Raw genomic sequence first — 57,671 nt, 5'->3', positions numbered from 1 at the left:
GAAGCGATCGACCAGCTCCATGCAGAGCGTCGCTACCGCGTCTTCGCCGACCTCGAGCGCATCGTCGGAAAATTTCCCCGTGCCATCTGGCGTTCCAACGGCCGCGCCGAGGAAATCACCGTCTGGTGCTCCAACGACTATCTCGGCATGGGCCAGCATCCCGACGTCATCGCCGCATTCCAGGCCGCAGCCGGCAAGATGGGATCGGGCGCCGGCGGCACCCGCAACATTTCCGGCACCAGCAACCCGCTGGTCGAGCTCGAGCTGGAACTGGCCGACCTGCACGACAAGGAAGCCGCCCTCGTCTTCACCTCCGGCTTCGTCTCCAACGAGGCGTCGATCTCGACCATTGCGCGGCTTTTGCCCAACTGCCTGATTATCTCGGACGAGCTGAACCACGCTTCGATGATCGAAGGCGTGCGGCGCTCGGGCGCCGAGAAGAAGATCTTCCGCCACAACGACGTCGCTCATCTCGAAAGCCTGCTGCAGGCGGCCGGTCGCGAGCGCGCCAAGCTGATCGTCTTCGAAAGCGTCTATTCGATGGATGGCGACATCGCGCCGATCCGGCAGATCGTCGAATTGGCCGAGCGCTACAACGCCATGACCTATATCGACGAGGTTCACGCCGTCGGCATGTACGGACCGCGCGGCGGCGGCATCACCGAGCGCGAGGGCCTGGCCGACCGCATCGACATCATCGAGGGCACGCTGGCCAAGGCGTTCGGTACGCTCGGCGGTTACATCACCGGCACCAGTGCGGTGATCGACGCGGTGCGCTCCTATGCGCCGGGCTTCATCTTCACCACGGCGCTGCCGCCGGCCGTTGCCGCTGCAGCCACCACCTCCATCCGCCACCTGAAGCGTTCGCAGGTCGAGCGCGACGCGCAACTGCGCCAGGCGACGCTGACAAAGCAGGTTCTTGCTGCCGCCGGCCTGCCGGTGCTGGAGTCGCCGACGCATATCGTGCCGCTGCTGGTCGGCGATCCCGAGCTCTGCAAGATGGCCAGCGACCGCCTGCTCGGCGTGCACGGCATCTACATCCAGCCGATCAACTACCCGACCGTGCCACGCGGCACCGAGCGGCTGCGCATCACGCCGACGCCGTTCCACACCGATGCACTGATCGCGTCGCTGCAGGATGCGCTGGTCGAGACCTGGGACGCGCTCGGCATCCCCTATGGTTCGGCAGGCCGTCCCTCGGTCGCCAAAAGCGACCRCATCATTCCGCTGCTGGTGCCCAAATCTGGCGGCTGAAAGCCGCGGCCTGTTCAAACAGTCTTCATCCACTTTGCCAACCGGTGCGCGGCTTCCTCGAGCTGGTCGAGGCGGCGGTGGAAGCATAGCCTGAGGAAGGCCTCGCCGCCCGGGCCGAACGCGGTGCCGGGCGCCAGGCCGACATTGGCATTGTCAACGATGTCGAAGGCGGCAGTTCGGGAATCGGTGATGCCGTCGACCGTGAAGAACAGATAGAACGCGCCTTGCGGCACAGTGAACCGCGCCTTGCCGGTGGCGCCGAGAATGTCGCAGACCAGGTCACGCGCTGCCCTTGCCCGCTCAACCTGTTCGACGATGAAGGCGTCGCCCCCGTCCAGCGCCGCAACGGCACCGCGCTGCATGAACTGGGCAACGCCCGAGGTCGAATACTGGATGAGGTTCTCGAATACCTGCTGCAGAGCGGGATGGGTCTTGATCCAACCGACACGCCAGCCGGTCATCGCCCAGTTCTTGGAGAAGCTGTTGACGAACAGGATGCGGTCTTCCGCCGTTGCAATGTCGAGGAAGGACGGCGCACGGCCATGACCGTAGTGGAAATGCGAATAGATCTCGTCGGCAATGAGCCATAGGCCCTTTTCGCGGGCGAGATCGAGGATCGCCTGCAGCGTCTGGTGATCGGCGGTCCAGCCGGTCGGGTTGGACGGCGTGTTGACGAACAGCGCCTTGGTCCTCGGCGTGATCGCCGCCGCTATTTTGTCGACGTCGCAGGACCAGCCATTGCCGGACTGGTCGAGCGTGACCGCAACCGGCACGGCGCCCGCTACACCAGCGGCGGCGGCGAAATTCGGCCAGGCCGGCGACAGATAGACGACCTCGTCGCCATGGCCGGCGACCGCGTCGAGCGCCAGCTGGATGGCGTGCATGCCGGATGCGGTCACGATGAACTCTTCCTCGGCAAAGCTCTTGCCGAAATGCCTGACATAGTAGCGGGCGAGCGCCTGCCTGAGTTCCGGAATGCCCTTCTGCCAGGTGTAGAAGGTCTCGCCGGCGGACAGTCCGCGGGCAGCGGCGTCGCTGATGAAGGCAGGCGTCGGCAGGTCGCCCTCGCCAGCCCAGAGCGGGATCAGTCCCTCGCGCAGGCGGCCGTGGTTGACGACGGCGACAATGCCGCTTTCGGGCGCGGCCCGAGCCTCGGCGCGCAAGCTATCGATCAGGGTCATGGAAAGGTCCGTTTTGGTGTCGGGCGAGTGCTAGCGCGTTTTATCAGATGCGAAAACAGAAAACCCCGGCCGCGAACGACCGGGGTTTTGGTCCAGAAATCTGCCTTGGGCTATTTCCTGGCGAGGAGATCGCGAATTTCGGTGAGCAGTGCGATGTCGGCGGGCGGCGGAGCTGCCGGGGCAGCAGGCTTTTCGCGCTCCAGCCTCCTGCGCAGATTGTTCACGGCCTTGACCATCAGGAAGATGATGAAAGCGAGGATGATGAAGTTCAGCGCCACGGTGACGAAGCTGCCATAGGCAAAGACCGCGCCTTGCTTCTTGGCCTCGGCTAGCGAGGTCGCGTTGACGGCTGAGGAGAGCCCAAAGAAATAGTTGTTGAAGTCCAGCCCGCCGAGAATTGCTCCGATGATCGGCATGATGATGTCGTTGACAAGAGAATCGACGATCTTGCCAAAGGCCGCGCCGATGATGACGCCGACGGCCAAGTCCATCACATTGCCCTTGGAAATGAATTCCTGGAATTCTTTCAGCATTTGACCCTCCTGTCATGACGGGCCGCGCAGCCGTCCTAACCGCACCTTTCGGCACCGACCCGCCGGCACCATAACAAAAACCTGCGGTTGAAACAGACGCAAAAGGCGGAGAGATCAGCGGTTTTCACGGTCGCCGTCGCCAAACACCGCAGCCAGCATGCGCCGAAAGCCGTGATGGACTTGATCCCCAAGCTGTGATTGCGTCCAGGGCTTGGCCGGATGGAAAACCGGCAAGGGAGGATTTCCGGGGCGTGCAAGGCTGGTTCATCGTCATCATTGCGGTCGCCTATGTGACGCTGCTGTTCGTCATCGCCAGCCTGGGCGACCGGCGTTCGACGACAACGGGGCCTGGCCGCGCCCGCCCGTTCATCTATGCGCTCAGCCTCGCCATCTACTGCACCTCGTGGACCTTCTTCGGTTCGGTCGGTCTTTCCTCCGAGCGTGGCCTCGAATTCCTCGGCATCTATATCGGTCCGGTGCTGGTGTTCGTGTTCGGTTTTCCGCTGCTGCAGCGCATCGTCAAGCTGGCCAAGACCGAGAAGATCACCTCGATCGCCGACTTCCTCGGCGCGCGCTATGGCAAGAGCTTCACCGTCTCGGCGATCGCCACGCTGATTGCGACTATCGGCGCGGTGCCCTATATCGCGCTGCAGCTGAAGGCGATCTCCGGCTCGGTCAGCCTGATGGTCGAGCACTATACCGGCTCGCCACCCTCCTTCGATCCGTTCGTCAGCGACATCTCGCTGGTCGTCGCCATGCTTTTGGCGCTGTTTGCGGTGCTGTTCGGCACCCGCCACGCCGACGCCACCGAGCACCAGGACGGGCTGGTGCTGGCGGTGGCGGTCGAAACGGTGGTCAAGCTCGCCGCCTTCCTGGCGATCGGCCTGATGGTCACCTTCCTGGTCTATGGCGGGCCGGGCGACATGTTCGACAAACTCGCCCAGAACCCGCAAGTGCAGCAAGCGATGGACTACTCGACCTCGCTCGCCACCTGGCTGGTGCTGACCGGCCTCAGCGGCTTTGCCATCATCATGCTGCCGCGCCAGTTCTACGTCACCATCGTCGAGAACCGCGGCGAGGCCGAATTGCGCACCGCGACATGGGTGTTTCCGCTCTATTTGGTGGCGATCAACCTGTTCGTGCTGCCGATCGCGCTCGCCGGCCTGTCACTGGTCGGCACCAGGACCAGCAGCGACCTCTACGTGCTGTCGCTGCCCTTGTTCAGCGGCCACGACGTGCTGGCCATGGCGGCCTTCATCGGTGGCCTGTCGGCGGCAACCGCCATGGTGATCGTCGAAAGCGTTGCGCTGTCGATCATGATCTCCAACGACCTCGTCATCCCGCTGTTCGTGCGCCGGCTGCTCAAGACCACGACCTCCGAAAGCGAGGACTGGTCGACGCTGATCCTCAATGTGCGGCGCGGGGCGATCTTCATTCTGCTGTTCATTGCCTTCCTCTACTACCGCCAGAGCACCAACAGCGCGCGACTGTCCTCCATCGGCCTGATGTCCTTCGCGGCAATCGCGCAGTTCGCGCCGGCATTGATCGGCGGGCTGATCTGGCGCGGCGCCAATGGCAGGGGTGCTGCACTTGGCATGGTCGCCGGCATCGCCGTCTGGGGCTACACGCTGCTTTTGCCTTCGCTCGTCGCACCCGATGCCGACATCATGCAGGGGCTCTTCGGCTTCGAGGCGCTGCGGCCGCAGGCGCTGTTCGGCACCGTCGCCGAACCGCTGAATCATGGCGTGTTGTGGAGCCTGTCGATCAACACCGTGTTCTTCGTGTTCGGCTCGTTGTCACGTGCTTCTGTGCCGCTGGAACGCATCCAGGCGTCGATCTTCGTGCCGCGCGAGTCTGGCCCGATGCCAAGCCTGCGCCGCTTCCGCACCGCCATCACCGTCAACGACCTCAAGGACACGATCTCACGCTATCTCGGCGTCGAACGCACCGAACGCTCGTTTCAGTCGTTCGAAAAGAGCAGCAGCACGTCGCTGTATGGCAACGAGCAGGCCAGCATGGACGTCATCCGCTTCTCCGAACAGCTGCTGGCCAGTGCCGTCGGCTCGTCTTCGGCGCGGCTGATCCTGTCCTTGCTGTTTCGGCGCAACGACCGCGAATCCAAGGATGCCTTCCGCCTGCTCGACGACGCCACCGAGGCGCTGCAGCACAATCGCGACCTGCTGCAGATCGCGCTCGACCAGATGGAGCAGGGCATCACCGTCTTCGACCGGGATTTCCGCCTGATCTGCTGGAACCGCCAGTACCGGGCGCTGTTCGACCTGCCCGACGAGATGGGCCAGGTCGGCGTCTCGCTCGACCGCATCCTGCACCACCTTGCCGAGCGCGGCGACATTCCAGCCGAGCAGCGGGTGGCGATGCTCAACCGCCTGACCAGTTTCGTCAGCCCGTGGCAGATGGAATTGAAGACCAGCGGCCGTATCCTGGAGTTGCGCTCCAACCCGATGCCCGACGGCGGCATGGTTGCCACCTATGCCGACATTTCCGGGCGCGTCGAACAGGATCTGGCGCTCAAACGCGCCAATGAATCGCTGGAGCAGCGCGTCAAGACCCGCACCATCGAGCTGACTAGGGTCAACGAGGAGCTGACCCGCGTCAATGAGGAACTGGCGCAGGCGCAAATGCTGGCCGAGGAGGCCAATCTCGGCAAGACGCGCTTTCTTGCCGCCGCCGGCCACGACATCCTGCAGCCGTTGAACGCCGCCCGGCTCTATTGCTCGTCGCTGATCGAAAAGGCCGGCAAGGGGGCGGCGGGCAAGGCGGCGGTCAATATCGAATCCTCGCTGGAATCGGTCGAGACCATTCTGGGCGCGGTGCTCGACATTTCCCGCCTCGACGCCGGCGCGATGAAACCTGACGACAGCGCCTTCCGCCTGGACGGACTGCTCAGCCAGATCGGCAACGACTTCCAGCCGCTTGCCGCCGAAAAGAAGCTCGAACTGACCATCATGCCGTCGTCGCTGAGTGTGATGACCGACCGCAATCTCTTGCGCCGCCTGATCCAGAACCTGGTCTCCAACGCCATTAAATACACCCGCCACGGCCGCATCCTGGTCGGCGTGCGGCGGCGCGGCGAGCTCGCCGAAATCCAGGTGATCGACACCGGCATCGGCATTGCCGGCGACAAGCTGAACACGGTGTTTCACGAATTCACCCGCCTCGACGAGGGCGCCCGCGAGGCCGAAGGCCTCGGCCTCGGCCTCTCCATCGTCGACCGCATCGCCCGGGTGCTGCGGCTTGAAATCCGCATCTTTTCGAACCTCGGAAAAGGCACGCGGTTTTCCGTCCTGCTGCCCGTGGTGGCGGTGCAGGCGCCGCAACGCGAGGCCGAAACCAGGGCGCCTTCCCGCGCCACCGCTTCGCTTGCCGGCCTGCAGGTGCTCTGCATCGACAATGACGCCCGCATTCTCGACGGCATGCGGCTTCTGCTCGAAGGCTGGGGCTGCAGCGTCGACACGGTTTCCGGATCGAAGGATTTCGAAGCAGCGGACATCCGCCGTCCGGACATCGTGCTGGCCGACTATCATCTGGACGGCGAGACCGGGCTCAGCGTGATCAGGAAACTGCGCACGGTCTATGGCGAGGGCATGCCAGCGGTGTTGGTCACCGCCGACCGCTCAAACGAAGTGCGCACCGCCGCCGAAAGGCTCGACGTGCCGGTGATCAACAAGCCGCTGAAACCGGCCGTGCTGCGCTCGATGATGGCCAGAGTCAGGCCGCTGGCGTCGGCGGCGGAGTAGATTGACCGCAGAAGCCGCTGTCAGCTGGTCGCTTGCAGCGGGTCGCTGCCGATCTTCGACAAAAGAATCACCGCCTGGGTGCGGCTGTCGACGCCCAGCTTCTGCAGGATCGCCGAGACATGCGCCTTGATCGTCGCCTCGGAGACGCTGAGTTCATAGGCGATCTGCTTGTTGAGCAGGCCTTCCGCCAGCATGCCGAGCACCCGCGTCTGCTGCGGCGTCAGCGCCTGCAGCCGCTTGATCAGGTCGGAAATCTCGGGGTCGCGCTCGACACCGAGATCGATGCCGATGGGGGCGGCGATATCGCCGGCGAGCACCGACTGTACGGCACCGCGGATTTCCTCCATGCTGGCCGATTTGGAGATGAAGCCGGAAGCGCCGAGATCGAGCGCACGCCGGATCGTCACCGGGTCGTCATGCGCGGAAATCACCACCAGCGGCACTGCCGGATGGACGCCGCGCAGCGAGATCAGCCCGGAAAGGCCGCTGGCACCGGGCATCGACAAATCGAGCAGCACCAGATCGACATCCTCGTTGGCCACGACCAGCGCCTTGGCGCTCTCGAAATCGCCAGCCTCATGAATGGCGGCAACGTTGCCGATGCCGGCAAGCGCCTCTCTCAAGGCGCCGCGAAAAAGCGGATGGTCGTCGGCGATGACGAAAGTGTAGCCCGACGGCAAATATCCCTCCCCGAATCCCATTGATGGTTTTCTGCTTTTGCGGGATCAGTCGAACGATTATGCGGTGTTACCAGCTGTTTTCAAGCGGCAAAGCCCGTGCACGGATTCTTCCCGAACAAATTGCCATTCGGCGATCTTGTCTGGCGGCGCTCAGGTCTTTTGCGGACTGAGCTGGGCGCCGTCGCCATTGTCCTTCTCCATATCCTTGACGATGCCCATGAAGCCGCGCAGGAAGCGCTCCATATAGCTCATCGTCTTGTCGAAATCCTCTTCGCTGGGCAGTTTCGATTCGAGGCGGGCCGACAGCGAATTTTCGAGTTTGGTGACACGCTCGTCCATCGCCTTCATCGAGGTCTGCAGACGGTCGACCTCATCCTGGAAGGCGGCGCGTTCGTCGGCCGCCATCTTGCAGACAAGCTGGCCGGTGCGTTCCTCGCAAATCGACATGGCCCCGGTCTGCGTGTCCATGCGGACATAGCCGTTGGCCGACTTTTCCAGCCGGTAACGATCGGTTTCCTCGGAAAAGGCTGATGCCGCAACCAGCGAGACCAGTGCTGCGGGGATCAAGACGTGCTGCAGACGCATGTTGTCCTCCATGGGCAAGTGAACGCAACATAGCGCATGTTTGCGCCGGAAATGGGGAAGAGTTCAGGAGTGCCCTTCCCCGCCTGATTGGTTCGGACTATAGCGCAACCATGTCTCAGTTTATCTACAAGATAGCCCCTGAAGCGCTGTGGCGCGAGGCCGAAACAATCGGCCGCTTCACCGGTGCGCCGATCGATGTCGCCGACGGCTTCATCCATTTGTCCACGGCCGGGCAGGTCAAGGAGACGGCGGCAAAGCACTTTGCCGGCCAGACCGGGCTGCTGCTGGTCGCCATCGACGAGACCAGCCTCGGCGATGCGTTGAGATACGAAGTCTCGCGCGGTGGCGCGCTGTTCCCGCATCTCTATGCTCCGCTCGACCTCAAGGCCGTGCTGTGGGTTCGACCCCTGCCGCTTGGCGCCGACGGCGCCCACCAGTTCCCGGCACTGGAGGCCGAATGAGCGTGCTTGACCGGCTCGGCCAGAAACTGCTTTTCAATTTTGACCCGGAAACCGCGCATGGCCTGTCGATCGCGGCGCTGCGGTGCGGACTGCCGGTGGCCGGACGCCCCGTGCGCGACGCCAGGCTGAAGACCACCGTCTGCGGTCTCGATTTTCCGAACCCGCTTGGCATGGCGGCCGGCTACGACAAGAATGCCGAGGTGCCGGATGCGCTGCTTGGCCTCGGCTTCGGCTTCGCCGAGGTCGGCACGATCACGCCGCTGCCGCAGGCGGGCAACCCGAAGCCGCGCATTTTCCGGCTGACCCAGGACGACGCGGTGATCAACCGGCTGGGCTTCAACAATGAGGGCCACGAAGCAGCGGAAAAACGCCTTGCCGCCCGCCAGGGCCGAAGCGGCATCGTTGGCGTCAACATCGGCGCCAACAAGGACAGCGCCGACCGCGTCAGTGACTATGAGCGCGGTGTCGCCCGGTTTGCCAGATATGCCAGCTATCTCACCGTCAACATTTCCTCGCCCAACACGCCGGGCCTGCGCACCATGCAGGCACGCGAGCAGCTCGGCGACCTTCTGTCCCGGGTCATCGCCGCGCGTGCGGCAGCATCAGTCAAGCCGCCGATCTTCCTGAAGATCGCACCTGATTTGGTCGAGGCCGAACTGGAGGACATCGCTGCCGAGGTCACCGAGAAACAGATAGACGGCGTCATCGTCTCCAACACCACCATTGCGCGACTTGGCCTGCGCAGCGGCGCTGTATCAGGCGAAACTGGCGGGCTCTCAGGAAAGCCGCTGTTCGAGCGCTCGACCATCGTGCTGGCCAGGATGCGCAAACTGCTTGGTCCGGACCGCGCCATCATCGGCGTCGGCGGCGTCGATTCCGCCGAGACGGCGCTGGAAAAGATCCGCGCCGGCGCCGACCTTGTGCAGCTCTACACCGGCATGATCTATGCCGGGCCGGCGCTGCCGGGCCGGATTCTCGAAGGCATGGTCCGCTTCGCCGACAAGGAACGGCTTTCGTCGATCAGCGCGTTACGCGATATCAGGCTCGGGCACTGGGCGACCAAGTCGCTTTAGAACGCCGTGCGCACCCTGAGCCGCAGAATCGCCAGCAGGCTGAAACCGCGCACCAGCAGGAAGACGTGCAGCGACGCCCACAGGCCGTCATTGCCGAAGGCGGGCGCCAGCGTCAGCAATGCGGCGCTGAAGGCGAGGAAAGACAACAGCATCATATTGCGCATGTCGCTTGACCAGGTGGCGCCGATGAAGACGCCGTCCATCTGGAACGCCAGCACGCCGCTGAGCGCGGTGAACGCCGCCCAGGGCAGATAGATGTCGGCAATGGCGCGAACGTCTTGCGAGGTCGTGATCACGGCGACCAGATCGGTGCCGCCTAGCAAAAGCACGAGCGTCGCGGCACCGGCCAGCCCAAAGCCCCAGAACAGGGTCAGCCGCACCGCTTGCCGGAAGGGCGCGGCCGCGCGCGCGCCAACGGCACGTCCCGTGAGCTGTTCGGCAGCGGTGGCGAAACCATCGAGGAAATAGCCGGCAACGAGGAAGAAGTTCATCAGCACGGCGTTGGCGGCCAGCGTCACCGTACCGAACTGCGCGCCCTGGCGGGTGAACAGCGCGAAAGCGGCGAGCAGCGAAAACGAGCGGATCATGATGTCGCGGTTGAGCGACAGCATGTGCAGGAATGCCGGCATGTCGAGGACGCGATGGCGTGGCAGCCGGGGCGCTTTCCAGAACCGCCTGCCGACGATCGCCAGCCCAAGCAGCATGGCCAGGAACTCGCCGGTGACGGTCGCCCAGGCGACGCCGGCAACGCCCCAGCCGAGTTTCAGCCCAAGCAGGAAGCAGAGCGCGATGTTGATGCCGTTGAGCACCAGCTGCAGCATCAGCCCAAGCCCGCCCTCGCCGCGCCCCAGGACATAGCCAAGGATGGCGTAGTTGATCAGCGAGAAGGGTGCGGCGAGCAGCCTGATCCTGATATAGACGGCCATCGCCTCGCTGACGCGCGCTTCGGCGCCCATGAATTTTTGGCCGGCGATGGCGAACAGGGGCGCAAGGGCTGCCAGCACGACACCGGCGACAACCGCGATCAGCACGGCACGCCAGAACACCGCCTGTTCCTCCAGCTCGTCGCCGCGCCCGAAAGCCTGGGCGACGAGGCCGGTGGTGCCGGAGCGCAGGAAGTTGAAGGTGGTGAAGACAACATCGAAAACAAGCGAGCCGGCCGCCAGCCCGCCGAGCAGCGCCGCGTCGCCGAACTGGCCGACCACTGCCGTGTCGACGAGGCCAAGCAGCGGCGTCGTCAGATAGGCCAGCGTCATCGGCACCGCGATGGCCAGCACCGAGCGATTGGTGACGACAAAATATCTGGCGTCGGCTGGGGATGCACCCTTGTCCAAGGATTTGTTGCCTTGTTGATTGCGGCTTGATCGAGCCGCCGATGTGCCCCAGTTTCTTTCCGCTGCGCAACCATCCATTCCCTGATGGTCAACCGAAACCCGCCTCTGGCGCACCGGCCGTAACCCGATCCATGCCTCTGCAGATCGTCCATCACCCCGACTATGACGCCGGCTTCGCCGTCAATCATCGCTTTCCGATGAGCAAATATCCGCTGCTGATGCAAGCCTTGGCTGCGCGCGGACTGGCCGGGGCCGACGCGCTCAACATGCCCGAACCGGCGCCGCCCTCATGGCTGAAGCTTGCCCATGCCGCCGACTATGTCGACCAGGTGATCTCCTGCGCGGTGCCCGAAAAGATCGAGCGCGAGATCGGCTTTCCCATCGGCTCGCGTGTTTCGTTGCGCGCGCAACTCGCCACCGGCGGTACGGTGCTGGCGGCGCGGCTGGCGTTGCTCAATGGCATTGCCTGCAACAGCGCCGGCGGCAGCCATCATGCGCGGCGCGCGCAAGGCGCCGGCTTCTGCACCTTCAACGACGTCGCCGTGGCGGCGCTGGTGTTACTTGGCGAGGGTGCCGTCCAAAACGTCCTGATCGTCGATCTCGACGTGCATCAGGGCGACGGGACGGCTGATATTCTGAGGGATGAGCCGCGCGCCTTCGCCTTTTCCATGCATGGCGACCGCAATTACCCGGTGCGCAAGATCGCTTCCGACCTCGACGTCGCGCTACCCGACGGTACCGGCGATGCGGCCTATCTCGAGCGGCTGAGCGGCATCCTGCCGGACCTCGGCGCCAAGGCGCGCTGGGACCTGGTTTTCTACAATGCCGGGGTCGACGTCCATGCCGAGGACCGGCTTGGCCGGCTGTCGCTGTCCGATGACGGTCTGCGGGCTCGCGACGAGATGGTGATCCACCACTTTCGCGGGCTCGGCATTCCGGTCTGCGGCGTCATCGGCGGCGGCTATTCGACGGACGTGGCGGCCCTTGCGGCGCGCCACGCCATCCTGTTCGAGGTGGCTTCGGGCTACGCGCGATAGCTCATTTGCGGTAGCTGGCAATCCTCAACAGGATGAAGGCCGGCACAACGATCGCCGCCCCCAGCAGAATATAGCCGAGGAAACGGTCGATGGCATGAAAGCCGAGGTTCCAGAGATCGATGAAGAATTTCCGAATGCCGTAGAACACATCCATCGGCGACCAGCCGAAGGCGTTCATGACCAGGCCGACGAGGAACGACACCACCAGCAGCTTCAGGATCACCCTGAGCGGCGAGTCGCCGAGAAAGCGCGTCAATGCGGACAAGGCCAGTCTCCAGATTGGGTGCCCGGATTCGGGCACCGATCCAGAAATACTGACTTAGCTGGCTCGCAGCAAGTCGGGCGCCCGAGCAGCGGTGCAACAGACACCCGATGGACATCAGGGAAAGGGTCGTGAAGCTAGCCGCTACGGTTCGATCTGCGCCAACGCAACCTAGCTCGCTCCGCCGATGGGCGCGATGAAGTTGGACTTATAGGTGTCCATCGTCGCTCCGTTGCGATCTTCGTCGAACAGCGTTCCGGTGCCGAAGCTGGCGCGCAAGCCGATCAGGTACTTGTTGGTGGTGAGGGCTTCGGATTGGATCGGAGTCCGATCATATTGATAGCGGCCGAACAGCGACCATGGCGTGCCCTCGAAACGGTACATGGCCTGGGCCGCAACGCTGACCGTGTCGAAATTCGCAAATCCTGCGTCGAACCTGTTGAAGGCGATTTCGCCGTCGAGCCGCAGGTTCGGCTGCACGAAATAGCGTGCAACAGCTCGCGCTCCCCACTCGGTCGGATGGTCGAAATCCAGATCGAACTTGCCATAGTAGGCCTGGCCATAGAGAGTCAGATTGCCGAAATAGACCTGCGCCTCCGGCCCGACCGTATAGTCGCTGACATCATCCGAGAAGTTGTTGCCGTAGCGCTTGTAGGTCGCGAACAAACCAGCCGCGAAACGTTGCGGATCACGGTGGTAGGCATGGACGGCCCCGCCGAGCGCGTCGAAGAAGTCGCCATCCTCCCAGATGCGATCATAAGTGCCATCGATCTGGACATTCCAGCTGTCGGCGAAGGGAATATTCACGCGCCCGGCGCCACCGCCGGCCCGGAGACTGTCGTCGTCTCCGAAAAATGAAAGCTGCAGGCCGCCGAGATACAGTTCCCCATATCCGGAGATGTGCGGCACGACCGCCTCGGTGGCGATCGGCAGTATCGCATCAGCAGCGAAAGCGGCAGAGGTCACGACCAGCGAAGCAGCAAGAATGGATGGACGAAGCATGAAATCCCCTTGGTGACGGCATCTACTTCGACGCCTTTGTTTGAACCCGACGTTTTCCCGTCGTTGACGACTTCCGGCGCGCCTTGCCGGCCGCGCGTCCCAGTCTCCGCCCCCTGGCCAAAAGGCCGCGGCGGCGGATTTCAGGTCGCGCGTGCCGGTGCCCCAACGGGAACGATCGAAGCGCATCTCAGTTCGCTGTAGAGGCGTCACATATGCAGCGCATCCCCCGCACGGGGGATGATGCTCGACGATCGCACTCCGGCATGACGGGGCAATCAGCATATTTTGCGATTGATGGCCCGGCGCCCGCGTGCGGATCGAGCTGCCGGTTCAGCGCTTGAGTGAGAGGTGATTTTTGCGTGCAAGCCAGCAATCAAAGATAGTCCGGGACAGCCCAAAACACCCGGCTCCAGCGAGGCTTTCCTGTGATAGAGCTGCCGGAACTGCATAAGCCCAGTCTCAATTATCCGGAGAGGAACGGTACATGCTTCAGCGACGTGGCGGAAAATTTTCCAAGGCAGTTTTCAGTCTGGCCTGGGCGCTGCATCTTGCTGCAATTCCTGTCTCCTATTCGACCAGCGCCTATGCACTCAAGGGCGATGTCAAATTGCCCGAACCCTATATTTCCAGGGCGATCGAAGCGGTTCTGCTGCCGATCAACGACACCGTGCGCAAAGAGTTCAAACTCGAGCCACACGCCAACGGTGTTCTCGTCCTGTCGGTCAAGCCTGGCGGCACCGGCGAAAAGCAGGGCATCGAGCCGGGCGACGTGATCACCAAGGTCCACGGCCACAAGATCCACAAGCCGATCGACGTCGATACGGTGGTCTACTACTGGGCAAAAGCAGGCAAATCCGACTTCCGCTTCGATTCCTATCGTGACGGCAAGGCCTACAACTCCACCGGCACCATCACGCTCAGCACCTACGAAACCGTCATCGATGTCGTCACCGTTGCGACATGGACAAGCTGGTCGGTGGCCACCGCCTTCAGCTATTCCGAGTTCTACGGCGAATACAGCCAGGAAATGACGGCAAGCTACGAATCATCCGAGACGACCATCGAGGAAACCGCATCTTCCGAAGAATTCACCGCCGAGGCCAAGAGCGAGGCAACCGATGAGAGTTCGGACGCCAACGCGGACGCGACGACCGACGGCGCGAGCGACTCGGCGACGGAGCCGAGTGACCAGCCGGACGCCGCGGGAGCCGATGACAATGACGCTCCCGCCGCGGAAGACCCGTCCGATGCTGGTGATGACGGCGCCGACGACAATTCCGGTGGCGACGATTCGGACAGTGGTGACGACGGCGGCAGCGATGATGGCGGCAGCGACGACGGCGGCGACAGTGGCGGCGACGACAACTAAGCCGCCAGTCTGTTGAGAACCGTATCGGCGGACAATCTGGCCCGCGGTGCTGGCCGCTTTGCGATTGCCCGAAGCCCAGCCATCATGGTAACGAGGGCCGACGCGGGTATGATGTAATGGTAGCTTGTCAGCTTCCCAAGCTGAACGCGAGGGTTCGATTCCCTCTACCCGCTCCAAAATCAAATGACTTAGATGGAGTTTTCCGGCGACCGCCCTGCCGCAGGTCGCACATTGGTCGGCGACCCGATCCAGCGCGAACAGCGCATCGCGACCCTGGTTATGCCTGCGCCCCGGCGCATACGGGAAGGTGCATCGCCACCTCGTCGGCTCCCATTCGCATTATGCTGTGCGACAGGCCGCCGTGCTCCTCGATCCACTGCCGCACCCAATCGGGGTATTGCGAGAGCAGGTAGTTGGCGGCGACCGCGCTCTTCCGAGCGCCGACGCCGTACGGCAGATGGAAGCCGAAGGACGCGCGCGAGGTAATGCAAAGCTGCTCGGCAGGCAGGGACAGATAGAGCGTGCAGGCGCTGTCGCACGCCCCGTCAAATTGCACCGACTCGTCGGCGGCGCGCAGTTTGGCGACGTGCAAAGCGAAGGTCACGATCTGGCCACCGGGATTGCCGCGCACCGTCTCCGCGTTGGCGGGCAGCATCGTCAGGACGGCGAAGAACCCAATCGCCATGGCCATCGTCCATCCAACCCATGCAGGCGGCAGATTGGCGGGCATTGCTGTTAACCTCGCGCTCGTCACATGACATCCACGCTAACATCGAGATGGTTAACAACAGGCTGCCTTTGAATTGTAGCCAGCGCCAATATATGTCGAGCGCGGTCTTTGCAACCGACGCAATCGCGGCATTTGAGCGCGTGGAAAAATCATTTTCGTAGGCAATGACCCGATGAGGAATTGATGAAGCTCTCATCGAGAGGTCCCCATCGGCTCGAGAGGTACCCATCGGCTGAATTGCTCGTAGAATCGCAATGTCGTACTTGCCATCTGGCGACGCTGACGTCAGGGACAGCAACGAACGGTTCAGCCTGCATGTCTAATATCTGGAGCACCGGCCACCTTGTGATGGCCGGTGCTCCAATTGTGCTCTCAGAGCCAGACGCTCAACCAGACGCGCCTGCGCCAGCAGCGGACGTGACGCCGGCCGTGGCGCCAATAGCGGCGGCAGACCCTTCTCCAGCCGTGCCTCCGATGATGGTGGTGGTGATGCCGGCGATGGGAGACCAGATCCACTTCGGCCTGATCATCTCCCTCGAAAAGCGCTGGATCCGGTTTGTCGAGTTCATCGAGAATTCCGTTGCCGTCCGGAATACCGGCAACCGCCTTGCCGGGCCTGGCTACGGCAGCAAGCGTGATCATCCCCGCAACGCCAAGCATTCCGGTGAGAAACAAGCGACGTTCCATAGAAACCTCCCTGGTTTTTGACCACCGGCAATCTCGCTCCCCGGCTCAAACAGGCTCCAGCGGGAATGCCGGTTGGATTGAACGCGCGATTTCGATTCTCGTTCCAATCACCCCACTTCCCGCAGAATGAAGTCGTGCAGCATCTTGGCCGCCGGCGACAGCACGCGGTTCTTCACCGTGATCAGGCTGTAGGGCCTGACCTCGATGTCGAACTCGGTCTGGACGACATCGATGGCGCCGGCCAGCCCATCCGGGCTCTGGATGAATTTCGCCACCTGGATCGAGACCGGCGCGATGGCGTCGGACTGGGCGACCATGACCAAAGTGAGCAGCAGCGAGCTGGTGTTGAGGATGCGGTCCGGCAGCGCGATGTTGCGGTTCAAGAAATTGCTTTCCATCGCCTGGCGCAGCGGCGAGCCGCCCGACTGAAACACCCAGTCATAGGCGGCGGTGTCCTCCAGCCGCACCGCCTTGCCCTTGCTCAGCGGGTGGCCGCGGCGCACGATCAGGCAGGCTTTTTCGACGCCGATGACGCGCGACTCGAACAGCCGCGGATTGAGATCGTCGGGAATGCGGGCGATGATGAAATCATGGCGCGTGGAGATCAGTTCGCGCGCCAGCACATTGGAGGTCTCGACCTGCATGGTGATCTCGATGCGCGGATAGATGCGGCGGATTTCGCGGATCGCCGGCACCGCCAGCTCGATCGCCGGCGCGGTCACGGCGCCCAAGAACACCGCGCCGCCCTTGCCCGCCTTGAGCTCGGAGATCTCGCGGTCGGCCTCGCGCATCTCGAGCAGGATTGACCGGGCGCGTCTGGCCAGCGCCTTGCCGTAAGGGGTCAGCGTGATGCCGCGGGGCAGCCTCTCGCACAGCTTGACGTCGAGCACGGCTTCCATCTCGGCGATCATGCGTGACGCCGCCGGCTGCGAGATGTTCATCACCTGGGCCGCCGCGCTCACGCGGCCGTGGTCGTCGAGCGCCACGATCATGCGCATGTGGCGCAGGCTGAGGCCGCTGCGCAAAAGGGTTTCGCTGCTGCCCGGAATCTCGTCATAACCATTTGAGATTCCAACGGAATTTCGCAACGCCGCCATAACTTTTTCCCTGCTCTCCACTCGCGGCCAGCCGGCAGTCCGGCCATGCCTTCACCTGCGTCTAATATATATCAGTTTGGATATAGCAACCATCAAAGATCGCATTTGACAGTTATGGCAAAGGGACACACCCTGAGCGCGTCTTGAGACTTGACGGTCGTTGACGAGCAAAATCGTATCGATTGAAATCAGCGTCTCGAGACTATTGGGAGGAATACCAGAGATCGATATGCCGGCGGTGGCGCGTTTGCGCTTCCGCTCGACTGCGCGGCCCGCGAAGCCCCGGGGTGCCGCGTCCATCAACCAGGGAGAGTTAAGTGAAAATCATCAAGACACTGGCCGCCGTCGCGGCCCTTGGCATTGCTGCCATGACCTACTCGGCGCACGCAGCCGACAAGGGTCTTATCGGCGTGCTAATGCCGACCAAGACCTCGCAGCGCTGGATCAACGACGGCGACGCCGTCAAGTCTCAGCTCGAGGCTCTCGGCTACACCGTCGACCTGCAGTACGCGCAGGACGACATCCCCAACCAGCTCAGCCAGCTGGAAAACGAAATCACCAAGGGTCCGAAGGCGCTGATCATCGCCTCGATCGACGGCACCACCCTGTCGGATGCGCTGCAGAAGGCCGCTGACGCCGGTGTCGTCGTCGTCGCCTATGACCGCCTGATCAAGAAGACCGCCAATGTCGACTACTACACCACCTTCGACAATTTCGGCGTCGGCGTCATCCAGGCCAACTCGCTGGTCAAGGGCCTCAAGGAGCGTTTCCCGAACACCAAGCCGTGGAACGTCGAACTGTTCGGCGGCTCGCCGGACGACAACAACGCCTTCTTCTTCTACAATGGCGCGATCTCCGTCCTGCAGCCGCTGATCGATGACGGCTCGATCAAGATCAAGTCCGGCCAGACCGGCATGGATAAGGTCGGCACGCTGCGTTGGCTCGCCGCCACCGCCCAGGCGCGCATGGACAACCTCCTGTCGGCCAACTATTCGGACGGCAGCCGCGTCGATGGCGTTCTGTCGCCCTATGACGGCCTCTCGCGCGGCATCACTGCCTCGCTGCGCGCTGTCGGCTATGGCACGGACGCCCAGCCCTGGCCGATCGTGACCGGCCAGGACGCCGAGACCGCCTCGGTCAAGCTGATCATCTCGGGCGAGCAGTACTCGACCGTGTTCAAGGACACCCGCGAACTGGCCAAGGCCACTGTCGAACTCGTCGACAAGGTGCTCTCGGGCGGCAAGCCGGACGGTCTCGATGAAAAGACCTACAACAACGACGTCAAGGTCGTTCCTTCGATCCTTTTGACGCCGCATGATGTCGACAAGTCGAACTACCAGGCGCTGGTTGTCGACTCCGGCTACATCAAGGCCGAAGACCTGAAGTAATTTCGGTTACAAAGCTTGGGGTCCCGCGTACAGCGGGGCCCCTTTTTGCTAGCGCGGCGAATCCAAAATTCGCATACTAGCCCGCCGGCATTGGTCCGGACCTGGGAGGAGCGGTATTCCTGATGGCCTCGACGATTTTGGAGATGCGCGACATCACCAAGACGTTCCCCGGCGTGAAGGCGCTGTCGAACGTCAACCTCAGCGTCGAGGAGGGCGAGATCCATGCCGTGGTCGGCGAGAACGGCGCCGGCAAATCGACGCTGATGAAGGTGCTGTCGGGCGTCTATGCCTCTGGCACCTATGACGGCGCGATCGTCTATCGCGGCGAGGAATGCCATTTCAAAGGCATTCACGATAGCGAACACAAGGGTATCGTCATCATCCACCAGGAACTTGCGCTGGTGCCGATGCTGTCGATCGCCGAAAACATTTTCCTTGGCAACGAACACGCCAAATTCGGCGTCATCGACTGGAATGCCAACGAGACGCGCACCAGCGCCTTGCTGAAGAAGGTGGGCCTCAAGGAGGACCCCAAGACGCTGATCACCAATATCGGCGTCGGCAAGCAGCAGCTTGTCGAGATCGCCAAGGCGCTCAGCAAGGAAGTCAAGCTGCTGATCCTCGACGAGCCGACGGCGAGCCTGTCCGAAAAAGACAGCCAGGCGCTGCTCGATCTGCTACTCGAGTTCAAGCGGCAAGGCATGACCTCGATCCTGATCTCGCACAAGCTCAACGAAGTGAACCGGGTCGCCGACAAGGTCACGGTCATCCGCGACGGGCGGACCATCGAGACGCTTGCCAAGAAAGACATCTCCGAAGACCGCATCATCACCTCGATGGTCGGGCGCTCGCTCGATGACCGTTATCCGCCGCGCGAGCCGAAGATCGCCGAGGTCGTGCTGCAGGTGAAGAACTGGTCGGTCTATCATCCGATCCACGCCGAGCGGCAGGTGATCAAGGGCATCGATCTCAACGTCCGTAAGGGCGAGGTGGTGGGCATCGCCGGGCTGATGGGCGCCGGACGTACAGAATTCGCGATGAGCCTGTTCGGCCGCTCCTATGGCCGCCGCATCACCGGCGAGGTGCTCCTCAACGGCAAGCCGATCGATGTCTCCTCGGTCAGCAAGGCGGTGGCCCATGGCATTGCCTACGTTACCGAGGACCGCAAGACCTACGGTCTCAACCTGATCGACCACATCAAGCACAACATCACGCTGGCCAACCTTGGCGGCGTGTCGCGTCACGCGGTGATCGACGATTTGCGCGAACTCGCCGTCGCCAACGACTACAAGGCCAAGACCAACATCCGCTCGTCCAGCGTCTATCAAATGACCGGCAATCTGTCGGGCGGCAATCAACAGAAGGTGGTGCTGTCGAAGTGGCTGTTCGCCAATCCGGAAGTGCTGATCCTCGACGAGCCGACGCGCGGCATCGACGTCGGCGCCAAGTACGAAATCTACACCATCATCGCCCGCCTCGCCTCCGAGGGTAAGGCGATCATCGTCATCTCGTCGGAGATGCCTGAGCTGCTCGGCATCACGGACCGCATCTACGTCATGAATGAAGGGCGCATGGTTGGAGAAATGGCGGCAAGCGACGCCAGCCAGGAAAAGATCATGCGCGCCATCGTTCGGGGAGAAGGAAAGCCATCATGACCACAGAAAGCGCTCCCGCGCCGAAAAGCGGCGTCGCCGAAGATGTACAACCGGGGCCGCGCGTTGCCGTCTCGGCGCTGATCACCAATCTGCGCGACTACGGCCTGATCCTGGCGCTGATCGCCATCATGGTGTTCTTCCAGTTCACCACCTCCGGCACACTCTTCAAACCGGTGAACCTGAGCAATCTGGTGCAGCAGAACTCGTTCATCATCGTGATGGCGCTGGGCATGCTCTTGGTCATCGTCTCCGGCCATATCGACCTCAGCGTCGGCTCCGTTGCCGGTTTCATCGGTGCGCTGGCGGCGATGATGATGGTGATCTGGCCGCTCGGACCCTTCAGCAACCCGCTGGTGGTGTCGATCATCTGCCTCATCATCGGCGGCGGCATCGGCGCGGCCCAAGGCTATTGGATTGCCTATCACCGAATACCGAGTTTCATCGTCACGCTGGCGGGAATGCTGATCTTTCGCGGCATCTGCCAGGCGCTGCTGGGTGGCGGGTCTTCGGTGGGGCCGCTTCCAGACGGCTTCAAGGCGCTCAGCTCCGGCTTCATTCCGGATGTGATCGGCCCCTTGACGCTGATCCCGCCGACGGTGAACGCCGCCGGCAAGACCATTCTGGGCAGCGGCATGACCTTGCACATGACAACGATCCTGATCGGCATCGTCGCCGTGCTCGCCTATGCCTATTTCGGGCTCAAGGCACGGCGCACTCGCGAAGCGCATGGCTATGAAGCCGAACCTTTCACGCTGTTCGTCATCAAGACCCTCGTGACCAGCGCGCTGGCGCTGTTCCTGGTCTACCAGTTCGCCAGCTACAGGGGTCTGCCGATCGTACTCATGGTGATGGGCGCGCTGATTGCGCTGTTCGTCTTCGTCACCAAACGCATGACGATCGGCCGCCGCATCTACGCCATGGGCGGCAATGCCAAAGCGGCGCAACTGTCGGGCATCAAGACCGAGCGGCTGACACTGATGGTGTTCGTCAATATGGGCGTGCTGTCGGCGCTTGGCGGTCTGATCATTGCAGCGCGGCTCGGACAGGCCGTGCCGGCGGCGGGCCTCGGCAGCGAGCTCGACGTCATCGCCGCGGTGTTCATCGGCGGCGCCTCGGCGATGGGCGGCGTCGGCCAGGTGATCGGCGCGGTGGTCGGCGGCTTCATCATGGGCGTGATGAACAACGGCATGTCGATCATGGGCGTCAATGTCGACTGGCAGCAGGTGGTCAAAGGCCTGGTGTTGCTCGGCGCCGTGGTCTTCGACGTCTACAACAAGAACAAGGGTTGAGGCGAGGGAACCAGGAAGGCATACGGGTCACATCGCGGCTGCCGGCAACCCGCCGGCGCATAGAAGTTCCCCCAGGGGACCAGGCCCGCGAAGCGCTATCCCGACGAAGAATTTCACCCGTGGCGCGGAATGGTACCGAGCCGCGACGGTCAGGGTTTGCCACGCCGGCAGCCGGGCCTAGTCACCAGAGAGAGGGTATATCATGCTGATCTCCCAGATCCTCGACGACGCCGAGACGATCCGCGTCGTCGCCCGCAACGGCGGCAAGACCCGGATCATCAATGGCGCCCGCAGCGTCTATTCGCTGGCGATGGAGGCCGCGCGCACCGGCACCGGACTGGTTGCGCTCATCGAGCGCAAGGGCTTCGGCGAGACCGTCGATCTCGACGCCGCCTACAAGAAGGGGCGGCTGCTGTCGCCGATCAACCATCCAGACCCCGCGCATCTGCACCTCACCGGCACCGGGCTGACGCATCTGGGCTCTGCGGCAACGCGCGATTCCATGCACAAGAAGCTCAGCACCGACGGCGAGGAGCAGCTCACCGATTCGATGAAGATGTTCCGCATGGGGCTGGAAGGCGGCAAGCCGGCGAAAGGCCAGACCGGCGTGCAGCCGGAATGGTTCTACAAGGGCAACGGCACCATGGCGGTGGCGCCGGGTGCGCCACTCATGTCGCCGGCTTTCGCGCAGGACGCCGGCGAGGAGCCGGAAGTCGCCGGCATCTATGTCATTGGCGATGACGGCGCGCCGTTCCGCGTCGGCTTCACGCTGTCGAACGAGTTTTCCGACCACGTCACCGAGCGCGTCAACTATCTGTTCCTGGCGCATTCGAAGCTGCGCAACGCCTCATTCGGACCGGAGATCCTGATCGGCGACCTGCCGTCCGACATCCGAGGCGCCTCGCGCATCGTTCGCGACGGCAAGGTGCTTTGGGAAAAGCCGTTCCTGTCGGGCGAGGCGAACATGTCGCACACCATCGCCAATCTCGAACATCACCATTTCAAATATTCGGCCTTCCGCCAGCCGGGCGACGTGCATGTGCACATGTTCGGCACGGCGACGCTTTCGTTTGCCGACGGTATCAGGACCGAGGCCGGCGACACGTTCGAAATCGAAGCCAAGGATTTCGGCCTGCCGCTGCGCAACCCGCTCGAAATCGAGCAGCCGGTGAAGGTGGCGGTGAAGGCGTTGTGACAGCGTAATCTCCCCCCTCGTGGGGGAGATGGCCGGCAGGCCAGAGGGGGGCGCTGTCCCTCCAACGTCTCAATCGAATAACTTCGCCTTCAACTGTTCTCGGCTGGCCAAATGGTGCAAGGTCGGCGATCCTTCGCGCCCCCCTCTGCCCTGCCGGGCATCTCCCCCACGAGGGGGGAGATTGGCAGCTGCAACCTCAATAAATATCGAAGTCGAAATACTTTGCCTGGATCTTCTTGTAGGTGCCGTCGGCGACGATGGCGTCGATGGCGGCGTTGAGCTTGTCGCGAAGCTCTGTGTCTTCCAGGCGAACCGCGATGCCGGCCTGCGTCTCGGTGCCCTTGATGTCGCCGATCATCTTGCAGCAGCCGTTGCTCGCCTTCTTCATCCAGTCGACCAGCACGAACTTGTCCGAGATGACGGCATCGAGGCGGCCGTTGGTCAGATCGGTGATCGCTTCTTCCTGGGTCGGATAGAGCTTGGCCTCGGCGCCGGCCTTGCCATAGACGTCCTGGGCATAATCGGCCTGGGTGGTCGACGCTTGGGCGCCCACCGTCTTGCCGGCAAGTGCCGCCGCTTCAGTCGAGGTGAGCTCGCTGTCCTTCAGGGCCACCATGGCAAGCGGCGTGGTGTAATATTTGTTGGTGAAGGCGACCTGTTTCTTGCGTTCCTCGGTGATGCTCATCGAGGCGATGATGGCGTCGAACTTCTTGGCCTGGAGGGCAGGAATGATGCCGTCCCAGTCCTGCGTGACGATCTCGCACTCGACCTTCATCTGCGCGCAAAGCGCATCGGCGATGTCGATGTCGAAGCCGACGACCTTGCCGTCCGGCGTGATGGTGTTGAACGGCGGATAGGCACCCTCGGTGCCGATCTTCAGTTTCTCCGCGGCCTGTGCCGAAAAGGAGCCGGCAGCAATGACCAACATGGCGGCGCTTGCCGCCGATAGGATCCATCTCGAAATCCGCATTCTTGTTCCCCTTGCAGTTAAGTCATCATGACGGTCGGCACAGCCAAGCATGGCGCTCCGGGTCAGGCAAGGTCTCACGGTGACAAGGAAGATCAGCGCGCGGCGCGGAAATGCTTGGACAGCTTCAGGCCTTGCGCCTGGTAGTTGGAGCCGAGATCGGTGCCGTAGAGCGCCTGCGGCCGCTTCAGCATGTGCTCGTAGACCAGCCGCCCGACGATCTGGCCATGGTCGAGGATAAACGGCACTTCGTGGCTGCGCACTTCGAGCACCGCCCGGCTGCCGGTGCCGCCTGATGCCGAATGGCCAAAACCCGGATCGAAGAAGCCGGCATAGTGAACGCGGAATTCGCCGACCAGCGGATCGAAGGGCGTCATCTCGGCGGCGTAGAGCGGCGGCACATGCACCGCCTCGCGCGACACCAGTATGTAAAACTCGTCGGGATCGAGCACCAGTTCGCCAGCGCCGCGCTTATAGAGCGGCTCCCAGAAGTCGACGACATCCTGGGCGGCACGCTTGTCGACATCGACAAGGCCTGTGTGATGCTTGCCGCGATAGCCGACCAGCCCATCCTTGTCGCCGTCGAGATCGATCGACAGCGCGATGCCGCCGCCGGAAATGTTGGGCGGCTCGGTGGCCACCAGCATCTCGGCGCGGTGGAGTTCGCTCAGTTCTGCCTCCGACAAGAGCGCATTGCCGGTGCGGAAGCGGATCTGCGACAGCCGCGAGCCGGTGCGCACGACGATCGGGAAGGTGCGCGGGCTGACCTCCAGGTAGAGCGGACCGTCATAGCCGGCGGCGATCTTGTCGAACTCGTGGCCGCGATCGGTCATCACCCGGGTGAAGATGTCGAGCCGTCCGGTCGAACTCTTCGGGTTGGCCGATGCGGAAATGTCGGCAGGCAGCGCCAGGCCTTCGAGCAGCGGCACGATGTAGACGCAGCCGGTTTCAAGCACCGCGCCTTCGGCGAGATCGATTTCGTGCAGTTTCAGCCGATCGAGCTTTTCGGCGACCTTGTGGCCCGGCCCGGGCAAAAAGGAAGCGCGCACCCGCCACGCTTTGGCGCCGAGCCTGAGATCGAGGCTGGCCGGCTGGATCTGGTCGGCATCGAGCGCACGCGGCGACTTCAGCGCGCCCGACTGGAACAACGCGGAAATATCCTGATCGGGAAGAATGCCGGTCTGCCGCAAAGCTGGCTCCGCTTGAAGGCCGCGACTCTTTTTTTGTCGCAGGTTCTTGCCGCAAAACCGTGTAACACTTTTGCGGAACCTGCTTGGTACAAACCTCTTAATCAAGCCGGGAATTGACGCAAGCGCGGTGCAGGTCTAAAGGGTCGTTATCCCGTGGTGATTTGGCCGGTCGGCTTGCAGCCACGTTAAACAAGTCGCTAAAGGACCGTCGGGCCGCAAGGCCGTATGGACCGGTTGCGACTTTCGCGGCCGGTTTTTTTGTGTCTGGAACAAAAGCGATGAGCACCAAGAAGCGTAACTGGAAGCCTCAGACAGCACTCGTGCATGCAGGGACCTTGCGTTCCCAATTCGGCGAAACGTCGGAGGCGATGTACCTCACCCAGGGCTATGTCTATGAGACGGCGCAGGCAGCCGAAGCGCGCTTCAAGGGCGAAGAGCCGGGTTTCATCTATTCGCGCTACGCCAATCCGACCGTCGACATGTTCGAAAAGCGCATGTGCGCGCTTGAAGGCGCGGAAGACGCGCGCGCCACCGCGTCCGGCATGGCGGCGGTGACCGCAGCCCTTCTGTGCAGCGCCAAGGCCGGCGACCACATCGTGGCGGCGCGCGCGCTGTTCGGTTCCTGCCGCTGGGTGATCGAGACGCTGGCGCCGAAATACGGCATCGAGGCAACGCTGGTCGACGGCACCGACATCGCCAATTGGGAAAAGGCGGTGAGGCCGAACACACAACTGTTCTTCCTGGAAAGCCCGACCAACCCGACACTGGAAGTGATCGACATCGCCGCAGTTGCTGCGCTCGCCAATTCGATCGGCGCGCGGCTGATCGTCGACAACGTCTTTGCCACCCCCTTGCAGCAGAAGCCTTTGCAGCTCGGCGCCCACATCGTCGTCTATTCGGCGACCAAGCATATTGACGGCCAGGGACGCTGTCTCGGCGGCGTCATCCTGTCGGACAAGAAGTGGATCGACGAGAACCTGCACGACTATTTCCGCCACACCGGCCCCAGCCTGTCGCCGTTCAACGCCTGGACGCTGCTGAAGGGCCTGGAGACGCTGCCACTGCGCGTGCGCCAGCAGACCGAAAGCGCCGGCAAGATCGCCGATTTCCTGGCCGGGCGGCCGGAAATCGCCCGCGTCATCTATCCGGGCCGCGCCGACCACCCGCAGGCGGCGGTCGTCAAGAAGCAGATGTCGGGTGGCTCGACGCTGATCTGCCTCGACGTCAAGGGCGGCAAGCAGGCGGCCTTCGCCTTGCAGAACGCGCTCGACATCGTGCTGATCTCCAACAATCTCGGCGATGCCAAGAGCCTGATCACCCATCCGGCGACGACGACTCACAAGAATCTGAGCGACGAGGCGCGCGCCGAACTCGGCATCGGGCCGGGAACGCTGAGGCTCTCCGTCGGCCTCGAGGATGCGGACGATCTGCTCGCAGATATCGAGCAGGCGCTGAAGTCGGCAAAATAGGCTTCGCCCGATACGACAAGGCGCGGGCGCTCAGGCGCCCGACGGCGTCTCTTCCAGTTCGGCTGCCTTGGTGCCGATGGTCATCGCGTTGCCGCGCCAGTCGACGGCGCCGCCGAGCCAGCCGCGCACCCAGAGGGCGGGCAGCATCACGTCGCGCGCCATCAGCGCCGGGATCATGCGCGGCGACAGGTACCAGCCCTTGCCCCAGGCCAGGGCGCATTCCGGCAGGTAGGCGAGTGCGAGCACGGCGAGCGCGGTTGCCGGCAGGCTGAAGCCGGCGCCCGCCGCCGCCAACAGCGCCAGCACCAGTGGCACCGCCACGCCAGTGAATATCTCGGGCGCGAAGAACAGCGGGAAGGTGACGCGGCGCAAGCGCGCCCAACGCGCCTGGCGCGACCAGATTTCGTCGAAACTACGTTGGCCAAGCGGCTGCTCGAAGGGCGAGGCGACAAGATTGACGCGCAGCCCGAGCCCATTGACCAGCTTGGTCGCGGCGGCGTCCTCGGCGATCTCGGCGGCCAGTGCGCGGATGCCGCCATTGGCATCGAGCATCGGCTTGTTCCACAGCATGCTCTTGCCCTGGGCAAAGCCGAGGCCAAGCGCGTCGCCGGTATATTGCCAGCGCGCCTGCAGCGTGTTGAGGAACGCGCATTCGACCTCCGCCCAGAACCCGGCCGGCCGCGAGCCGATCGGCGTCGAGCAGACGAGGCCGGTGTCGTCGCGCCATGCCGCCAGCAGATGCTGGACATAGTCCATGGGCATCAGCACGTTGGAATCTGCAAGGATGACCCATTGGTGGCGGGCCGCTTCCCAACCCTTGACGCAATTGTTGAGCTTCGGATTGCCGCTGATGCGGTCATCGCCAAACAGCAGCCGGGCCGGTATCTCGGGAACCCGGGCAATCGTCCTGTTTATCATCTTGACCACCGGATCGTCGGCGTGGGCGACGCAGAAGAGCAGCTCATAGCGCGGCCAGTCGAGCGAGAAGGCGCGTGCCAGGGTCTCCTCGGTAAATGGCTCGACGCCACGCGCCGGGACCACGATCGACACCCCCGGCGCCTTGCCGGCGGGCGGCGCGATGGAGCGCCGCCGTCTCAGCATGAATGAAGCGAGCAGGATGCCGGCGAGATTTGAAAGAAGCAGGGCTATCGAAAGCAGGGCTGCGGCTATGACTGTCAGTTCCATCGAGATCTGGTCACTCCGGGAAAAGCCGGCCGCAAATAGCCATTTTTGAACGGTTCGACAGAGCGCTTGAGTCGCCCGGCACAGTCCGGACACACCATCATTGTCATGTGTCACTTAAATGACATTGTTTGTCGGCACCTGCGCTTGAGGTCGTTGACCGGGCCGGGGAGAGCGCCGACAGTTCCGCTCACATTGCCTTGGAGTAGCCCATGTACCGCGCCGTTACGCGCAACATCGAAGTGCAGGTCAGGCCGTTCTATCTGGAGGATCGCTCGGATCCCTCCGAGAACCGCTATGTCTGGGGCTATCAGATAACCATCGACAACCAGTCGGACGATTTCGTGCAGCTTTTGTCGCGCTATTGGCACATCACCGACGGCACCGGCCGGGTCGAGGAAGTGCGCGGTGCCGGCGTTGTCGGCGACCAGCCCGAACTCAACCCCGGCGACAGCTATCAATACACGTCCGGCTGCCCGCTCTCGACGCCGTCCGGCATCATGGTCGGCCACTACACCATGCGCAACAAGCGGGGCGAGACGTTCGACATCGCCATCCCGGCGTTTTCGCTGGATCTGCCAGGGACACGGCGGACGGTGAACTAGCGTCTTTCTCCCCGTCTCAATACGGGGAGAAATGCCCGGCAGGGCAATGAGGGGCGGCGCCGGTCCCTGAGATTATCTTCCATGTACAAGCGCGTCTGAGTGTATTGCCGCTGCCATTTGCCGACGGTCGCGCTGCCCCTCATCCGCCCTTCGGGCACCTTCTCCCCGTAGAACGGGGAGAAGGAAGAGAGGTTACTGAGCCGCAAACTCCGCCGGATCGAAGTCATACTGCTTCGAGCAGAACTCGCAGGCGACGTGGATGCCACCGTCCTCGGTGCTGTCCTTGATCTCCTGCGCCGAAAAGCCCTCGAGGATGCCGCGGATCTTGTCCCTGGAGCATGAGCACTGGTCGGCGACTGGAACGCCGCCGAAGACGCGCACGCCGTGCTCATGGAACAGCCGGTAGAGCAGCCGCTCGGCGCCGATCGTCGGGTCGATCAGTTCGGTCGGCTCGATGGTGCCGAGCAGCGCCACCAGTTCCTGCCAGGAATTGTCGGCCGGTTCATGCGTCACGTCGCGCGGATCGCCGTCGCCGCCCGAAATGTCAGGCACGCGCATGCGTTCGGGCGATTGCGGCAGGAACTGCGCCAGGATGCCACCGGCGCGCCACTGCTCACGGGCGCCACGAGGACCTGGCGTCAGCAGCTTGGCCACCGACAGCCTGAGATCGGTCGGGATCTGCTCCGACTGGCGGAAATAGGTGCGTGCCGCATCTTCCAGCGTTTCGCCGTCGAGCTGGACGATGCCCTGGTAGCGCTGCGTGTGGGCGCCCTGGTCGATGGTCAGCGCCAAAACGCCGCTGCCGAGCAACGTCTGCTGCGACGTTTCGCCGGTAGCGATCAAGGCTTCCAGCCGGTCGGCATCGAAGCGCGCATAGGCCCGCAAGGCCGATGGCGTGGAGAAATCCGCGACCAGCATGTCGACCGGCCCGTCGGTGCGGGTCTGCAGGATAAACTTGCCCTCGAACTTGAGCGAGGTGCCAAGCAACACCGTCAGCACACAGGCTTCCGCCAGCAGCCGGGCGACCGGCTCGGGATAGTCGTGGCGGCTGAGGATGGCGTCGAGCATCGGCCCGAGCTGGACCGTGCGGCCGCGCACGTCGAGCGGGCCGACCTCGAAGGGCACGACGTGATCGTCGCCGGCATAGCCGAATTCGCCGAGTTTGAGGTGATGTTCAGTCACTTGATGCGTTTCCAACATGACAAAGCTCCAGGGCGCGGCCATGCCGCCCCCTGGGGTGCATGCGTCCAAACGCGCTTGATTTGCGTGATGCGGCGCAGATAGGCATCGCGCCGCCCCAGATCAAGCGCCCAGACACATCAAGCGCCCAAGCACCAGGCGAGCACGGCCTTCTGGGCGTGAAGCCGGTTCTCGGCCTCGTCGAAGACCACCGAATGCGGTCCGTCGATGACCTCGTCGGTCACCTCCTCGCCGCGATGCGCCGGCAAGCAGTGCATGAACAGGGCGTCCGGCTTGGCCTTCGCCATCAGGGCTGCATTGACCTGATAGGGCGAGAACACATTGTGACCGCGGGCGCGATGTTCCTGACCCATCGACACCCAGCAGTCGGTGACGATGCAATCGGCCTCATGCACGGCTTCCTCGGGCGAGCGGGTGAAGCTCAGCTTGCCGCCATGCGCCTTCGACCAGTCGATATGTTTCTGCGCCGGCTCGCTGCCCTCGGGCACGGCGACATTCAGGTTGAACTGGAACCGCGCCGAGGCCTCGAGCAGCGAATGCAGCACATTGTTGCCGTCGCCGGTCCAGGCGATGGTCTTGCCGGCCACCGGACCACGATGCTCCTCGAAGGTCATGATGTCGGCCATCAGCTGGCAAGGGTGGGTGTCGTCGGTCAGCCCGTTGATGACGGGGATCGTTGCGTTCTCGGTCAATTCAAGCAGCCGCTCATGCGAGGTGGTGCGGATCATGATCGCATCGACATAGCGCGACAGCACCTTGGCGGTGTCGGCGATGGTTTCGGAGCGGCCTAGTTGCATCTCGGTGCCGGTCAGCATGATGGTCTCGCCGCCAAGCTGGCGCATGCCGACGTCAAACGACACGCGCGTGCGCGTCGACGGCTTGTCGAAGATCATCGCCAGCACCTTGCCTTCGAGCGGCTTTGTCCGCTCGCCGGCCTTGAGCCTGGCCTTTCGCAGCACCGCGTCGTCCAGCATGAAGCGCAGATCGCCTTCGGAAACGGCGGAAAGATCGGTGAAATGGCGAAGTGACATCAGGAATGGTTCCGGGATTACTTCGCGGCAGCCGCGGCGATGGCGTCGGCCAGGCCCCGGGCACCGGCGCGGATGCGGTCGAGCGCCTCGTGGATCTCGGCGTCGGTGACGGTAAGCGGCGGCAGCAGGCGAATGACGTTGTCGCCGGCGGGCACCGCCAGCAGATGCTGGTCGCGCAAGGCCATGTTGACCTTGGTGTTGGGCATCGCGCATTTGAGGCCGAGCATCAGCCCGGTGCCCCTGATGCCTTCGATGACATCGGGGAATTCGTCGGCGACACTCGCCAGCCCCTGCTTCATCAGCAGCGCCTTGCGCTGGACGTCCTCGAGGAAGCCGTCTTCCAGCACCACGTCGAGCACGGCGTTGCCGACCGCCATGGCCAGCGGATTGCCGCCGAAGGTGGTTCCGTGCACGCCAGCGGTCATGCCGACCGCGGCCTCGTTAGTCGCAAGGCAAGCGCCCATCGGGAAGCCGCCGCCAATGCCCTTGGCAATCGCCATCAGGTCGGGAGTGACGCCCGCCCATTCATGGGCGAACAGCTTTCCGGTGCGGCCGATGCCGCACTGAACCTCGTCGAAGATCAAGAGCAGGCCGTGCTGCTCGCACAGCTGCCGCAGCCGCTTCAGCGACTGCGTCGGCACCGGGCGGATACCGCCCTCGCCCTGCACCGGCTCGATCAGGATCGCGGCGGTCTCCGGCGTGATTGCCTTTTCGGCGGCGTCGATGTCGTCGAAGCCGACCTGGTCGAAACCTTCGACCTTGGGCCCAAAGCCTTCCAGATATTTATACTGGCCGCCGGCGGCGATGGTCGCCAGGGTGCGGCCATGGAAGGCGCCTTCGAAGGTAATGACGCGAAAGCGCTCGGGATGGCCGTTGACGAATTGATAGCGCCGCGCCGTCTTGATGGCGCATTCCAGCGCCTCGGCGCCGGAATTGGTGAAGAACACCTTGTCGGCGAAAGTGGCGTCGGCCAGTCGCTCGCCAAGCCGACTCTGCGCCGGAATCTCGTAGAGGTTGGAGACATGCCAGAGCTTGGCTGCTTGCTCGGTGAGCGCGGCGACCAGGTGCGGATGGCTGTGGCCGAGCGAATTCACGGCGATACCGCCGGCAAAATCGAGATATCGCTCGCCCTTGTCAGTGACCAGCCATGTGCCTTCCCCGTGGTCGAAAGCCAGGGGTGCGCGAGCAAAGGTCTCGAAAAGCGCCGAACCGCTCATTATATGCGTCTCCGGAACCGGAAAATCAAAAAAGCCGCCCAAGCGGCGGCCTTTGCGGCTTATCGTGTTTTTCGGCCATGAAGTCAACGAAAACGTCGTGCAAAGGCGCGCGGCAAGCCCCCCGACGAGATGCCGGCTCATAAGCGACCGGGCAAGTTGGGGAAAACCTAAAAAACCGATTCGTGTTGCCCTTGGGACTCTTGTCACCGAGTCAACACATGAGGTAATTGTAGTCGGGAAATAACTAGATTTCGTGCGGCGGACCTAATCACCTAATATATGTGGTGTCTGCCCCGGCAAAGGTTGCCGGGTCGGGAATGGATTCCGATTGCCGCACGCTTAGCAGGAGCGCGGTCTCATGAACTGGACTGACGAGCGGGTCGAACTTCTCAGGAAATTGTGGTCGGAGGGTCTGAGCGCCAGCCAGATTGCCGCACAGCTTGGTGGGGTCAGCCGTAACGCGGTCATCGGCAAGGTGCACCGGCTGAAGCTGTCGGGCCGCGGACGCTCGACCGCAACGCCGGCGCGCCAGAAGAAGGCGGTGCAGGGATCGACCGTCCAGAAATCGGTTTCGCGCGCTGCAAGTGCCCAGCGCCATGTCACCACCTCGATCGGCGCAAACGCGCTGCAGACGCAGTTCGATGCCGAACCGGTGGCGCGCCACTACATCCGCCCGGTCGAGAACGTCGTCCTGCCGATCTCGCGGCATCTGCAGCTCGTCGAACTGACCGAGCGCACCTGCAAATGGCCGAATGGCGATCCGCTTTCGGAGGATTTCCATTTCTGCGGCAACGATGCCGCCGAAACCGGCCCCTATTGCAAGTACCATGCGCGGGTGGCGTTCCAGCCGGCTTCGGAACGGCGGCGGAGCCGCTGAGCGAATAGCGAATAGCGAATAGCGAATAGCGAATAGCGAATAGCGAATAGCGAATAGCGAATAGCGAATAGCGAATAGCGAATAGAAATGGATTGAGCCTCCGCGACAAGGCAACTCCGTTTTTTCCTATTCGCTACTCCCCATTCCCTACTCGCTTTCTTTCACAGCCAGCCGTTCTTGCGAAACCGCCAGTACAGGAACGAGCAGATCAGGGCGATTGTCGCCAACACCACCGGGTAGCCGTATTCCATCTTCAGCTCCGGCATATCGTTGAAATTCATGCCGTAAATGCCGGCGAACGCGGTCGGCACCGCCAGGATGGCGGCCCATGAAGCGAGCTTCTTGGAGATCGCCGTTTCCTGGCTTTGGCCGACCAGCAGGCTGGCCTCGAAGGCGAAGGCCAGCACCTCCCGCAAACTGTCGATCTTCTCCTGAACGGTGCGGATGTGGTCGGTGACGTCGCGAAACAGCGGGTGCATGGCGGTGTGGATCTGCGGCAGGTCGGCGCTGGTCAAGCGGCGGCAGACTTCCACCAGCGGCAATGCCGCATTGCGCAGGCGCAACAGATCGCGGCGCAGCATATAGAGCCGCTCAATGTCGGGACCGGTCATCGGCTTCAGCAGAACCCTGTCCTCGATCACCTCGACCTCGTCCTCGATCTGCTCGAGCACGGGCATGTAATTGTCGACGATGAAATCGAGAATGGCGTAGAGGACGAAATCCTCGCCCTTGGCCAGCGAATGCGGGCAGCTCTCCCAATGCTGGCGAACGGCGGCATAGGAGGTCGACGGACCGTGCCTGACGCTGACGATATAGCCTGAGCCGACGAACAGGTGCGTCTCACCGAAGGTGACGCGGCCGTCGATCAGCTGGGCGGTGCGGGCAACGATGAACAAGGCGTCGCCATATTGCTCGATCTTCGGCCGCTGGTGCGGATGCTCGGCATCCTCGATCGCCAGTTCATGCAGATGAAATTGCGCCTGGACGCGCAGCAACAGGTTGCGGTCGGGTTCGAGCAGGCCGATCCAGACGACGTGGCCGGACTTCTTGGCCCATTCGCCGGCTTCCTCGATGGGAATGTCGGCGACACGCCGGCCTGCCTGATAGACGCTGGAAGCGATGATGCCCGCCGTTGGCGGTGCTGGAGCAAACTCTCGAACATATTCCATCGCGGCCTCCTGAAAGCATGGCCTTCACCAGAGAACGACAAGCTTAACGTCCGGATAGTTTAGCGCAATAGGATGAAGCGTTCGAGTGGCGACCGTTCACTTCCCCGGTAGCGTTGCGGGAGCACCGATCTTGTCGGTCTTGTCGCCTTTCGGCCGCTCTGCCGGCATCTGGTCGCCAGTGACGATGTAGTAGATCGTCTCGGCGATGTTGGTGGCATGGTCGCCGATCCGCTCGATGTTCTTGGCGCAAAACAGGAGATGCGTGCACGGCGTGATGTTGCGCGGGTCTTCCATCATGTAGGTCAGCAATTCGCGAAACAGCGAGGTGTACATGGCATCGATCTGGTCGTCACGGTCGCGCACGAAGCCGATCTTTTCCACCGAGCGCGACGCATAGACGTCGAGCACTTCCTTGAGCTGCGTCAAAGCAAGGTCGGCCAGCGCCTCGAGGCCGCGGAACAGGCTGGTCGGCTGGCGCCCGTCGATAACGGCGACCACCCGCTTGGCGACATTCTTGCCGAGATCGCCGACCCGTTCGAGGTCGGCCGAGATACGGATCGCGCCGACGATCTCGCGCAGGTCGGTTGCCATCGGCTGGCGCTTGGCGATGATGACGATGGCCTTGTCATCGATCTCGCGCTGCCCTTCATCGAGCACGATGTCGTCGCGGATGACTTTCTGGGCGAGGCCGGGATCGGCATTGACCAGGGCCGAGATCGCCTGTTCGACCATGCGTTCGGCATGCCCGCCCATCGCAGCGATGCGCTTCGACAGGTATTTCAGCTCTTCGTCGTAGGCGCTGACGATATGCACGGACTGCATGGACGAAATGCCTTTCCGGGATCTGTGGCCTTGAGTCGCTTCCTCGAATCCTCCGCTGATACGCTAGCCGGATGACAGAAAAAAGAAATGAACCGTTAGTACATAGTATCGCGTCAGCGAGCCGGCAAATGAACGGTGAACGCCGCGCCCTTACCGACTTCCGACTTGATCGAAAGCCTGGCGTTGTGGCGTGTCAGGATGTGCTTGACGATGGACAGGCCCAGGCCGGTGCCCTTCTGGGTCCGGCTGTTCTCGACATCGACACGATAGAAGCGCTCGGTGATGCGTGGAATGTGTTCCTCGGGAATGCCGGGACCAAAATCCGTGATGGTGACATCGATGCCAGGTTCGGAACCGGTATCGGTGCGCGCGATCGACACTGTGACGCACCCGCCCGATTGTCCGTATTTGCAGGCGTTTTCCAGCAGGTTTTCGAAGACCTGAAACAGCTCGTCCCGGTCGCCGGGCACGTCCAGCGGCCCTTCGGCAAACGCCCGCTCGATGACGATGCCATTCTCCCGGGCGAGAGGCCCAAGCGAATCGATGACGCTGTCGATGGTCTGGCGCAGATCGACCTCGGTTCCCGGCGCCAGATAGGGCTTCATTTCCAGCCGCGACAGCGACAACAAATCGTCGATCAGGCGCGCCATGCGGCCGGTCTGGCTCTGCATGATCTGCAGGAACTGCTCGCGCGCCGCCGGGTCGTTGCGGGCCGGCCCGCGCAGCGTCTCGATGAAACCCGAGATCGAGGCCAGTGGCGTGCGCAGTTCATGGCTGGCATTGGCGATGAAGTCGGCGCGCATGCGGTCGATCCGGCGGGCCTCGCTCTGGTCCTTGAACACCAGCACATAGAGATCGGTGGCGTGGCCGACCGAAGACGCGCTCACCCGATAGGTCCGTTCCACCGGCAGCTTTTCGGTGTAGTCGACGACATCGGAGGCGACGTTCCCCGACAGGACGCCGTCGAGCAAGGCCTGCATTTCGGGGGCGCGGAACTTTAGCGACAGCGACATGCCCGGCGCGATGCCGCCAAAGGCGGCAAAGGCGGCGGCATTGGCGTGGACGATGGTGGCGGTGCGGTCGAAAATGATCAACGGATCGGCAACGGCGGCGGCGAGATACTCGCCGGAAAGCCGCTGCAACCCGATCGCCTCGATTGCGGCGGCGCTCTCGGCGGACTGGCGCGTGGCCTCGGTTGGCAGCATCGCAGCGGCAAGCAGCACGGCACATGCCAGCAGGACGACATAGCCGGACATGCCGGCGAAACCGTAGACGGCCAGGACCGCGACGATCCCTGCGGCAAGCAGCCAGCGGCTGTTCCACAGCCTGATAGCGACGGCTTGCGCCGTGCCTTTCTGCTCTGCGCCCAAGTCGGCCATTCGCGCCTGCGCCCCGTGCCCTTGCACTCAGTCGGCCGGCTGGAAACTTCCGCTGGACCGGCCTAGAGGCTCCCCATAGCATGAGTCCGGAAGCTGAAAAGGTTCGTCTCGATGAAAAATACCAAGGAAACGGCCGCTGCACCCGCAGCGGGTCCGCTGAAGATCACGATCGACGGCAAGGAGCGCGAGTTCGATATCGAGAATCCGGAGCTTCCGGACTGGGTCGAGGATCACAAGCTGACCGCCGGCGGCTTCCCCTACGACAAGAAAATGAAAGGCGATGAGTACGACAAAACCCTCGAATTGCTGCAGATCGAGCTGGTCAAGGCGCAGGCATGGCTGCAATCGACGGGCAAGCGGGTGGTGGCGCTGTTCGAGGGCCGCGATGCCGCTGGCAAGGGCGGCACCATCTTCGTGCTGCGCCAGTACATGAACCCTCGAACCGCGCGCAACGTGGCGCTGACCAAGCCGACGCCGACCGAGGTCGGGCAGTGGTATTACCAACGTTATGTCGACCATTTCCCGACAGCGGGCGAGTTCGTCACCTTCGACCGCTCCTGGTACAATCGCGGCGGCGTCGAGCCGGTGATGGGCTTCTGCACGCCAGAGCAGCATGAGAAATTCCTCGACGAGACGCCGCATTTCGAGCGGATGATCTCCAACGAGGGCATCCATTTCTTCAAATTCTGGCTGAACATCGGCCGGGAAACCCAGCTCGAACGGTTTCACGACCGCCGCTGGAGCCCCTTGAAGAACTGGAAGTTCTCGCCGATCGACGTTGCCGGCATCACCAAATGGGACGACTACACCAAGGCGCGCGATCTCATGGTCGAACGCACGCACAAGGAATTCGCGCCCTGGATCATCGTGCGGGCCAACGACAAACGGCGCGCGCGGCTGGCCGTCATGCGCCGCATCCTGTTGTCACTGCCTTATGACGGCCGCGATCTCGATGTCATCGGCAAGGAAGACAAGAAGATCGTCGGCGAAGGAACGTCCTTCCTGAAAAAATAGGCTCTATCTCTTTGTTGGAGCATGATCTTTTCCGAAAACCGGATTCCACTTTTCGGGATCATGCTCTAGGTCTGGCCCGTCCCGATACTATCGGGACAGGGCTGCTTCTGTGCTGGATTGAACCGTGCCGTCGCCGGGACGGCTATGCCACCAGCCGGGCGATCCGCTGCAGCCGCCGCAGCGTGGTGTCGTCCTGCAGCGCCTGCTGGAACAGCGAAATCTCCTGGTCGATGCGGTCGCAGAGCGCGGCTGTGTCACCCCTCAGCAGGCCACGCGTCTGCAACAGAGCGGCGACCGGCTTCTTGGCAAGCTGCCTTGCCCTGGCAAGGGCTGCGTCCTCGACGCTGCCATCCACCACGATCTCGGCGACGAGACCGAGCGCCTTGGCATCGTCGACGCCCAGCGTGTCGCCCAGGCAAAAAAACCGGAAAGCGCCGGCGTAGCCAAGCTTTTGCGGCGCCAGGATGCTGGTCGCCGCGTCTGGCACCAGGCCGAAATCGACAAACGGCACCCGGAACGTGCTCTTGCCCGACGCGATCACCATGTCGCAGTGGAACAGGATGGTGCAGCCGACACCGACGGCATCGCCATCGACACAGGCAAGGATCGGTTTGGGAAACGTCGCCAGCGTGCGGAACATGTCGGTTACGGCGGCGATCAGCAGCTGATGCTTGGTGGCATCGAGGAATTCGGAGAAGTCGCCGCCAAGGCAGAAGCAGCCAGCCAGGCCGCGCAGCACCACGACGCGCACCTCGTCGTCGACTGCAGCCTCGTGGAAGGTCCTGGCCAGGCTTTCATAGGCCCGCCTGTCCAGCACCGGGCGGCCGTCATCCGAAGACACCGTGACGATCAGCGTATGGTTGCGGAACTCGGTTTGGGGATGGATACTCATTACACTCTCCACTCTCACGGTACTATCAACTGTCACGACGCCTGCCTCAAGCCGAGCCTGTCGGGATAGCCCCTGGCCAGCACCGGCGCGAAATGATTGCGACGCGAACGCACCACATCAAGCGTGTGCTGATTGAAGGTGAGCAGGGTGGCGACGACCTGCTGGTTGCCATAGGTGCGCTGGTAGCCAAGCGGCGTTGCCAGGAAATGCAGCTGCAAAGCCCGTAGGACCCACATCGGCTCGAATTCGATGATCACCTGATTGACGTTGCGCTTCAGCCCCCACTCGACGAAGCCGGCGATCAGCTCGGTGCCGACCGTCGATACGCCGCGCCGGCCATCGCGAAAACCGGGCGCTACCGCATAGCGGGTCAGCTCGTAGACATTGGGCCCGGAAGGCGGCGTTCCTTCAAAAAGATCCGTCAGCACCTCGGTCAGCAGGTGCGCCCGCGTCGTCGGCAGCATCCTTTGATAACCGGCGAGCTCGCCATTGCGGATGACGATCTGATGCACCGCTTCGTCGTGGTCGAACTGGTCGACCTCGAGCCCGTCCGGGCGCTTCAGATCGGTCCATCCCATTTCCTCGACGAAGACCTGGTAGCGTAGACGATGAACCGCCTCCCAAAGGTCGGGACGTTCCATCAATTCCTGGGTGGTAAGGGCAAAAAGCATCCGTCTTCTCCTGGGTTCAAGAGGAAAATACGGCCGTGCTTTCGCAAGAAAATTACGTGATCACGTAGGCAGGATCTTCTAGGTCGGCGCGGCCGACCTAACTAATGTAGCCCCGCCTTATCGCCTCCGCGACCGCTTGCACCCGGTTGACGGCGCCGAGTTTGCCTTTAGCGTTAAGAAGGTGTTTCTCGGAGGTGTGTTCCGAGATGCCGAGGATTTGTGAAATCTCCCATTCGGACTTGCCGACGGCTGCCCATTGCAGGCATTCGCGCTCGCGCGGCGTCAACTCGATGTGATCGATAGTCTTGCCCGCCATGGTGTGGAGCTGCATGGCGCGGCCGATGGCATAGGTCGAGACCAGCGACACCAGGCCGAACTCGGCGCCCGACAATTCGACGGCCTCGCCGCCGAGCGATACCATGACGATCTGGCCGTCGAGGGTGATCAAAGGGAAGGCCAAACCGTCGCGCAGCTTGAATTCGCTGGCGTCGCCCATAACCTCGCCGCTGCTCTTGTCGATGCGAATGCCCTGAGCCGCTTCCCGCCACTGGAACGGCGCCTGAAGCTGTTTCATGTGGCTGACGACGGGATCATGATCGACATAGTTGCGCGACACATAGCGCTCCAGCCATTCTACAGGCCAGTCGCAGAGCAGCACATGGTCCTTTTGCTGGCCACGCGGCGTACCTGGCTGCGGAACCGTACCGGCCATCAACGCCGTGAGGCCGTAGTTCGTGGTCACGCCAAGCAGCGTTTCGCAGACCGCGGCCGCCGTGTTGGCGTGCTGCAGCTGATCTATGTATTCCAGTGTGCGATCGAAATGGCCCATCGCAACATCAACCCCATGTTGCCTCCCGATATTAGGACCAATGGTACGTGCCCAAACGGCACTTCGCCATCAACCCCGGATTGCAAAGCTGCATCCCCTTTTGTGGTGCCAACAACTGCCCCCTCCAGTCGACGCCATGCAACTACTTGCAAATACACTAAAGCATAACCCTAAATCGGCGTATTTAAATCAAAAAGCGTTGTGCCTGCGCCGTTTTCGTACCAAAAGCCAAGAAAGAGGCAGAACCGGGTGGAGTTTTATCGTGACATTTCCGTCGATATCCGTCGCCCTGGCATCAATATTTATATTTATCGGGGCGCAATCGCTTGCCGGCATCGCGCGCGCCGCAGAGCCGCAGGTGCCGGTGCTTTGGGACGCCAAGGAGCGGCTGCCGAAGCCTGACCTTTCCGCGCTGCCGCGGCTGCGATTCCTTACAACCACCGATTTTCCGCCCTTCAACTTTCTCGACGGCGCCGGCCGGCTGTCCGGCTTCCATATCGACCTGGCGCGAGCCATCTGCGCCGAACTCGACATCGCGGATAAATGTCAGATCCAGGCACTGCCGTGGGCCGAGCTTGAGGGCGCGCTGCAGAAGGGCGAAGGCGAAGCGATTATCGCCGGCATCGCCGCGACGCCGGAATCGCGCTCGAAATACGGCTTCTCACGCTCCTATCTGCAGTTTCCGGCGCGCTTTATCATGCCGAAGACCAAGGCCCTTGCGGAACCGATCTTCGACAAATTGCGCAGCAAGCGCGTCGGCGTCATCGCCGGCTCCGCGCATGAGCGCATGTTGCGCGATTATTTCGGCAACGTTCAGGTCGTCCCTTTCGACGGGCCGGAGGCGCTCTACGGCGACCTCAAGGCCGGCAAGATCGACGCCGCCTTCGGCGACGGCATGCGCTTTGCCTTCTGGCTGGGCGGCTCGGACGCCGCAGGCTGCTGCCGCTTTGCCGGCGGCCCGTATCTGGCGCCCGAATATCTGGGCTCGGGCATGGCCATCGCCACCAGGGCCGGCGATCCGGCGCTGGCCGCGGCCATGGACTACGCCCTGCAGGAGATTTCCATAAAGGGCACGTTCGCCGAGTTCTATCTGCGCTACTTCCCGGTCAGCTTCTTCTAGGGACTGCTGATATTCAGGTGAGGGCGAGTCGAGAATGGCGGTTTCCGAGAACCGGAACGGAGCGTACTTTTGGGTACGTGAGTACCGGAAGCGCAGGAAACCACCGTTCGCAGGCCGGCTTCACCTGAATATCAGCAGTCCCTGTCAGTGAGACTTTAGGTGAGCGTGCGCAGGCGGGCCTTGGCGGCACGGCCTATTGCCGCGACGGTCAGCGTGTCGAGATCGAGCTGGCGGCGGATGAGCTGCAGCACCCGCACCTCCTCCAGCCGCATTTCGAGATCGACGGCCGCAACTTCGAAGGCAGCGGCATAGGCGGTGTCGCGCAAGCGTTCGGGCAGTGCCTCACCAACACGCTCGAGAACGCCTTCCAACCCATCCTTTTCCTGCAGCATCTTCTGGCAGTCCTGTGCAATGGCAATCAGCCGGTCCTGCTTGAAATCCTCGAACACCGGCCAGGAGCGAACGACATCGCCGATCCGCGCCAGTTCGACATCGGTCATGTCACGGTCGGAGGCCGAGGTGATGACCATCAGGTAGATCAGGGCTTCATGCGGTGTCGGCAACGACATTCAAAAACTCCTCGAACGGGCCTCGAAGGTAGGAAGGCGGCATCGGTGCCGCAAGGAAAAAGCGCCGGGATCGTTGACGCTCCGGCCATGCACGCCTAGAGACCGGGCTGAACTCCACCTTCCGGCTAGCACCGGCGAACGATTTGGAAAACAGTGACATGGCGGGATCAAACATCATCGATCTCAATCCCGAAGTGCTTGCGGCAGCGGCCGAAAGCAAGGCCTGGCCGTTCGAGGAAGCCAAAAAGATCGTCGAGCGCTACAAGGGCACGGACTTTCCCGACACCGTGCTGTTCGAGACCGGCTACGGCCCCTCGGGTCTGCCGCATATCGGCACGTTCGGCGAAGTGGCGCGTACCTCGATGGTGCGCCATGCCTTTCGCGTGATCACGCAGGACAAGGTGGCGACCAAGCTCTTGTGCTTCTCCGACGACATGGACGGCATGCGCAAGATCCCCGACAACGTGCCGGATCGCGCAGCACTCGAGCCGCATCTGCACAAGCCGCTGTCGTCGGTGCCCAATCCTTTCGGCGGCGACTATGCGAGCTTCGCGGACCACAACAACGTGATGCTTTGCCGCTTCCTCGACACGTTCGGGTTCGACTACGAATTCGCCAGCGCGACGCAATACTATAAGGCTGGCCGTTTCGATGCGATGCTGCTGCGCGCTGCCGAGCGCTACGACCAGATCATGGCGGTGATGCTGCCGACGCTCGGGCCGGAGCGGCAGGCGACCTACAGCCCGTTCCTGCCGATTTCGCCTAGAAGTGGCCGCGTGCTTTACGTCCCCATGAAGCATGTCGACGCCAAGGCCGGCACCATCACCTTCGACGATGACGGCACCGAGACCACGCTTTCGATCACAGGCGGCAGGGTGAAGCTGCAATGGAAGCCGGATTTCGGCATGCGTTGGGCAGCGCTCGGCGTCGATTTCGAGATGTTCGGCAAGGACCACCAGACCAATGCGGTGGTCTACGACCGCATCTGCAACATTCTGGGCGGGCGGGCGCCGGAGCATTTCGTCTACGAACTGTTCCTGGACGAGAACGGCCAGAAGATCTCGAAGTCGAAGGGCAACGGCATCACCATCGACCAGTGGCTGGCCTATGCGCCGACCGAGAGCCTCGGGCTCTACATGTACCAGCGGCCGCGGCAGGCCAAGAAGCTCTATTTCGACGTCATCCCGCGGGCCGTCGACGAATATTACACCTTCCTCGCCGCTTACCCCCGGCAGGATTGGAAGGAGCGGCTGGGCAACCCGGTCTGGCACATGCATGACGGCAACCCGCCGAAGACAGACATGCCGGTGCCGTTCTCGCTGCTGCTCAATCTGGTCAGCGCCTCCAACGCCCAGAACAAGGACGTGTTGTGGGGATTCATCTCGCGCCATGCGCCGGGCGTGACCCCGCAGACGCATCCGGAGCTCGACAGGCTGACGGGCTACGCGATCCGCTATTTCGACGATTTCGTGAAGCCGGCCAAGGTGTACCGAGCCGCCGACGATGTCGAGCGCGAGGCACTGACGAACCTCTCAACGGCGCTCGCAGCACTGCCGCCGGCCGCCGATGGCGAGGCGATCCAGAACGCCTCGCTCAACGTTGCGCGCAAGATCGAGCGCTATCAGGACCATAGCAAAAAGAGCCCGGATGGCGGCCCCGGCGTATCGGGCGCTTTCTTCCAGATGATCTACCAGGTGCTGATCGGGCAGGAGCGCGGACCGCGCTTCGGATCGTTCGCCGCGCTCTACGGCATTGCCGAGACGCGCGCGCTCATTGAGCGGGCGCTGGCTGGTCAACTGGCGGCGTAGCGGTCGTCGCCGACGGATCGAGGATCGGTTGCGCCTCTGTCGGTGCGATCACGACAGAAGGTGCCGGAGCCAGGCCCGACAGATTGGGGGCGGCGCCGAAGACGCCCTTTTTTGCCGCGCGCGCCTTGTCGCCTGCTTCGACATAGGGGCCGCCCGCCACCGCGCGGGCCCAGCCGTTTTCGGCCAGCCATTGGCCGACATCCTGCTTGCCGATGCGGCACTCGGCGGCGATCAGATCGCGGCCGCCTTCCGGCGGCACCGCGCAGACCACTGCCCTGCCGCGCAGAAAGGCGCGGAATGCCGTCCGCGCGCGGACGCCGCAGGCCCAGGATTTGCCCTCGTCGGTGCACGTTTCGTCCTGCTTGACGATGTCGATGCCGGAAATCGCGACCGAATAGCCCTTCGCCTCGATCAAGCCGGCGGCGGCCGCGACCGGCTGGAACAGCTTTGTCCCGTTCCAGTCGTCGGGCATTTTCGGCTTTGGCGGTCCGGCCAAGGCCAGGTCGCTCAGCGGTGCGCGCGGCTCGACCCTGACGAGCTCCTCTGCACGCAATGGCGGCGGCGCGACGGCCTCGGGGTCGATCGCCCTGGAATGGATCACGGGCTGGGGATCGGGAACGGCTGAAATGGCCGGCGCATCTGGCTCCACGTCGACATCCTGAATTTGGTCGACGGTGACGACGCTCTCGTCGCGATGCAAGGCGCGTCCGCCGGCGATAACGATGGCGGCCATCGCCGGAATCGCCAGGACAGCCATGACAAAGTGAAACAGACGCACCGGCGACCCTACTGGCTTGCCCAGACGATCCGCGCCACCCATTCGACATCGTGCAGAGGGATGTCGCGGTCGGGATGGTCGGGGTTGAGCGAGACCAGCACGATCGACTTCACCGTCTGGCGGTCGAGCACCTTGGCCATCACCTCGCCGGCATTGGTCTTAACGACGACGCGATCGCCCTTGCGGGTTGCAGCGCCCGGCTCGACGATGAGCACGTCGCCGTTGCGGTAGAGCGGCAGCATGGAATCGCCCTGGACCTTCAACGCATAGGACGTCTCGGTCGACCGCGCCGGAAGCTCGACCAGGTCCCAGCCCTGCCCGGCCGGGAAGCCGGCATCGTCGAAGAAACCGCCGGCGCCGGCCTGGGCAAAGCCAAGCAGTGGCACCGCTGACCGCTGCATGGGCAACGACCCTGAACCGGCTTTGCTTCGGCCCTCGACCAGTCCTGTGAATTCGTCGAGCGAAGCACCTGTCGCCTCGATGATCTTGGCCAGCGATTCGGTCGATGGCCAGCGCGGCCGCCCGTCCGAGGACAATCGCTTCGACTTGTTGAAGGCGGTCGAATCAAGACCCGCGCGCCTGGCCAGACCCGAGGCCGAAAGCGAATAACGCTCGGCCAGAGCGTCGATGGCGGCCCAAACGCGGTCATGCGAGAGCAATTTGCTCTCCTTCAAAACAGGAAAAAATACCTTCCCTGTTCTAGCTCCTGGCCGCCACCTTGTCTACCGCGCAAGGTGGCGCTACGCCGCCTTCTTGGCCTCGCCCTTCGCGTAGGGATCGAAGCGCTGGTAGAAGCTCTCGCCCTTCTCGGCCATATCGAGCAGCAGCTTGGGCGCCTTGAACTCGGCGCCGTATTTCTTCTGCAGGCCTTTGGCGATCCTGACGAACTCCTTGGCGCCGATGCCGTCGATGTAGGACAGCGCACCGCCGGTGAAGGGCGCAAAACCGAAGGCGAGGATCGAGCCGACATCGGCCTCGCGCGGATCGGTGACGATGCCTTCCTCCATCACCCTGGCCGCTTCCAGCGCGATGGTGACCAGCAGCCGCTGCTGCAGCTCCTCATAGTCGACCTTTTCGGGCGCTAGCTGCGGGTAGAGATCCCTGAGGCCCGGCCAAAGCTTCTTCTTGGCCGGCTTTGCCGGATAGTCGTAAAAGCCCTTGCCGTTCTTGCGGCCGAAGCGGGCGTGCGTGTCGACCATGGTGTTGATCAGCGCCATCTGCTTCGGGTCGACGGCCTTATCGCCGAGATCCCTGATGGTCTGCTTCATGATCTTCTGAGCAAGGTCGATCGCGGTTTCGTCGGTCAGAGCCAGGGGACCGACCGGCATGCCGGCCGCCTTGGCGGCGTTCTCGATCATCGGTGCCGGCACGCCTTCGATCAGCATCTTGTAGGCTTCCGACATGTAACGCAGCACGCAGCGGTTGACGTAGAAGCCGCGCGTGTCGTTGACGACGATCGGCGTCTTCTTGATGGCGCGCACGAAGTCGATCGCGGTGGCCAGCGCCTTGTCGCCGGTCTTCTTGCCCAAAATGATCTCGACCAGCATCATCTTGTCGACCGGCGAGAAGAAATGAATGCCGATGAAATTCTTCGGCCGGGCCGAATTCCTGGCCAGCGACGAGATCGGAATGGTCGACGTATTTGACGCGAAGATCGCAGCCGGCTTCAGCACCGCTTCCGCCTGTTCGGTGGCGCTTTTCTTGACGGCGGAATCCTCGAACACCGCCTCGACCACCAGGTCACAGCCGGCGAGGTCGGCATAGTCCGCCGTTGGCGTGATCAGCGACAAAAGCCTGTCCTTCTCCTCGGGCTTGGCGCGGCCCTTCTTCACCTGGTCCGTTACAAGGCTTTCCGAATGCGCCTTGCCCTTGGCGGCGGACTCCATGTCGCGGTCGAGCAGCACCACCGGAATGCCGGCCTTGGCGGTGACATAGGCGATGCCGGCGCCCATGAAGCCGGCGCCAAGAATGCCGATCTTCTTGAACCTGGTTTCCGGCACGCCAGCCGGGCGGCGTGCGCCCTTGTTCAGCTCCTGCAGCGACACGAACAGCGAGCGGATCATCGCCGCCGCTTCCCTGGTCTGCATGATCTCGGTGAAATAGCGCTGCTCGATGCGCAGGCCGGTGTCGAACGGCACCAGCAGGCCTTCATAGACGCATTTCAGGATCGCTGCCGCAGCCGGATAATTACCAAAGGTCTCGCGGCGCAGGATGGCGATGGCCGGCGGCCACAGATTGGCGCCCGCCACCGAATAGACCGGGCCGCCGGGCAGCTTGAAGCCCTTCTCGTCCCAGGGCTGGACGGCCTTCAGGCCGTTTTTGATCATCGCCTTGGCGGTCTCGATCAGCTTGGCCGGTTCGGCGATCTCGTGGATCAGGCCCATCGCCTTGGCCTTCTGCGGCGACAGGGTCTGGCCGGTGGTGAGCATCTGCAGCGCCTGCTGCTGGTCGGTCAGCCGCGGCACGCGCTGGGTGCCGCCGGCGCCGGGGAAGATGCCGACCTTGACTTCCGGCAAGGCCATCTTGACCTTGTCGCTATCGGCCGCGACACGGCCATGGCAAGCCAGCGACAGTTCGAAGGCACCGCCCATGCAAGTGCCGTTGATCGCCGACACCCAGGGCTTGCCTGATGTTTCGAGCTTGCGCCACAGGCCGCCCATGCGGCCGGCATTGTCGAACAGCAGCTTTGCCGCCTTCTCCGGGTCCTTGGTCTTCTCCTTTGCAAAGACCCCCAGCATCTTCTGCAGCATGGTCAGATCAGCGCCGCCGGAGAAGCTGTCCTTGCCCGAGGTGATCACCGCGCCCTTGATGCCGGCGTCGGCCACCACCTGATCGATGATCTTGTCGAGCTCGTTCATCACCTCTTCGGTGAAGACGTTCATCGAGCGGTCAGGCATGTTCCAGGTAACCAGGGCAATGCCGTCGGCGTCGGTGTCGAGGGTGAAATTGGTGTAGCTCATTGGTCTCTCTCCCCGTCAGACGCGTTCGATGATCGTTGCGGTGCCCATGCCGGCGCCGATGCACAGCGTCACCAGCGCGGTGTTCAGGTTGCGCCGCTCCAACTCGTCCAGCACCGTGCCGAAAATCATCGCGCCGGTGGCGCCGAGCGGATGACCCATGGCGATGGCGCCGCCATTGACGTTGATCTTGTCGTGCGGGATATCGAAGGCCTGCATGTAGCGCAGCACCACCGAGGCGAAGGCCTCGTTGAGCTCGAACAGGTCGATGTCCGAAATCTTCATCTTGGCGCGCTTCAACAGCTTCTCGGTGACGTCGACCGGGCCGGTCAGCATCAGCACCGGTTCCGAGCCGATGTTGGCGAAAGTCCGGATGCGGGCGCGCGGCTTCAGGCCCATGGTCTTGCCGGCCTTCTTCGAGCCGAGCAGAATGGCGGCGGCGCCATCGACGATGCCGGACGAATTGCCGGCATGGTGGACGTGGTTGACCTCTTCCACCTCGGGGTGCTTCTGCACCGCGACGGCGTCGAAGCCGCCCATTTCGCCGGGCATGACGAAGGACGGGTTGAGGGCTGCCAGCGACTGCATGTCGGTCGACGGCCGCATGTGCTCGTCATGGTCGAGGATGGTCAGGCCGTTCTGGTCCTTGATCGGGATCACCGAATTCTTGAAGCGGCCCTCGGCCCAGGACTTGGCAGCGCGCTTCTGGCTCTCGACCGCATAGGCGTCGACGTCGTCACGCGAAAAGCCGTATTTGGTGGCGATCAGGTCGGCCGAGATGCCTTGCGGCACGAACCAGCCGGGCAGGCCGACCGAGGGGTCCATGAACCAGGCGCCACCGGACGCGCCCATGCCGACACGCGACATCGATTCGACGCCGCCGGCGATGACGATCTCGTCCGCCCCTTGCGCGATCTTGGCGGCGCCGAAATTGATGGCGTCGAGACCGGAAGCGCAGAAGCGCGAGATCTGCATGCCGGGAGCCTTGGTGTCGTAACCGGCCTCAAAGGCAGCGGCGCGCGGAATGACCGAACCCGCCTCGCCGACCGGATCGACGCAGCCGAAGATGATGTCGTCAACAGCGCCGGTGTCGAGCCCGTTGCGGTCGCGCAGCGCCTCCAGCACCTTGGCGCCGAGCCTTACCGCCGGCACTTCGTGCAGCGATCCATCCTTTTTGCCCTTGCCGCGCGGCGTGCGCACGGCGTCATAGACATAGGCCTCGGTCATCTTCTTGCTCCTCGGGTTTGCTGACAGTCGCTCAGAGAGAGCGTCCGATCAGCAATTTCATGATCTCGTTGGTGCCGCCGTAGATGCGCTGGACGCGGGCGTCGCGGAACATGCGGGCGATCGGGTATTCATTCATGTAGCCATAGCCGCCATGCAATTGAAGGCATTCGTCGACGACTTTGCCCTGCAGGTCGCTGAGCCAGTATTTGGCCATCGAGGCCGTCACCGGGTCGAGGCCGCCAGCGATGTGGCGGGCGACACAGTCATTGTAGAAGACGCGGCCGATGGTTGCCTCGGTCTTCAGTTCGGCGAGCTTGAACTGGGTGTTCTGGAAATCGATGATCGCCTTGCCGAAGGCCTTGCGCTGCTTGACGTAGTCGATGGTCAGCGCCAGCGCCCGCTCGATCATGGCGATCGCGCCGGTGCCGATCTGCAACCGCTCCTGCGGCAATTGCTGCATCAGCTGGACGAAACCCTGGCCTTCCTCATGGCCGAGCAGATTCGAGGTCGGCACGCGCATGTCGTTGAAGAACAGTTCCGACGTGTCGTTGGCCTTGAGCCCGATCTTGTCGAGGTTGCGGCCGCGTTCGAAGCCGTCCACCTCGTCGGTCTCGACGACGATCAGCGAGGTGCCCTTGGCGCCCTTGGCCGGATCGGTCTTGGTGACGACGATGATGAAATTGGCCAGTTGGCCGTTGGTGATGAAGGTCTTGGAGCCGTTGATCTTGTACTGGTTGCCGTCCTTCTCGGCGCGTGTCTTGACGCCCTGCAGGTCGGAGCCAGCGCCGGGCTCGGTCATGGCGATGGCGCCGATCAGCTCACCGGTGGCCAGTTTCGGCAGCCACTTCTTCTTCTGCTCTTCCGAGCCGTAGTGGAGGATGTAAGGGGCAACGATCGAATTGTGCAGGCCGATGCCGAAGCCGTCGACGCCGACATGGCCGATCGCCTCGATGATGGCGCTCTCATGGGCGAAGGTTCCGCCGGAGCCGCCATATTCCTCCGGCATCGAGGCGCAGAGCAGGCCGGCCGCACCGGCCTTCAGCCAGCTTTCACGGTCGACCATCTCGTTCTTCTCGAACTCGTCGTAGCGCGGCGAGATCTCTTCCAACATGAAGCGGTGCGCCATGTCGTAGAGCATGCCGACCTCGTCCGCGGCCCAGGCGGGTTTCGGAAGGCCAAGGATTTCGGCGGGATTGGTCATGCTGGTATGATACTCCTCCCAGAGCGCATCGTCAGAGTTGAGGCCGGCGCACTGCACGCAGGGCCCCTCCCGGCCCTTCGGGCCACCCCCCCTCAAGGGGGAGGGGGACGCCGGCCATTTCTAGAACGCTTCCGCAGGCAGCGCCATTAGCGTGTCCGCGCCACTGGAAATGCGGGCGAGATGTGCCGATGTCTCGGGCATGATCCGCTCCATGAAGAAGCGCGCCGTCACCACCTTGTTGTCGTAGAACGACTGGGCACCATTGGCACCGGTCTTGCCGAGCGCCGCCTTGGCCATCTGCGCCCACATGTAGCCGAGCGCCACCAGACCGAAGAGATGCATGTAGTCGGTCGAGGCCGCACCGGCATTGTCGGGCTTGGCCATGCCGTTCTGCACCAGCCACATCGTCGCCGCCTGCAGATCGTTGAGGCCCTTCTTCAACGCCTTTGTGAAGGGCCCCATTTTTTCATCAGTGCGGTTTTCCTCGCAGAATTCGCCGACGTCCTTGAAAAAGGCCTGCACGGCGCGGCCGCCATTGAGGCCGAGCTTGCGGCCGACGAGGTCGAGCGCCTGGATGCCGTTGGCGCCTTCATAGATCATGGCGATGCGGGCATCGCGGACGAACTGGCTCATGCCGTGCTCTTCGATGTAGCCGTGGCCGCCGAACACCTGCTGCGCCATGACGGCGTGGTCGAAACCCTTGTCGGTCAGCACGCCCTTGATCACCGGCGTCAGCAGGCCGGTGTAATCGTCGGCTGCTTGGCGGTCCTTGTCGTCACTGGCGCGGTGGGCGATGTCCGACTTGATCGCCGTCCACAGCGCCAGCGCCCGGCCAGCCTCGTTGAAGGCCTTCATGGTCATCAGGCTGCGGCGGATGTCGGGATGGACGATGATCGGGTCGGCCTTCTTGTCCGGCGCCTTGGCGCCCGACAGCGAGCGGCCCTGCAGGCGATCCTTGGCGTAGGATACGGCATTCTGGTAGGCGACCTCGGACAGCGAAAGCCCTTGCAGGCCGACGCCGAGCCGCGCCTCGTTCATCATCGTGAACATGGCCTTCAGCCCGCCATTGGCCTCGCCGAGCAGCGTGCCTTCCGCCTCGTCATAATTCATGACGCAGGTCGAATTGCCGTGGATGCCCATTTTCTCCTCGATCGAACCGCAGGAGACCGTGTTCCTTGCGCCCGGATTGCCCGAGGCGTCGAGCTTGAGTTTTGGCACGATGAACAGCGAAATGCCCTTCACGCCTTCCGGCGCGCCCTCGATGCGGGCCAGCACCAGATGGACGATGTTGTCCGCCATATCGTGCTCGCCGGCCGAGATGAAGATCTTCTGGCCAGAAATCTTGTAGGTGCCGTCGCCATTCGACACAGCCTTGCTGCGCAGCAGGCCGAGATCGGTGCCGCAATGCGGCTCGGTCAGGTTCATGGTGCCGGTCCAGGACCCCTCGACCAGCTTCGGCAGCCATGTCGTCTTCTGCTCGTCGGTGCCGTGGGTGATTATCGCCGCGATCGCGCCCTGCGTCAGGCCGGGATACATCATCAGCGACATGTTGGCCGACACCATATATTCGGCGACCGCCGTGTGCACCGCGTAGGGCAGGCCCTGGCCGCCGAACTCGACCGGTGCGGCCAACCCCATCCAGCCGCCTTCGCGATACTGGTCGAAGGCCTCCTTGAAGCCTTTCGGCGTCGTCACCGAGCCATCGGCATGGCGCACGCAGCCTTCCATGTCTCCGACGCGGTTGAGCGGCTGCATGACGTTTTCGGCGAGCTTCGCACCTTCGGCGAGGATGGCTTCGACCACATCAGGCGTCGCGTCGGCAAATCCGGGAAGATTGGAATAGCGCTGGTAGCCCAGCACTTCGTTGAGCACGAACAGCGTGTCCTGGACAGGCGCCCTGTAGATCGGCATGCGTTTCCTCCACCATGCGGTCCTGGCCCGGAATCAAGCCGTTCACGGCAAGCGGACCAAAGTTGAAGTTCGCATAGCAAAAATTGACGTTTGCGTAAACGTCAATTTTTTGCTGCGACAAAATTTCTTCGACAGCGGGCACCTAGGCGTAGCGGGGCAATGTCATGGGCGCCAGCACGGAACGTGCTTGAAATGCCGTTGTGCCGACAAGCAGGCGGACGGACAAAGGAAGAGCCGCGCGGCAGGCCACGCGGCTCTCATCCGTCACAAAGCCGTTCGGGAGTGGACGACGCCGGATTAACCGGCGGCGCTGGCCGGCGTCGAGCGCTCTACGAGCATCTGCCGCACGGCCGACATCGAGCCGCTCAGCTCGTTGATGGCGTCATCGATCAACGACCGCTGCTTCTGCAAGCGGGCAAGCTGCTTCTCCGACTTGTCGAGTGCCAGCCGCAACTGCTTGGTGTTGGAGCCGGTGGGATCATAGAGATCCATCATCTGCTTGACGTCGCGCAGCGAGAAACCGACCTTGCGGCCGAGCAGGATCAGCTTCAGCCTTGCTTTGTCGCGGCGCGTGTAGAGACGGGTCGCACCGTCGCGCTTCGGGTTGAGAAGGCCCTTGTCCTCGTAGAAACGCAACGTGCGCAGCGTCACGCCGTATTTCTTGGCCATCTCGCCGATACGGACAAGGTCCTCGCCGGCTTCGTTCGATATATCATTGGTATTGGCCGCGGCTTCGCCGGGCGAAACGAGTTTCATGGTCACTGGCTTTCCCCGTCTGTGGCGCCGCGGTCCTGGACCTTGCGTCGCCTGAGTGGAAGCGGGGGCGTGCTTCCAATCGTGGTTTCAACAAAATATCGCAAAAGGCGCGATCTGCGCCCCTTTTACGTTTACGTCAATTCTATACCGATAGCCGCCGCACGACGCAAGCGGGTTCTGTGGACAGCACCTTATGCCGCACCTGGCGGGTGGCCCGCCAAGAAGTTGCAACTTCTTAAGCTTGGTTAACGCGTTGTTTACCACGTTGGGCGAAATGTGCGCATGTCGGTTACCCGTGTTTATCCTGTATCGAATTTTTCACGGTTTTTCGGAGCGCGGGTGAGAACCCCGGGAAGCCTGTCTTCCACCGCAGCAAGGCTGCGGGCGCCTTCGGTTCCGGCAGGGACTTTGGGGAAAACTGGTTGCAAGCCAGCAATTCTGAAAAACGGGCGCATCGATGAACAGCAAGCGGTCCTATCTCGATACACTCAACGCCGGCAGGCAGCGCAGGCCGCATGCCGCACTTGAAGAGCTGAACCGTTCGCTGGAAACGCTGGAACAGCGGCTGGAGCGGACGCGCGAGGACAGGGCAGAGCGGGTCGATCCGCGCCGCCCCGGCGCCGAGCCGCGCTATGCCAGCGCCCAGCCCTACGGCCAGCCACGCTGGTATGAGGATCCGCATCCCGCGCCGCGGCTGAATAGCCCGGCATCGGCAGCACCCGCCTTCGATCAGAAATACCAGACGATCGCCCGCGACATCGACCGCGTGCGCGGCCAGGAAGACAGCGTCGCGGTGGTCGGCAAGATCGCCGGCGAACTGCGCGGCCTGCGCGAGGAACTGCGCCACCAGATGACCGTCGGCCTGCAGCGCGAATTCGACGCGCTGCGCAAGGACATCGAACGGGCCTTCCAGGCAAGCAGCCAATCGGGCGGCCAGTCGGGCAAGGGCAGCGCCGAACTCGGCGTCGAATTTGAGCGGCTTTCCGGCGCGATCCAGACGCTGGCCGAAAAGAGCGACGACAGAAGCGTCAACATGCTGCGGCTCGAACTGGAACAGGTCAAGGCCGCGCTCGACACGCTGGCGCGCGAGGAGAGCGTGCAGGCGGTCGACCGCCGCTGGGACGATTTCGACCGGCGCTGGAGCGCTTTCGAGGATCGCGTCGACGCCGACCAGCGCCAGCGGTCGGACGCGCCCGGCTTTTCGATGCTGACCGACCGGCTGGAGCAGATCAGCAACGCTGTCAACAATCTGCCGGAATCGCTGTCGCTGCGTTCGCTCGAGGAAAAGGTTCGCACGCTTGCCGGCGCCGTCGATCATTTCGCCAGCCAGCAGGACAATCGCGGCAGCGATACGTTCGGCATGATCGACGAGCGGCTTGACGAGATTTCCCGCGCGATCGTCGCCTCGACCGTCGCCGCCCAGGCCAATACCGTCGATCCCGAGCTCTTTGAGCGCATCGAAAAGCGGATCGCCTCGCTTGCCCAGCAGATCGAGGAAGTCACGCAGGATCGCCCGAGCGGCGAAGTCATCGACCGCCTCAATATGCTGTCGGACCGGGTCGACGATCTCGCCGGCCGAGCCAATCTGCCGGAACAAGCGATGGAGCGCCTCGGCAAGCAGATCGCCTTGATCGCCGACAAGATCGAGCGCGCCCCGGCCATGCCGGACGCCGACTATATTTTCCAGGGGCTGGAGCAGCGTTTCGACGTTTTGTCCGGCATGATGGAACGCCGCCAGGGTGACGCGATCGAACAGGGCAATATGCTGTTTCGCGATCTCGAACGGCGGTTGGACGAAGTTGCCGACCGGCTGGACCAACGCACGCCGCAAGTCGACGGCGCCGGTATCATGGACGCCATCGACGCCCGCTTCACGGCGCTGGCCAAGCGCATGGAGACGCGCGCGCCGGACCCCGCCAACGAGGCGGCGATCCGTGGCCTGGAAAGCCGGCTCGAAGACATTTCAAGCCGGCTGGAATCGTCGGCGGCACAGGTGGCCGGCATCGACCCGGCACTGATCCGCAGCCTCGAGGCGCAGGTCTCGGGCCTGTCGGCGCATCTGTCCAAGCCCGGCACACCATTGCCGGAATTCGAGGACATCAGCCCTCGCCTCAACGAAATCGAAAAGTCGCTGGCCGGAACCCGCGATTCGATCCTGGGTGCGGCGCGCGAGGCGGCCGAGAGTGCTGTGCGCACGATGGCCGGGTCCAGCGCCAATACGGCAGCCGTTGCCGGCCTCGCCCAGGATCTGAAGACACTCGAATCGCTGACCCGCCGTTCCGACGAACGCAATTCGCGGACGTTCGAGGCCATCCACGACACTCTGCTCAAGATCGTCGATCGCCTGGGCTCGCTGGAAACCAACGAGCCGATCGAGGCGGTGAGCGAACTCGTCGATGCGGCCGCGCCGGCGCGTGCACGCACGGTCCGGGCGACCCGCACCTCCAAGATCGCGGTGCAGGATCCGCCGTCGATGGATATCGACCAGCCGCAGCCGCTGACGGGCGACATGGCCGACCTCGACGGCCGCGCCGCTGCCATCATGCGCAACGAGTTAGGTGCGGATGGCGACCTGGTTACGCATGGCGACCCGGATGTACGCAGCGAACCGGTTGCGCGTAGCGAACCGGTTACGCGTGGCGAACCGGGGCCGCGCTCGCCAGCCGAAGCCGCAGCTGCTGCCGCCATGGCGGCGCTCGGCTCGGACGCCATCCCGGAAAGGAGCGGCCAGCCCGGCCGCAAGACGTCGATGTTTGGCGGACTGGCACGCGCCTTCAAGGGAAAGAAGCAGGCAGACATCCCGCCGCTTCCAGGCTCGGCGCCCAATGTCGACATTCCGAGCGTTGATCTCGACGAGCCGCTCGATCCGAAGCTCGCCAACCGGCCTCTGGAACCCGGCTCGGGCGCACCTGACCTCAACGCAATCATGAAGCGCGTGCGCGACGAGCGCGGCCAGCCGGTGCGGCACAGCGATACAGATGCGTCGAAATCCGATTTTATTGCCGCAGCCAGGCGCGCCGCGCAGGCCGCTGCCGCCGAGGCCGAGGCCCTGAAACGCCAGTCGACGATGAAAGGTCCGGTAAAGGCACTGCGGATCGGCGACCTGCTCAAGGCGCGGCGCAAGCCGATCCTTATGGGAGCCATTGCGATCATGCTGGCGCTTGCTGGCCTGCAACTGGGCAAGGCCTTCTTCGCCGACCCGGTCGAAGTGGCCGGCAATGATGTGGCGCCGATCGTTGCCGCACAGCCGGTGAAAACGGCTTCGGTCACCACGAACGAGCCGAAGGCAGAAACGCCGGCGGCCGTGCAGGACGCCCCGGCCCGCATGGTCCGGCAAGCAGAGCCCACCGAACCGGCAGCCAAGGACGAGATGCCGGCGCAAATTGCCTCGGCCATGCCATCAAACACCGAAGCACCGATGGATGATGTCGCCGCGCCGGTTTCGGCGCCGACGGCTTCGGCACCGTCTGCCGATGCGGCAGCTCCTGCAATGGACGCGACGGCCTCGGCTGTTCCGGCCGCTGCCGGACCGGCGGCGTCTGACACTGAAACCCAGCCGATGGCCGCCACGCCAGCCCCTTCCCAGGATACGACCGGCGCGGTTCCGCCTACCAACGCTTCGGCGACCACGGCCACCGCCAAGATCGACATCCCGGCCGATGCCGGCCCGGCCGCCTTGCGCGACGCGGCTGCCGGCGGCGACGCCAAGGCGCTGTTCGAGATCGGCTCGCGCTATGCCGAATCGCGCGGCGTCAAGGAAGACATGGCGGCGGCGGCCAAATGGTACGAGAAATCGGCCGAGCTCGGCTTTGCTCCGGCCGAATACCGCATCGGCAATTTCTACGAAAAGGGCATCGGCGTCGCCCGCGACATCAAGAAGTCGAAGACCTGGTACCAGCTCGCCGCCGAGCAGGGCAATGCCAGCGCCATGCACAATCTGGCCGTGCTGTTCGCCATGGCCGCGGACGGCGTCACCGACAATGAGTCGGCGGCGCACTGGTTCCAGGCCGCCGCCGACGTCGGCGTCAAGGACAGCCAGTTCAATCTCGGCATCCTGGCAGCCAAGGGCGTCGGCATGAAGCAGAACCTGGAAGAATCCTACAAATGGTTCGCGCTCGTCGCCAAGACCGGCGACAAGGACGCGGCGGCCAAACGCGACGAGATCGCCGCTGCGCTGCGGCCCGAGCAGCTGGAGCGCGCACGCGCCGCCACTGATCTGTGGAAGCCGAAGCCGCTCGATCCGGCGTCCAACTCGGCCGACATCCCTGAATCATGGCAGGAAGGCGCGCCGCAGACGACCGCCAGCATCGACATGAAGAAGGCAGTCACGAACATCCAGCTCATTCTCAACAAGAATGGCTACGACGCCGGCGGCGCCGACGGTGTGATCGGCCAGAAGACCAAGGACGCCATCATGGCGTTCCAGACCGACAACAAGATGAAAGCGACCGGCGAGATCGACGAAAAACTGGTCAAGGCGCTGCTTGCGCACAAATAACGGCAGATGCGTCGCTTATGCGACGCCCTTGCCACACATTTGCCTGTTAACTGATTGAGATGTTTTTTGTTTCGGCGTCGTGGCGAGGTTTGACTTCGCGGCCTTGCCGGCGCAAGAACAATTTAGCTTTTCGGCGCAAAATGCCCGCAACGGTTGCATTCGCCGAGGGCACACTGATCGAGACTGACGGGTGGGCATCTATCTCCCGATCGCGGAAATTTCCGTCAACGTCTTCGTGCTGCTGGCCATGGGCGCGGCGGTGGGTTTCCTGTCGGGTATGTTCGGGGTGGGCGGCGGCTTCCTCATCACCCCGCTGCTGATCTTCTACAACATTCCACCGGCGATCGCGGTCGCCACCGGCGCCAACCAGGTCATCGCCTCTTCCTTCTCCGGGGCGCTGTCGCACATGAAGCGCGGCACGCTCGACTTCAAGCTCGGCGGCGTGCTTCTGGCCGGCGGCATCGTCGGCTCCACTGGCGGCATCTTCGTCTTTGCCTTCCTGCGACGGCTTGGCCAGCTCGACCTGTTCATCTCGCTGCTCTATGTCGTGCTGCTCGGCACCGTCGGCGGGCTGATGCTGGTCGAGAGCGTCAATGCGCTGCGTGCCACCCGCAGTGGTGCCGCACCGGTGCTGAAGAAATCCGGCCAGCACAACTGGATCCACCGGCTGCCGCTGAAAATGCGCTTCCGCGCCTCGAAACTGTTCGTCAGCGTCATCCCGGTGCTGGGCCTTGGTGCCGGCATCGGCTTCCTGTCGTCGATCATGGGCGTCGGCGGCGGCTTCATCATGGTGCCGGCGCTGATCTATCTCCTGAAAGTGCCGACCAATGTCGTCATCGGCACCTCGCTGTTCCAGATCATCTTCACCTCGGCCTACACCACGCTGGTTCACGCCACGACCAACCAGACCGTCGACGTCATGCTCGCCTTCCTGCTGATGGCCGGCGGCGTCGCCGGTGCGCAATATGGCGCCAAGGCCGGGCAGAAGCTGCGCGGCGAACAGCTCCGCGCGCTGCTGGCGCTGCTGGTGCTGGCGGTCGCCATCCGGCTTGCCATCGACCTCTTCGTCACGCCGCCCAACCTCTACTCGCTGACCGCCGCGGGCGTTAGCTGATGGCGGGGTTGAAGACGTTCGTGGCCGCTGCATTTCTGTCGCTGCTCGCCGCCACCTCCTCAGCAAACGGGCAGACACTGCCGACCGAGAGCATCCAGATCGGCCTGTCGACCGATGCCGTGTCGATCACCGCCGGCTTTTCCGGCGCTGACCTCACCATCTTCGGCTCACTGGAAAACGCCGACCCGCTGGTCGCGCGCCAGGGCCGCTACGACGTCATCGTCGTGCTCGAAGGGCCGGCGCGGCCGGTGGTGGTGCGCCGCAAGGACCGGGTGCTCGGCGTCTGGGTCAATCTGCAGTCGGAAACCTTCGAGAACGTGCCGATGTCCTATTCGGTAGCAACGACGCGCCCGCTGCAGGACATCACCGAACCGAACAGCTACAAGCAGTTGTCGCTCGGCGCCTCCAACCTCTACATGCAGCCGACCGACGAAGGTGACAGCCCGGCGACGATCGAAGAATTCACGACAGCGCTGCGCGAGCGCAAGTCGGCGACGGGGCTCTACAGCGAAAATGTCGGCGGCGTGCAGTTCCTGTCGCAGAACCTGTTCCGCGCCACGGTGCGACTGGCGCCGAATGTCCCGGTCGGCACCCACAAGGCGCGGGCCTTCCTGTTCAAGAGCGGCCTGTTCATCAAGGAAAGCTCCG

Annotated in this window: 49 protein-coding genes, 1 tRNA gene and 1 riboswitch (2 of these 51 only partly in view); of the genes, 21 read left to right on the top strand and 29 right to left on the bottom strand. The window is 63.2% G+C overall.

Annotated features, from left to right (window positions below):
- Positions 1–1,254, top strand: partial view of a 5-aminolevulinate synthase gene (hemA, locus tag AC1DVW_RS08690; RefSeq protein ID WP_477322391.1) — the 3' portion only. 24 nt of this gene lie to the left of the window's left edge; the window shows 1,254 of its 1,278 coding nt (coding positions 25–1,278); its start codon lies beyond the left edge, outside the window; its stop codon occupies positions 1,252–1,254.
- Between the two features lie 14 nt (positions 1,255–1,268).
- On the opposite strand, the gene AC1DVW_RS08685 is transcribed toward hemA, so the two are convergent.
- Complete coding sequence (locus tag AC1DVW_RS08685) at positions 1,269–2,435, bottom strand: pyridoxal phosphate-dependent aminotransferase (protein WP_477322389.1); 1,167 nt, start codon at positions 2,433–2,435, stop codon at positions 1,269–1,271.
- 110 nt (positions 2,436–2,545) lie between these two features.
- Positions 2,546–2,968 (bottom strand): large conductance mechanosensitive channel protein MscL, encoded by a 423-nt coding sequence (gene mscL, locus AC1DVW_RS08680; RefSeq protein ID WP_477275407.1) that lies wholly within the window; start codon positions 2,966–2,968, stop codon positions 2,546–2,548.
- Positions 2,969–3,219: 251 nt separating this feature from the next.
- On the opposite strand from mscL, the gene AC1DVW_RS08675 reads away from it, so the two are divergent.
- On the top strand, positions 3,220–6,726 hold the full coding sequence (locus AC1DVW_RS08675; protein ID WP_477322387.1) for a PAS domain-containing hybrid sensor histidine kinase/response regulator: 3,507 nt from the start codon (positions 3,220–3,222) through the stop codon (positions 6,724–6,726).
- 20 nt (positions 6,727–6,746) lie between these two features.
- Here AC1DVW_RS08675 and AC1DVW_RS08670 read toward each other — a convergent pair whose 3' ends face one another.
- Complete coding sequence (locus AC1DVW_RS08670) at positions 6,747–7,406, bottom strand: response regulator transcription factor (RefSeq protein ID WP_477275412.1); 660 nt, start codon at positions 7,404–7,406, stop codon at positions 6,747–6,749.
- 150 nt (positions 7,407–7,556) lie between these two features.
- On the bottom strand, positions 7,557–7,991 hold the full coding sequence (locus AC1DVW_RS08665; RefSeq protein WP_477275414.1) for a hypothetical protein: 435 nt from the start codon (positions 7,989–7,991) through the stop codon (positions 7,557–7,559).
- 110 nt (positions 7,992–8,101) lie between these two features.
- Here AC1DVW_RS08665 and AC1DVW_RS08660 point away from each other — a divergent pair, with 110 nt between their 5' ends.
- Both AC1DVW_RS08660 and AC1DVW_RS08655 read left to right on the top strand, forming a co-directional pair.
- Positions 8,102–8,452 (top strand): DUF952 domain-containing protein, encoded by a 351-nt coding sequence (locus tag AC1DVW_RS08660; RefSeq protein ID WP_477322385.1) that lies wholly within the window; start codon positions 8,102–8,104, stop codon positions 8,450–8,452.
- On the top strand, positions 8,449–9,525 hold the full coding sequence (locus AC1DVW_RS08655) for a quinone-dependent dihydroorotate dehydrogenase (RefSeq protein ID WP_477322383.1): 1,077 nt from the start codon (positions 8,449–8,451) through the stop codon (positions 9,523–9,525). Before AC1DVW_RS08660 ends, AC1DVW_RS08655 begins: the two co-directional genes overlap by 4 nt.
- Here AC1DVW_RS08655 and AC1DVW_RS08650 read toward each other — a convergent pair.
- A complete protein-coding gene (locus AC1DVW_RS08650) occupies positions 9,522–10,859 on the bottom strand; it encodes an MATE family efflux transporter (protein WP_477322382.1) in 1,338 nt (445 codons plus the stop codon). The two genes, AC1DVW_RS08655 and AC1DVW_RS08650, sit on opposite strands and share 4 nt — an antisense overlap.
- 131 nt (positions 10,860–10,990) lie before the next feature.
- On the opposite strand from AC1DVW_RS08650, the gene AC1DVW_RS08645 reads away from it, so the two are divergent.
- The gene (locus AC1DVW_RS08645; protein ID WP_477322380.1) at positions 10,991–11,896 is read left to right on the top strand and encodes a histone deacetylase family protein; all 906 of its coding nucleotides are present in this window, start codon (positions 10,991–10,993) and stop codon (positions 11,894–11,896) included.
- 1 nt (position 11,897) lies between these two features.
- Here the strand turns inward: AC1DVW_RS08645 and AC1DVW_RS08640 are convergent, their stop codons facing one another.
- Positions 11,898–12,161, bottom strand: coding sequence for a DUF6460 domain-containing protein (locus AC1DVW_RS08640; RefSeq protein ID WP_477241780.1), 264 nt, complete (start codon positions 12,159–12,161; stop codon positions 11,898–11,900).
- 168 nt (positions 12,162–12,329) lie between these two features.
- A complete protein-coding gene (locus tag AC1DVW_RS08635) occupies positions 12,330–13,346 on the bottom strand; it encodes a hypothetical protein (protein WP_477322378.1) in 1,017 nt (338 codons plus the stop codon).
- Positions 13,347–13,644: 298 nt separating this feature from the next.
- Here AC1DVW_RS08635 and AC1DVW_RS08630 point away from each other — a divergent pair, with 298 nt between their 5' ends.
- Together AC1DVW_RS08630 and AC1DVW_RS08625 are read left to right on the top strand one after the other, a co-directional pair.
- Positions 13,645–14,529, top strand: coding sequence for a PDZ domain-containing protein (locus AC1DVW_RS08630; protein WP_477322377.1), 885 nt, complete (start codon positions 13,645–13,647; stop codon positions 14,527–14,529).
- 102 nt (positions 14,530–14,631) lie between these two features.
- Positions 14,632–14,705: transfer RNA gene (locus AC1DVW_RS08625), tRNA-Gly, on the top strand.
- Between the two features lie 101 nt (positions 14,706–14,806).
- On the opposite strand, the gene AC1DVW_RS08620 is transcribed toward AC1DVW_RS08625, so the two are convergent.
- Positions 14,807–15,259, bottom strand: a complete 453-nt coding sequence (locus AC1DVW_RS08620; protein ID WP_477322376.1) for a hypothetical protein — start codon at positions 15,257–15,259, stop codon at positions 14,807–14,809.
- Positions 15,260–15,676: 417 nt separating this feature from the next.
- Here AC1DVW_RS08620 and AC1DVW_RS08615 point away from each other — a divergent pair, with 417 nt between their 5' ends.
- A complete protein-coding gene (locus tag AC1DVW_RS08615; protein WP_477322374.1) occupies positions 15,677–15,967 on the top strand; it encodes a hypothetical protein in 291 nt (96 codons plus the stop codon).
- Positions 15,968–16,053: 86 nt separating this feature from the next.
- Here AC1DVW_RS08615 and AC1DVW_RS08610 read toward each other — a convergent pair whose 3' ends face one another.
- Complete coding sequence (locus AC1DVW_RS08610; RefSeq protein ID WP_477275432.1) at positions 16,054–17,043, bottom strand: LysR family transcriptional regulator; 990 nt, start codon at positions 17,041–17,043, stop codon at positions 16,054–16,056.
- A 317-nt stretch (positions 17,044–17,360) separates the two neighbouring features.
- Here AC1DVW_RS08610 and chvE point away from each other — a divergent pair, with 317 nt between their 5' ends.
- The 4 genes from chvE (at position 17,361) to araD1 (ending at position 22,570) form a co-directional block, all read left to right on the top strand.
- Positions 17,361–18,431, top strand: a complete 1,071-nt coding sequence (chvE, locus tag AC1DVW_RS08605) for a multiple monosaccharide ABC transporter substrate-binding protein (protein WP_477241768.1) — start codon at positions 17,361–17,363, stop codon at positions 18,429–18,431.
- 122 nt (positions 18,432–18,553) lie between these two features.
- The gene (gene mmsA / locus AC1DVW_RS08600; protein ID WP_477322372.1) at positions 18,554–20,086 is read left to right on the top strand and encodes a multiple monosaccharide ABC transporter ATP-binding protein; all 1,533 of its coding nucleotides are present in this window, start codon (positions 18,554–18,556) and stop codon (positions 20,084–20,086) included.
- Entirely contained in the window at positions 20,083–21,375 is a 1,293-nt protein-coding gene (gene mmsB / locus AC1DVW_RS08595) for a multiple monosaccharide ABC transporter permease (protein ID WP_477241764.1), read from the top strand. Before mmsA ends, mmsB begins: the two co-directional genes overlap by 4 nt.
- A 202-nt stretch (positions 21,376–21,577) precedes the next feature.
- Positions 21,578–22,570 carry an AraD1 family protein gene (gene araD1 / locus AC1DVW_RS08590; protein ID WP_477322370.1) on the top strand — a complete coding sequence of 331 codons (993 nt, stop codon included), beginning with the start codon at positions 21,578–21,580 and terminating at the stop codon, positions 22,568–22,570.
- A 196-nt stretch (positions 22,571–22,766) separates the two neighbouring features.
- Here araD1 and AC1DVW_RS08585 read toward each other — a convergent pair whose 3' ends face one another.
- Entirely contained in the window at positions 22,767–23,540 is a 774-nt protein-coding gene (locus tag AC1DVW_RS08585) for an ABC transporter substrate-binding protein (RefSeq protein WP_477241760.1), read from the bottom strand.
- 92 nt (positions 23,541–23,632) lie between these two features.
- On the bottom strand, positions 23,633–24,727 hold the full coding sequence (locus AC1DVW_RS08580; protein ID WP_477241758.1) for a 2'-deoxycytidine 5'-triphosphate deaminase: 1,095 nt from the start codon (positions 24,725–24,727) through the stop codon (positions 23,633–23,635).
- A 143-nt stretch (positions 24,728–24,870) separates the two neighbouring features.
- Positions 24,871–24,948: riboswitch (SAM riboswitch) on the top strand.
- Positions 24,949–25,005: 57 nt separating this feature from the next.
- Between AC1DVW_RS08580 and AC1DVW_RS08575 the strand changes: the two genes are divergently transcribed.
- Positions 25,006–26,196, top strand: a complete 1,191-nt coding sequence (locus AC1DVW_RS08575) for an O-succinylhomoserine sulfhydrylase (RefSeq protein ID WP_477322368.1) — start codon at positions 25,006–25,008, stop codon at positions 26,194–26,196.
- Between the two features lie 30 nt (positions 26,197–26,226).
- Here AC1DVW_RS08575 and AC1DVW_RS08570 read toward each other — a convergent pair whose 3' ends face one another.
- Positions 26,227–27,381 (bottom strand): ceramide glucosyltransferase, encoded by a 1,155-nt coding sequence (locus AC1DVW_RS08570; RefSeq protein ID WP_477322366.1) that lies wholly within the window; start codon positions 27,379–27,381, stop codon positions 26,227–26,229.
- 209 nt (positions 27,382–27,590) lie between these two features.
- On the opposite strand from AC1DVW_RS08570, the gene apaG reads away from it, so the two are divergent.
- Positions 27,591–27,983, top strand: a complete 393-nt coding sequence (gene apaG, locus AC1DVW_RS08565) for a Co2+/Mg2+ efflux protein ApaG (RefSeq protein ID WP_477241752.1) — start codon at positions 27,591–27,593, stop codon at positions 27,981–27,983.
- Positions 27,984–28,175: 192 nt separating this feature from the next.
- Here apaG and AC1DVW_RS08560 read toward each other — a convergent pair whose 3' ends face one another.
- The 3 genes from AC1DVW_RS08560 to AC1DVW_RS08550 form a co-directional block, all read right to left on the bottom strand.
- Complete coding sequence (locus tag AC1DVW_RS08560; protein ID WP_477322364.1) at positions 28,176–29,207, bottom strand: Hsp33 family molecular chaperone; 1,032 nt, start codon at positions 29,205–29,207, stop codon at positions 28,176–28,178.
- Between the two features lie 95 nt (positions 29,208–29,302).
- Complete coding sequence (gene argF / locus AC1DVW_RS08555) at positions 29,303–30,214, bottom strand: ornithine carbamoyltransferase (protein ID WP_477241748.1); 912 nt, start codon at positions 30,212–30,214, stop codon at positions 29,303–29,305.
- A gap of 17 nt (positions 30,215–30,231) precedes the next feature.
- Positions 30,232–31,431: an acetylornithine transaminase gene (locus AC1DVW_RS08550; protein ID WP_477241746.1), complete on the bottom strand. Its 1,200-nt coding sequence runs from the start codon at positions 31,429–31,431 to the stop codon at positions 30,232–30,234.
- A 358-nt stretch (positions 31,432–31,789) separates the two neighbouring features.
- Between AC1DVW_RS08550 and AC1DVW_RS08545 the strand changes: the two genes are divergently transcribed.
- A complete protein-coding gene (locus AC1DVW_RS08545) occupies positions 31,790–32,308 on the top strand; it encodes a GcrA family cell cycle regulator (protein ID WP_477241744.1) in 519 nt (172 codons plus the stop codon).
- Between the two features lie 161 nt (positions 32,309–32,469).
- Here AC1DVW_RS08545 and AC1DVW_RS08540 read toward each other — a convergent pair whose 3' ends face one another.
- The 3 genes from AC1DVW_RS08540 to AC1DVW_RS08530 form a co-directional block, all read right to left on the bottom strand.
- Positions 32,470–33,477, bottom strand: a complete 1,008-nt coding sequence (locus tag AC1DVW_RS08540; RefSeq protein WP_477241742.1) for a magnesium and cobalt transport protein CorA — start codon at positions 33,475–33,477, stop codon at positions 32,470–32,472.
- 96 nt (positions 33,478–33,573) lie between these two features.
- On the bottom strand, positions 33,574–34,299 hold the full coding sequence (gene phoU, locus AC1DVW_RS08535; RefSeq protein WP_477241739.1) for a phosphate signaling complex protein PhoU: 726 nt from the start codon (positions 34,297–34,299) through the stop codon (positions 33,574–33,576).
- Positions 34,300–34,412: 113 nt separating this feature from the next.
- Positions 34,413–35,678 (bottom strand): ATP-binding protein, encoded by a 1,266-nt coding sequence (locus AC1DVW_RS08530; protein WP_477322362.1) that lies wholly within the window; start codon positions 35,676–35,678, stop codon positions 34,413–34,415.
- 111 nt (positions 35,679–35,789) lie between these two features.
- Between AC1DVW_RS08530 and ppk2 the strand changes: the two genes are divergently transcribed.
- Positions 35,790–36,692 (top strand): polyphosphate kinase 2, encoded by a 903-nt coding sequence (ppk2, locus tag AC1DVW_RS08525; protein ID WP_477322360.1) that lies wholly within the window; start codon positions 35,790–35,792, stop codon positions 36,690–36,692.
- Positions 36,693–36,834: 142 nt separating this feature from the next.
- Here the strand turns inward: ppk2 and AC1DVW_RS08520 are convergent, their stop codons facing one another.
- The 3 genes from AC1DVW_RS08520 to AC1DVW_RS08510 all read right to left on the bottom strand — a co-directional run bounded on the left by AC1DVW_RS08520 (position 36,835) and on the right by AC1DVW_RS08510 (position 39,084).
- Positions 36,835–37,584 carry an enoyl-CoA hydratase-related protein gene (locus tag AC1DVW_RS08520; RefSeq protein WP_477241733.1) on the bottom strand — a complete coding sequence of 250 codons (750 nt, stop codon included), beginning with the start codon at positions 37,582–37,584 and terminating at the stop codon, positions 36,835–36,837.
- Between the two features lie 32 nt (positions 37,585–37,616).
- Positions 37,617–38,255 carry an acyl-homoserine-lactone synthase gene (locus AC1DVW_RS08515; RefSeq protein ID WP_477241731.1) on the bottom strand — a complete coding sequence of 213 codons (639 nt, stop codon included), beginning with the start codon at positions 38,253–38,255 and terminating at the stop codon, positions 37,617–37,619.
- A 97-nt stretch (positions 38,256–38,352) separates the two neighbouring features.
- The gene (locus tag AC1DVW_RS08510; protein ID WP_477241729.1) at positions 38,353–39,084 is read right to left on the bottom strand and encodes a helix-turn-helix transcriptional regulator; all 732 of its coding nucleotides are present in this window, start codon (positions 39,082–39,084) and stop codon (positions 38,353–38,355) included.
- Between the two features lie 277 nt (positions 39,085–39,361).
- Between AC1DVW_RS08510 and AC1DVW_RS08505 the strand changes: the two genes are divergently transcribed.
- On the top strand, positions 39,362–40,204 hold the full coding sequence (locus AC1DVW_RS08505) for a transporter substrate-binding domain-containing protein (protein WP_477241896.1): 843 nt from the start codon (positions 39,362–39,364) through the stop codon (positions 40,202–40,204).
- 155 nt (positions 40,205–40,359) lie between these two features.
- On the opposite strand, the gene AC1DVW_RS08500 is transcribed toward AC1DVW_RS08505, so the two are convergent.
- The gene (locus tag AC1DVW_RS08500) at positions 40,360–40,773 is read right to left on the bottom strand and encodes a tellurite resistance TerB family protein (protein WP_477241727.1); all 414 of its coding nucleotides are present in this window, start codon (positions 40,771–40,773) and stop codon (positions 40,360–40,362) included.
- Positions 40,774–40,931: 158 nt separating this feature from the next.
- Here AC1DVW_RS08500 and AC1DVW_RS08495 point away from each other — a divergent pair, with 158 nt between their 5' ends.
- Complete coding sequence (locus AC1DVW_RS08495) at positions 40,932–42,581, top strand: lysine--tRNA ligase (protein ID WP_477241725.1); 1,650 nt, start codon at positions 40,932–40,934, stop codon at positions 42,579–42,581.
- Here the strand turns inward: AC1DVW_RS08495 and AC1DVW_RS08490 are convergent.
- The 7 genes from AC1DVW_RS08490 to AC1DVW_RS08460 form a co-directional block, all read right to left on the bottom strand.
- Positions 42,544–43,359: a thermonuclease family protein gene (locus AC1DVW_RS08490; RefSeq protein ID WP_477241894.1), complete on the bottom strand. Its 816-nt coding sequence runs from the start codon at positions 43,357–43,359 to the stop codon at positions 42,544–42,546. The genes AC1DVW_RS08495 and AC1DVW_RS08490 overlap by 38 nt on opposite strands.
- A gap of 8 nt (positions 43,360–43,367) precedes the next feature.
- Positions 43,368–44,018 carry a S24 family peptidase gene (locus tag AC1DVW_RS08485; RefSeq protein ID WP_477322358.1) on the bottom strand — a complete coding sequence of 217 codons (651 nt, stop codon included), beginning with the start codon at positions 44,016–44,018 and terminating at the stop codon, positions 43,368–43,370.
- Between the two features lie 81 nt (positions 44,019–44,099).
- Entirely contained in the window at positions 44,100–46,319 is a 2,220-nt protein-coding gene (locus tag AC1DVW_RS08480) for a 3-hydroxyacyl-CoA dehydrogenase NAD-binding domain-containing protein (RefSeq protein WP_477322356.1), read from the bottom strand.
- A 15-nt stretch (positions 46,320–46,334) separates the two neighbouring features.
- Positions 46,335–47,543 (bottom strand): acetyl-CoA C-acetyltransferase, encoded by a 1,209-nt coding sequence (locus AC1DVW_RS08475; protein WP_477322354.1) that lies wholly within the window; start codon positions 47,541–47,543, stop codon positions 46,335–46,337.
- Positions 47,544–47,574: 31 nt separating this feature from the next.
- Positions 47,575–48,744, bottom strand: coding sequence for an acyl-CoA dehydrogenase family protein (locus AC1DVW_RS08470; protein WP_477322352.1), 1,170 nt, complete (start codon positions 48,742–48,744; stop codon positions 47,575–47,577).
- A gap of 120 nt (positions 48,745–48,864) precedes the next feature.
- Positions 48,865–50,655 carry an acyl-CoA dehydrogenase gene (locus AC1DVW_RS08465; protein ID WP_477322350.1) on the bottom strand — a complete coding sequence of 597 codons (1,791 nt, stop codon included), beginning with the start codon at positions 50,653–50,655 and terminating at the stop codon, positions 48,865–48,867.
- 297 nt (positions 50,656–50,952) lie between these two features.
- Complete coding sequence (locus AC1DVW_RS08460; RefSeq protein WP_477241713.1) at positions 50,953–51,411, bottom strand: MerR family transcriptional regulator; 459 nt, start codon at positions 51,409–51,411, stop codon at positions 50,953–50,955.
- A 457-nt stretch (positions 51,412–51,868) separates the two neighbouring features.
- Between AC1DVW_RS08460 and AC1DVW_RS08455 the strand changes: the two genes are divergently transcribed.
- The 3 genes from AC1DVW_RS08455 to AC1DVW_RS08445 form a co-directional block, all read left to right on the top strand.
- The gene (locus tag AC1DVW_RS08455) at positions 51,869–55,909 is read left to right on the top strand and encodes a peptidoglycan-binding protein (RefSeq protein WP_477322348.1); all 4,041 of its coding nucleotides are present in this window, start codon (positions 51,869–51,871) and stop codon (positions 55,907–55,909) included.
- Between the two features lie 190 nt (positions 55,910–56,099).
- Positions 56,100–57,023, top strand: a complete 924-nt coding sequence (locus AC1DVW_RS08450) for a sulfite exporter TauE/SafE family protein (protein ID WP_477241709.1) — start codon at positions 56,100–56,102, stop codon at positions 57,021–57,023.
- Positions 57,023–57,671: the 5' portion of a TIGR02186 family protein gene (locus AC1DVW_RS08445; RefSeq protein ID WP_477241707.1), read on the top strand. Its footprint extends 143 nt past the window's final position; only the first 649 of its 792 coding nucleotides appear in the window; the start codon lies at positions 57,023–57,025; its stop codon lies beyond the right edge, outside the window. The genes AC1DVW_RS08450 and AC1DVW_RS08445 overlap by 1 nt, the downstream gene beginning before the upstream one ends.

It is taken from the genome of Mesorhizobium sp. P3_B5 (assembly GCF_056402815.1).
Note: the sequence above shows the minus strand (reverse complement) of the source record. Positions and strands in the feature narration are given on the sequence as shown.

Bases quoted from the DNA above. Each gene is read 5' to 3' on its own strand.
- AC1DVW_RS08475 (WP_477322354.1), bottom strand. From the start codon at position 47,543: ATGACCGAGGCCTATGTCTATGACGCCGTGCGCACGCCGCGCGGCAAG.
- AC1DVW_RS08635 (WP_477322378.1), bottom strand. From the start codon at position 13,346: ATGCGCTTCGATCGTTCCCGTTGGGGCACCGGCACGCGCGACCTGAAA.
- AC1DVW_RS08495 (WP_477241725.1), top strand. From the start codon at position 40,932: ATGGCGGGATCAAACATCATCGATCTCAATCCCGAAGTGCTTGCGGCA.
- AC1DVW_RS08570 (WP_477322366.1), bottom strand. From the start codon at position 27,381: ATGGAACTGACAGTCATAGCCGCAGCCCTGCTTTCGATAGCCCTGCTT.
- mscL (WP_477275407.1), bottom strand. From the start codon at position 2,968: ATGCTGAAAGAATTCCAGGAATTCATTTCCAAGGGCAATGTGATGGAC.
- AC1DVW_RS08575 (WP_477322368.1), top strand. From the start codon at position 25,006: ATGAGCACCAAGAAGCGTAACTGGAAGCCTCAGACAGCACTCGTGCAT.
- mmsB (WP_477241764.1), top strand. From the start codon at position 20,083: ATGACCACAGAAAGCGCTCCCGCGCCGAAAAGCGGCGTCGCCGAAGAT.
- AC1DVW_RS08510 (WP_477241729.1), bottom strand. From the start codon at position 39,084: ATGGGCCATTTCGATCGCACACTGGAATACATAGATCAGCTGCAGCAC.
- AC1DVW_RS08515 (WP_477241731.1), bottom strand. From the start codon at position 38,255: ATGCTTTTTGCCCTTACCACCCAGGAATTGATGGAACGTCCCGACCTT.
- AC1DVW_RS08500 (WP_477241727.1), bottom strand. From the start codon at position 40,773: ATGTCGTTGCCGACACCGCATGAAGCCCTGATCTACCTGATGGTCATC.
- AC1DVW_RS08645 (WP_477322380.1), top strand. From the start codon at position 10,991: ATGCCTCTGCAGATCGTCCATCACCCCGACTATGACGCCGGCTTCGCC.
- phoU (WP_477241739.1), bottom strand. From the start codon at position 34,299: ATGCAGTCCGTGCATATCGTCAGCGCCTACGACGAAGAGCTGAAATAC.
- AC1DVW_RS08550 (WP_477241746.1), bottom strand. From the start codon at position 31,431: ATGAGCGGTTCGGCGCTTTTCGAGACCTTTGCTCGCGCACCCCTGGCT.
- AC1DVW_RS08610 (WP_477275432.1), bottom strand. From the start codon at position 17,043: ATGGCGGCGTTGCGAAATTCCGTTGGAATCTCAAATGGTTATGACGAG.
- AC1DVW_RS08660 (WP_477322385.1), top strand. From the start codon at position 8,102: ATGTCTCAGTTTATCTACAAGATAGCCCCTGAAGCGCTGTGGCGCGAG.
- AC1DVW_RS08560 (WP_477322364.1), bottom strand. From the start codon at position 29,207: ATGGCCGCGCCCTGGAGCTTTGTCATGTTGGAAACGCATCAAGTGACT.
- mmsA (WP_477322372.1), top strand. From the start codon at position 18,554: ATGGCCTCGACGATTTTGGAGATGCGCGACATCACCAAGACGTTCCCC.
- ppk2 (WP_477322360.1), top strand. From the start codon at position 35,790: ATGAAAAATACCAAGGAAACGGCCGCTGCACCCGCAGCGGGTCCGCTG.
- AC1DVW_RS08460 (WP_477241713.1), bottom strand. From the start codon at position 51,411: ATGAAACTCGTTTCGCCCGGCGAAGCCGCGGCCAATACCAATGATATA.
- AC1DVW_RS08540 (WP_477241742.1), bottom strand. From the start codon at position 33,477: ATGGAATATGTTCGAGAGTTTGCTCCAGCACCGCCAACGGCGGGCATC.
- AC1DVW_RS08665 (WP_477275414.1), bottom strand. From the start codon at position 7,991: ATGCGTCTGCAGCACGTCTTGATCCCCGCAGCACTGGTCTCGCTGGTT.
- AC1DVW_RS08620 (WP_477322376.1), bottom strand. From the start codon at position 15,259: ATGCCCGCCAATCTGCCGCCTGCATGGGTTGGATGGACGATGGCCATG.
- AC1DVW_RS08470 (WP_477322352.1), bottom strand. From the start codon at position 48,744: ATGACCAATCCCGCCGAAATCCTTGGCCTTCCGAAACCCGCCTGGGCC.
- AC1DVW_RS08585 (WP_477241760.1), bottom strand. From the start codon at position 23,540: ATGCGGATTTCGAGATGGATCCTATCGGCGGCAAGCGCCGCCATGTTG.
- AC1DVW_RS08520 (WP_477241733.1), bottom strand. From the start codon at position 37,584: ATGAGTATCCATCCCCAAACCGAGTTCCGCAACCATACGCTGATCGTC.
- AC1DVW_RS08465 (WP_477322350.1), bottom strand. From the start codon at position 50,655: ATGCCGATCTACAGGGCGCCTGTCCAGGACACGCTGTTCGTGCTCAAC.
- AC1DVW_RS08630 (WP_477322377.1), top strand. From the start codon at position 13,645: ATGCTTCAGCGACGTGGCGGAAAATTTTCCAAGGCAGTTTTCAGTCTG.
- AC1DVW_RS08685 (WP_477322389.1), bottom strand. From the start codon at position 2,435: ATGACCCTGATCGATAGCTTGCGCGCCGAGGCTCGGGCCGCGCCCGAA.
- AC1DVW_RS08455 (WP_477322348.1), top strand. From the start codon at position 51,869: ATGAACAGCAAGCGGTCCTATCTCGATACACTCAACGCCGGCAGGCAG.
- AC1DVW_RS08655 (WP_477322383.1), top strand. From the start codon at position 8,449: ATGAGCGTGCTTGACCGGCTCGGCCAGAAACTGCTTTTCAATTTTGAC.
- araD1 (WP_477322370.1), top strand. From the start codon at position 21,578: ATGCTGATCTCCCAGATCCTCGACGACGCCGAGACGATCCGCGTCGTC.
- apaG (WP_477241752.1), top strand. From the start codon at position 27,591: ATGTACCGCGCCGTTACGCGCAACATCGAAGTGCAGGTCAGGCCGTTC.
- AC1DVW_RS08480 (WP_477322356.1), bottom strand. From the start codon at position 46,319: ATGAGCTACACCAATTTCACCCTCGACACCGACGCCGACGGCATTGCC.
- AC1DVW_RS08545 (WP_477241744.1), top strand. From the start codon at position 31,790: ATGAACTGGACTGACGAGCGGGTCGAACTTCTCAGGAAATTGTGGTCG.
- argF (WP_477241748.1), bottom strand. From the start codon at position 30,214: ATGTCACTTCGCCATTTCACCGATCTTTCCGCCGTTTCCGAAGGCGAT.
- AC1DVW_RS08530 (WP_477322362.1), bottom strand. From the start codon at position 35,678: ATGGCCGACTTGGGCGCAGAGCAGAAAGGCACGGCGCAAGCCGTCGCT.